General features: G+C 73.4%; 46 protein-coding genes (1 of these 46 cut by a window edge). 32 read left to right on the top strand and 14 right to left on the bottom strand.

Translation table 11 applies throughout. The annotated features are described in order from the left end of the window. Window positions 1–266 precede the first annotated feature (266 nt). Together ACGFYU_RS04965 and ACGFYU_RS04970 are read left to right on the top strand one after the other, a co-directional pair. Entirely contained in the window at window positions 267–1,475 is a 1,209-nt protein-coding gene (locus ACGFYU_RS04965; protein ID WP_393825821.1) for a glycine C-acetyltransferase, read from the top strand. A gap of 12 nt (window positions 1,476–1,487) precedes the next feature. Beyond that, the gene (locus ACGFYU_RS04970; RefSeq protein WP_393825822.1) at window positions 1,488–2,402 is read left to right on the top strand and encodes a LysR substrate-binding domain-containing protein; all 915 of its coding nucleotides are present in this window, start codon (window positions 1,488–1,490) and stop codon (window positions 2,400–2,402) included. Window positions 2,403–2,790: 388 nt separating this feature from the next. Here the strand turns inward: ACGFYU_RS04970 and ACGFYU_RS04975 are convergent, their stop codons facing one another. Beyond that, window positions 2,791–6,120 carry a molybdopterin-dependent oxidoreductase gene (locus tag ACGFYU_RS04975; RefSeq protein WP_393825823.1) on the bottom strand — a complete coding sequence of 1,110 codons (3,330 nt, stop codon included), beginning with the start codon at window positions 6,118–6,120 and terminating at the stop codon, window positions 2,791–2,793. A gap of 136 nt (window positions 6,121–6,256) precedes the next feature. After that, window positions 6,257–7,036 carry a DeoR/GlpR family DNA-binding transcription regulator gene (locus ACGFYU_RS04980; RefSeq protein ID WP_393825824.1) on the bottom strand — a complete coding sequence of 260 codons (780 nt, stop codon included), beginning with the start codon at window positions 7,034–7,036 and terminating at the stop codon, window positions 6,257–6,259. A 177-nt stretch (window positions 7,037–7,213) separates the two neighbouring features. Here ACGFYU_RS04980 and ACGFYU_RS04985 point away from each other — a divergent pair, with 177 nt between their 5' ends. The 7 genes from ACGFYU_RS04985 to ACGFYU_RS05015 all read left to right on the top strand — a co-directional run bounded on the left by ACGFYU_RS04985 (window position 7,214) and on the right by ACGFYU_RS05015 (window position 16,056). Beyond that, window positions 7,214–8,116: an SIS domain-containing protein gene (locus ACGFYU_RS04985; RefSeq protein WP_393825825.1), complete on the top strand. Its 903-nt coding sequence runs from the start codon at window positions 7,214–7,216 to the stop codon at window positions 8,114–8,116. Next, the gene (locus tag ACGFYU_RS04990) at window positions 8,113–8,949 is read left to right on the top strand and encodes a ketose-bisphosphate aldolase (protein WP_393825826.1); all 837 of its coding nucleotides are present in this window, start codon (window positions 8,113–8,115) and stop codon (window positions 8,947–8,949) included. Before ACGFYU_RS04985 ends, ACGFYU_RS04990 begins: the two co-directional genes overlap by 4 nt. A 394-nt stretch (window positions 8,950–9,343) precedes the next feature. Next, a complete protein-coding gene (locus ACGFYU_RS04995; protein WP_393825827.1) occupies window positions 9,344–10,516 on the top strand; it encodes an LLM class flavin-dependent oxidoreductase in 1,173 nt (390 codons plus the stop codon). Continuing rightward, a complete protein-coding gene (locus ACGFYU_RS05000) occupies window positions 10,513–11,592 on the top strand; it encodes a zinc-binding dehydrogenase (RefSeq protein WP_393825828.1) in 1,080 nt (359 codons plus the stop codon). The genes ACGFYU_RS04995 and ACGFYU_RS05000 overlap by 4 nt, the downstream gene beginning before the upstream one ends. Window positions 11,593–11,867: 275 nt before the next feature. Next, on the top strand, window positions 11,868–12,947 hold the full coding sequence (locus ACGFYU_RS05005; protein WP_393825829.1) for a hypothetical protein: 1,080 nt from the start codon (window positions 11,868–11,870) through the stop codon (window positions 12,945–12,947). A 102-nt stretch (window positions 12,948–13,049) separates the two neighbouring features. Continuing rightward, window positions 13,050–14,765 carry an Ig-like domain-containing protein gene (locus tag ACGFYU_RS05010; RefSeq protein WP_393825987.1) on the top strand — a complete coding sequence of 572 codons (1,716 nt, stop codon included), beginning with the start codon at window positions 13,050–13,052 and terminating at the stop codon, window positions 14,763–14,765. Window positions 14,766–14,865: 100 nt separating this feature from the next. Further along, on the top strand, window positions 14,866–16,056 hold the full coding sequence (locus ACGFYU_RS05015; protein ID WP_393825830.1) for an acyl-CoA dehydrogenase family protein: 1,191 nt from the start codon (window positions 14,866–14,868) through the stop codon (window positions 16,054–16,056). 16 nt (window positions 16,057–16,072) lie between these two features. Here the strand turns inward: ACGFYU_RS05015 and lysA are convergent, their stop codons facing one another. Beyond that, window positions 16,073–17,410: a diaminopimelate decarboxylase gene (gene lysA, locus ACGFYU_RS05020; RefSeq protein ID WP_393825831.1), complete on the bottom strand. Its 1,338-nt coding sequence runs from the start codon at window positions 17,408–17,410 to the stop codon at window positions 16,073–16,075. 12 nt (window positions 17,411–17,422) lie between these two features. Continuing rightward, entirely contained in the window at window positions 17,423–17,761 is a 339-nt protein-coding gene (locus ACGFYU_RS05025; RefSeq protein WP_393825832.1) for an SAV_915 family protein, read from the bottom strand. Between the two features lie 140 nt (window positions 17,762–17,901). Here ACGFYU_RS05025 and ACGFYU_RS05030 point away from each other — a divergent pair, with 140 nt between their 5' ends. The 4 genes from ACGFYU_RS05030 to ACGFYU_RS05045 all read left to right on the top strand — a co-directional run bounded on the left by ACGFYU_RS05030 (window position 17,902) and on the right by ACGFYU_RS05045 (window position 23,407). After that, window positions 17,902–18,816, top strand: coding sequence for an oxygenase MpaB family protein (locus ACGFYU_RS05030; RefSeq protein WP_393825833.1), 915 nt, complete (start codon window positions 17,902–17,904; stop codon window positions 18,814–18,816). Between the two features lie 26 nt (window positions 18,817–18,842). Continuing rightward, window positions 18,843–20,981 carry a tetratricopeptide repeat protein gene (locus ACGFYU_RS05035; protein WP_393825834.1) on the top strand — a complete coding sequence of 713 codons (2,139 nt, stop codon included), beginning with the start codon at window positions 18,843–18,845 and terminating at the stop codon, window positions 20,979–20,981. After that, window positions 20,978–22,558: a phytoene desaturase family protein gene (locus ACGFYU_RS05040; protein WP_393825835.1), complete on the top strand. Its 1,581-nt coding sequence runs from the start codon at window positions 20,978–20,980 to the stop codon at window positions 22,556–22,558. The genes ACGFYU_RS05035 and ACGFYU_RS05040 overlap by 4 nt, the downstream gene beginning before the upstream one ends. 213 nt (window positions 22,559–22,771) lie before the next feature. Then, window positions 22,772–23,407 carry a VOC family protein gene (locus ACGFYU_RS05045; RefSeq protein WP_393825836.1) on the top strand — a complete coding sequence of 212 codons (636 nt, stop codon included), beginning with the start codon at window positions 22,772–22,774 and terminating at the stop codon, window positions 23,405–23,407. Between the two features lie 46 nt (window positions 23,408–23,453). On the opposite strand, the gene ACGFYU_RS05050 is transcribed toward ACGFYU_RS05045, so the two are convergent. Together ACGFYU_RS05050 and ACGFYU_RS05055 are read right to left on the bottom strand one after the other, a co-directional pair. After that, window positions 23,454–23,924: a nitroreductase family deazaflavin-dependent oxidoreductase gene (locus ACGFYU_RS05050; RefSeq protein ID WP_393825837.1), complete on the bottom strand. Its 471-nt coding sequence runs from the start codon at window positions 23,922–23,924 to the stop codon at window positions 23,454–23,456. 105 nt (window positions 23,925–24,029) lie between these two features. Continuing rightward, complete coding sequence (locus tag ACGFYU_RS05055; protein ID WP_393825838.1) at window positions 24,030–25,916, bottom strand: serine hydrolase; 1,887 nt, start codon at window positions 25,914–25,916, stop codon at window positions 24,030–24,032. Between the two features lie 236 nt (window positions 25,917–26,152). On the opposite strand from ACGFYU_RS05055, the gene ACGFYU_RS05060 reads away from it, so the two are divergent. The 5 genes from ACGFYU_RS05060 to ACGFYU_RS05080 all read left to right on the top strand — a co-directional run bounded on the left by ACGFYU_RS05060 (window position 26,153) and on the right by ACGFYU_RS05080 (window position 31,217). Beyond that, complete coding sequence (locus ACGFYU_RS05060; protein ID WP_393825839.1) at window positions 26,153–27,259, top strand: NAD(P)H-dependent flavin oxidoreductase; 1,107 nt, start codon at window positions 26,153–26,155, stop codon at window positions 27,257–27,259. Between the two features lie 16 nt (window positions 27,260–27,275). Then, window positions 27,276–28,826 (top strand): acyl-CoA synthetase, encoded by a 1,551-nt coding sequence (locus tag ACGFYU_RS05065; RefSeq protein ID WP_393825840.1) that lies wholly within the window; start codon window positions 27,276–27,278, stop codon window positions 28,824–28,826. Window positions 28,827–29,007: 181 nt separating this feature from the next. Next, window positions 29,008–29,646 (top strand): hypothetical protein, encoded by a 639-nt coding sequence (locus ACGFYU_RS05070; protein WP_393825841.1) that lies wholly within the window; start codon window positions 29,008–29,010, stop codon window positions 29,644–29,646. A gap of 95 nt (window positions 29,647–29,741) precedes the next feature. After that, window positions 29,742–29,969, top strand: coding sequence for a hypothetical protein (locus tag ACGFYU_RS05075; protein ID WP_393825842.1), 228 nt, complete (start codon window positions 29,742–29,744; stop codon window positions 29,967–29,969). 144 nt (window positions 29,970–30,113) lie between these two features. Beyond that, on the top strand, window positions 30,114–31,217 hold the full coding sequence (locus ACGFYU_RS05080; RefSeq protein ID WP_393825843.1) for a calcium:proton antiporter: 1,104 nt from the start codon (window positions 30,114–30,116) through the stop codon (window positions 31,215–31,217). Between the two features lie 36 nt (window positions 31,218–31,253). Here the strand turns inward: ACGFYU_RS05080 and ACGFYU_RS05085 are convergent, their stop codons facing one another. Beyond that, the gene (locus ACGFYU_RS05085) at window positions 31,254–33,701 is read right to left on the bottom strand and encodes a penicillin acylase family protein (protein ID WP_393825844.1); all 2,448 of its coding nucleotides are present in this window, start codon (window positions 33,699–33,701) and stop codon (window positions 31,254–31,256) included. Between the two features lie 137 nt (window positions 33,702–33,838). On the opposite strand from ACGFYU_RS05085, the gene ACGFYU_RS05090 reads away from it, so the two are divergent. Continuing rightward, window positions 33,839–35,341 carry a fatty acyl-CoA synthetase gene (locus ACGFYU_RS05090; RefSeq protein WP_393825845.1) on the top strand — a complete coding sequence of 501 codons (1,503 nt, stop codon included), beginning with the start codon at window positions 33,839–33,841 and terminating at the stop codon, window positions 35,339–35,341. 139 nt (window positions 35,342–35,480) lie between these two features. Here ACGFYU_RS05090 and ACGFYU_RS05095 read toward each other — a convergent pair whose 3' ends face one another. From ACGFYU_RS05095 to paaK, 3 genes are all read right to left on the bottom strand, one after another. Next, window positions 35,481–36,362, bottom strand: coding sequence for an oxidoreductase (locus ACGFYU_RS05095; RefSeq protein ID WP_393825846.1), 882 nt, complete (start codon window positions 36,360–36,362; stop codon window positions 35,481–35,483). 69 nt (window positions 36,363–36,431) lie between these two features. Next, the gene (locus tag ACGFYU_RS05100) at window positions 36,432–37,208 is read right to left on the bottom strand and encodes a YhjD/YihY/BrkB family envelope integrity protein (RefSeq protein WP_393825988.1); all 777 of its coding nucleotides are present in this window, start codon (window positions 37,206–37,208) and stop codon (window positions 36,432–36,434) included. A 149-nt stretch (window positions 37,209–37,357) separates the two neighbouring features. Further along, window positions 37,358–38,686 (bottom strand): phenylacetate--CoA ligase PaaK, encoded by a 1,329-nt coding sequence (paaK, locus tag ACGFYU_RS05105; protein WP_393825847.1) that lies wholly within the window; start codon window positions 38,684–38,686, stop codon window positions 37,358–37,360. 108 nt (window positions 38,687–38,794) lie between these two features. Between paaK and ACGFYU_RS05110 the strand changes: the two genes are divergently transcribed. Continuing rightward, window positions 38,795–39,649: an alpha/beta fold hydrolase gene (locus tag ACGFYU_RS05110; RefSeq protein WP_393825848.1), complete on the top strand. Its 855-nt coding sequence runs from the start codon at window positions 38,795–38,797 to the stop codon at window positions 39,647–39,649. Window positions 39,650–40,270: 621 nt separating this feature from the next. Here ACGFYU_RS05110 and ACGFYU_RS05115 read toward each other — a convergent pair. After that, window positions 40,271–41,896, bottom strand: coding sequence for an acyl-CoA synthetase (locus ACGFYU_RS05115; protein WP_393825989.1), 1,626 nt, complete (start codon window positions 41,894–41,896; stop codon window positions 40,271–40,273). 177 nt (window positions 41,897–42,073) lie between these two features. On the opposite strand from ACGFYU_RS05115, the gene ACGFYU_RS05120 reads away from it, so the two are divergent. From ACGFYU_RS05120 to ACGFYU_RS05170, 11 genes are all read left to right on the top strand, one after another. Further along, complete coding sequence (locus ACGFYU_RS05120; protein ID WP_393825849.1) at window positions 42,074–42,874, top strand: crotonase/enoyl-CoA hydratase family protein; 801 nt, start codon at window positions 42,074–42,076, stop codon at window positions 42,872–42,874. A 267-nt stretch (window positions 42,875–43,141) separates the two neighbouring features. Continuing rightward, window positions 43,142–44,101, top strand: a complete 960-nt coding sequence (locus ACGFYU_RS05125) for a Zn-ribbon domain-containing OB-fold protein (protein ID WP_393825850.1) — start codon at window positions 43,142–43,144, stop codon at window positions 44,099–44,101. Further along, on the top strand, window positions 44,101–45,159 hold the full coding sequence (locus ACGFYU_RS05130; RefSeq protein WP_393825851.1) for a thiolase domain-containing protein: 1,059 nt from the start codon (window positions 44,101–44,103) through the stop codon (window positions 45,157–45,159). The genes ACGFYU_RS05125 and ACGFYU_RS05130 overlap by 1 nt, the downstream gene beginning before the upstream one ends. Beyond that, a complete protein-coding gene (locus tag ACGFYU_RS05135; RefSeq protein ID WP_393825852.1) occupies window positions 45,156–46,340 on the top strand; it encodes a thiolase domain-containing protein in 1,185 nt (394 codons plus the stop codon). The genes ACGFYU_RS05130 and ACGFYU_RS05135 overlap by 4 nt, the downstream gene beginning before the upstream one ends. Before the next feature lie 132 nt (window positions 46,341–46,472). Further along, window positions 46,473–46,700 carry a DUF397 domain-containing protein gene (locus ACGFYU_RS05140; RefSeq protein ID WP_393825990.1) on the top strand — a complete coding sequence of 76 codons (228 nt, stop codon included), beginning with the start codon at window positions 46,473–46,475 and terminating at the stop codon, window positions 46,698–46,700. A 315-nt stretch (window positions 46,701–47,015) separates the two neighbouring features. Beyond that, a complete protein-coding gene (locus ACGFYU_RS05145) occupies window positions 47,016–47,450 on the top strand; it encodes a hypothetical protein (protein WP_393825853.1) in 435 nt (144 codons plus the stop codon). A 24-nt stretch (window positions 47,451–47,474) separates the two neighbouring features. After that, window positions 47,475–47,882, top strand: coding sequence for an ACT domain-containing protein (locus ACGFYU_RS05150; protein WP_393825854.1), 408 nt, complete (start codon window positions 47,475–47,477; stop codon window positions 47,880–47,882). A gap of 138 nt (window positions 47,883–48,020) precedes the next feature. After that, window positions 48,021–50,843: an ATP-binding protein gene (locus ACGFYU_RS05155; RefSeq protein ID WP_393825855.1), complete on the top strand. Its 2,823-nt coding sequence runs from the start codon at window positions 48,021–48,023 to the stop codon at window positions 50,841–50,843. 63 nt (window positions 50,844–50,906) lie between these two features. Next, window positions 50,907–51,269 carry a hypothetical protein gene (locus ACGFYU_RS05160; RefSeq protein ID WP_393825856.1) on the top strand — a complete coding sequence of 121 codons (363 nt, stop codon included), beginning with the start codon at window positions 50,907–50,909 and terminating at the stop codon, window positions 51,267–51,269. A gap of 40 nt (window positions 51,270–51,309) precedes the next feature. Next, window positions 51,310–52,116 (top strand): maleylpyruvate isomerase family mycothiol-dependent enzyme, encoded by an 807-nt coding sequence (locus ACGFYU_RS05165; protein ID WP_393825857.1) that lies wholly within the window; start codon window positions 51,310–51,312, stop codon window positions 52,114–52,116. Window positions 52,117–52,217: 101 nt separating this feature from the next. After that, entirely contained in the window at window positions 52,218–52,718 is a 501-nt protein-coding gene (locus ACGFYU_RS05170) for a hypothetical protein (RefSeq protein WP_150520950.1), read from the top strand. 20 nt (window positions 52,719–52,738) lie between these two features. Here the strand turns inward: ACGFYU_RS05170 and kstD are convergent, their stop codons facing one another. From kstD to ACGFYU_RS05185, 3 genes are all read right to left on the bottom strand, one after another. Further along, window positions 52,739–54,538, bottom strand: coding sequence for a 3-oxosteroid 1-dehydrogenase (kstD, locus tag ACGFYU_RS05175; protein ID WP_393825858.1), 1,800 nt, complete (start codon window positions 54,536–54,538; stop codon window positions 52,739–52,741). Between the two features lie 88 nt (window positions 54,539–54,626). Beyond that, window positions 54,627–55,220: a hypothetical protein gene (locus ACGFYU_RS05180; protein WP_393825859.1), complete on the bottom strand. Its 594-nt coding sequence runs from the start codon at window positions 55,218–55,220 to the stop codon at window positions 54,627–54,629. Between the two features lie 221 nt (window positions 55,221–55,441). After that, a complete protein-coding gene (locus ACGFYU_RS05185; RefSeq protein WP_393825860.1) occupies window positions 55,442–56,566 on the bottom strand; it encodes an aminoglycoside phosphotransferase family protein in 1,125 nt (374 codons plus the stop codon). Window positions 56,567–56,795: 229 nt separating this feature from the next. Here ACGFYU_RS05185 and ACGFYU_RS05190 point away from each other — a divergent pair, with 229 nt between their 5' ends. After that, a protein-coding gene (locus ACGFYU_RS05190; protein ID WP_393825861.1) for a hypothetical protein crosses the window boundary here: on the top strand, window positions 56,796–57,547 show its 5' portion. The gene runs 742 nt beyond the window's last position; only the first 752 of its 1,494 coding nucleotides appear in the window; the start codon lies at window positions 56,796–56,798; its stop codon lies off the right edge, out of view.

The raw sequence follows: 57,547 nt of genomic DNA on the forward strand, positions 1-57,547 counted from the left end.
CGCGTGACCGCGTGACCGCGTGACCGCGTGACCGCGTGACCGCGTGACCGCGTGACCGCGTGACCGCGTGACCGCGTGACCGCGTGACCGCGTAGAGCGGTGGGCGTTGAGTCGTCCGTCGCACCGCCCGTGGGCGGTGTGCGGCCCCCGAGCCGCGCACCGCGCACCCAAGACCATCTCCCTCCGGCCGGGCCCCGCATACCCTCCCCCCTCCGCGGGGTCCGGCCCCCCTTCGTCGCCCTCCGCCGCAAAAGGAGAACCGCACCATGTTCGAGTCCGTCCGCGAGGACCTCCGCACGACCCTCGACGAGATCCGCGCCGCCGGCCTGCACAAGCCCGAGCGCGTCATCGGCACCCCGCAGAGCGCGGCCGTCGCCGTCACCGCGGGCGGAGCCCCCGGCGAGGTCCTCAACTTCTGCGCCAACAACTACCTGGGGCTTGCCGACCACCCCGAGGTCGTCGCCGCGGCGAAGGACGCACTCGACCGCTGGGGCTACGGCATGGCCTCCGTCCGCTTCATCTGCGGTACGCAGGAGGTGCACAAGGAGCTGGAGGCGCGGCTGTCGGCGTTCCTCGGCCAGGAGGACACGATCCTCTACTCCTCCTGCTTCGACGCCAACGGCGGTGTCTTCGAGACCCTCCTCGGCGCCGAGGACGCGGTCATCTCCGACGCCCTCAACCACGCTTCGATCATCGACGGCATCCGGCTGAGCAAGGCCAGGCGTTTCCGCTACGCCAACCGCGACATGGCCGAGCTGGAGGCGCGCCTGAAGGAGGCGACCGAGGGCGGCGCCCGGCGCAAGCTCATCGTCACCGACGGTGTGTTCTCCATGGACGGGTACGTCGCTCCGCTGGCCGAGATCTGTGATCTCGCGGAACGCTACGACGCCATGGTCATGGTCGACGACTCGCACGCCGTCGGCTTCGTCGGCCCCGGCGGCCGCGGCACCCCCGAGCTGCACGGGGTCATGGACCGCGTCGACATCATCACCGGCACCCTCGGCAAGGCCCTCGGCGGCGCCTCCGGCGGCTACGTCGCCGCGCGCGCCGAGATCGTCGAGCTGCTGAGGCAGCGCTCGCGCCCGTACCTCTTCTCCAACTCCCTCGCCCCGGTCATCGCGGCCGCTTCGCTGAAGGTCCTCGACCTGCTCGAATCGGCAGGCGACCTGCGCGAGCGGCTCGCCGCCAACACCGCCCTCTTCCGTACGAAGATGACCGAGGCCGGCTTCGAGATCCTCCCCGGCGACCACGCCATCGCCCCCGTGATGATCGGCGACGCGGCGGAGGCGGCCCGGATGGCCGAGCTGCTGCTGGAGCGCGGGGTCTACGTGATCGGCTTCTCCTACCCGGTGGTCCCGATGGGTGCGGCGCGCATCCGCGTGCAGCTCTCGGCGGCCCACTCCACGGCCGACGTGGAGCGCGCGGTGGCGGCCTTCGTCGACGCCCGGGCGGCACTGGGCACGTCCGCAGGCTGAGACAATGGACGGGTGATCGACCCCCGCCGGCTGCGCATTCTGCGGGCCGTGGCGGACCACCGTACGGTGACCGCCGCGGCCGCAGCCCTGTACCTCACCCCCTCCGCCGTCTCCCAGCAGCTCGCGGCGCTGGAACAGGAGACGGGGCACGCCCTGCTCACCCGCAGCGGGCGGGGCGTACGGCTCACGGCGGCCGGTGAGATCCTGCTCGGCCACGCCCACGAGGTGCTGGCGCAGCTGGAGCGGGCGGAGGCGGAACTCGCTGCGTACGCGGGAGGCTCGGCCGGCGAGGTCACGGTGGCCGCCTTCGCGACCGGGATCGCGGAGGTACTGGCTCCGGCGATCGCGCGGCTGGCACTGGAGCACCCCGGGATCCGGCTGCGGGTACGGGACGCGGAGGGCGACCAGAGCCTGCCGCTGCTGCTGGACGGCGAGGCGGACGTGGCCCTGGCGGTCGAGTACCGGGGCGGGCCGGGGGCCGACGACGCCCGGCTGTCCGTCCTTCCGCTGTACGCGGAGCCCTTCGACGCGGTGCTGCCCTCGGGGCACCCGCTGGCCGACCTGCCCGCGGTGTCGCTGGCGGACCTGTCCGACGCGGACTGGGTGGGCCAGTACCCCGGCAATCCGTGCCATGACGTGACGCTGCTCGCGTGTGAACTGGCCGGCTTCCAGCCCCGGTTCGTCCATTCTTCTGATGACTTCCGGGCGGTGACGGCGCTGGTGGGTGCGGGGGCCGGGGTGGCTCTGGTGCCGCGTTCCGCGCTGCGGGGGATGGACCTCAAGGAGGTCCAGGTCAGGCCGGTGAGCGGTCCGGCCGCTACGCGCCGCGTGTTCGCGGCGACGCGTCGTGGGGGTGAGGCGCATCCGCTGATCGCGCCGGTGCTGGGGGCGTTGGTACGGGAGTCGGAGCGGTTGCCGGTGTATTGACTGTGGGTCGGTGGCTGTGGGGTCGGGGGACCGTAGAGCCGCGTCAGGGAGGGTTTGGGGTTTCCCGTCAGTCCCATAGTCCTTCCGGGTCGGGCCGGTCCCTCAAGAGCGCTCCTTCGTCGCGTCGCTTCGCGATGGCCTTCGGCCACTCTTGACCGACCGTCCCGCCCCGGAAAGACAAGGACTGCCGGGAAGCCCCCAAAAGGACGGTCACGGGTCAGCGAGATGCGTACGGGCCCGTGAGGGAGGGGCTCCCCCGTTCCCGTCCATCCGGGCCTGGGCCCGGGCACCGTATCCATCCCGTTCGGGGGGCGTCCGGCGCGTGAGATCGCTACGCGCTTCTCGTTGACGGCGTCCGGCCGCCGTCTGGGGCTGGGTGGCCGCCTGGTCAGGCGTCAAGGGTGAGGTCGGAGGTGGGGACCGACTGGCAGGTGAGGGCCGTGGCTTCCGGGAGGTCGTCTGAGGTGGCTACCAGGTGGGAGACCGTGCCCTTGAGGACCGCGCAGGCGCAGCTTTCGCATTGGCCGACGCGGCAGCCGTTGGGGAGGTGGAGGCCTGCCTGCTCGGCGAGTTCCAGGAGGGTGCCGGACGGTTTGGTCCAGGTCAGTTCGCGCCCGGAGCGGGCGAAATGGACCTTGTGGCGGGCGTTTTCGGGGATCTCGAGTGCGCTTGGGGTGGGGCGGAAGCGTTCGGTGAAGATCTCGAAGGGGGGTACCCCGCGGGCACGGAGGGCTTCCGGCAGGGTGTCGAGCATGGGGGTGGGGCCGCAGAGGTAGAAGCGGGCCCGGCGGGTGATCAGGCCGGCTGCGATGTCGGCCGCGGTGATGCGGCCGGGGCGGTCGAAGTCGCGGCCCGGGACGTCCAACGGGGTGGGGGCGGAGTAGTGGGTGACGGTGCGTAGGACCGGGATGCGGTCTTCGAGGGTGGCGAGACGGGCCCTGAAGGGGTGCTCGGCGCCGTGGCGGACTCCGTAGTGCAGGACCACCTCGGGGACGGTGCCGCCGGTTGAGGCCAGGGCTTCCAGGTAGCTGAGGAAGGGGGTGATGCCTATGCCGGCGGCGAGCAATACGACGGGTGTGTCGGTTCGGGTGGGGATGCGGAACGTGCCGGCTGGTGCGGCTACTTCGAGGCGGTCGCCGGGGCGGACGTGGTGGAGGCGGGGGGATACGAGGCCGTGGGGGTGGTGGCGTACGGCTAGTTCGTACGGGGTGCCGGGGGCGGAAGTGAGGGAGTAGCTGCGGGCCTGGGTGGCGCCCTTGGGGCGGATGGTCACGTGCTGGCCGGGGTGGTGGGCGGGGACCGGGCCGCCGTCGACGGGTGAGAGGCGGAGGGTGCGGATGTCGTGGCCTTCGGTGCCCAGGGCGGTGACGGTGAAGGTCCGGGTGCCGGTCCAGGCGGTGTCGGACGGGTCCGGGGTGACCTGGCAGGGGGTTGCGCGCAGGGGCGCGGAGCCGCTGAGCGGGTCGGTCTTCGAGTGGTCGACCAGGCGGTTGTAGTTGCTGCCGGCCGCGGACAGCGGGTCGGCGCCGGGCAGGGCGAGGTCGGGGGCCTCCTGCCACCAGCCGTATTCGGCGACGACCACGCCGGGGTGGAGGGAGTCGTCGAAGCGGGCGCGCATGCGTACCGAGGCGAGCGGGGACGACAGCCGGACCCACTGGCCCTCGCGGATGCCGCGGGCGGCGGCGGTGACCGGGCTGAGGTCCAGGCCCGGGTCGGCGGCCCGGCGGCGCAGGGAGGAGACGCCGCGGTGCTGGCTGTGGACGAAGTGGCCGTGCTTGGCGCAGGTCAGGATCAGGGGGAAGGCCTCGTTGGTGGGGGTCGGGTCGTGGTGTTCGGGGACGGGTGGGTAGCCGTGGTCCAGGAGGCGTTGGGAGTACAGCTCCACGCGGCGGGTGGGGGTGGTGAGGTCGGTGGCCCGGCGCTCGTCGCGCTCGTGGGGGACGCGGATGCCGCCGGGGGTGGCGCGGAGGCGGTCGGTGGTGAGGCCCAGGGGTTCCAGCTGCCAGTTCCAGGCGGCCTCGATGTCCCCGTCGAAGAACAGCCCGCCCATGCCGAGGCGCCGGGCCAGGTCGAAGACGACCTCGGTGTCCGAGCGGGTGCCGGGCAGTGGATCTATGGTTCGCGGGCGGAGTTGGACCTGTTCCTGGGCGCGGTGTCCGATCTCGAAGCCGAAGCGCAGGGCCTCGTGCTCGTAGGCGCTGTTGACCGGAAGCACGATGTCGGCGGTGGCGCTGGTGGGGTTGTGGAACAGGTCCAGGTGGACCTGGAAGTCGAGGGCGCGCAGCGCGCGGGCCGTACGGTCGGAATCGGGTTGGGCGACGACGAGGTTGGAGCCGAAGCCGACCAGGGCCCGTACGCGGTAGGGCCGGTGTTCCTCGATGGCCCGGCACAGGTCGCCGGAGTTGACGTAGCCGGAGGCGGGCGGGCCGAGGGGGTGCTTGTCGAGGCCCAGGGCCTTGGCGGCCTGCCCGGGCGGGAAGTCGGCGGGGCTGGAGGCGGGCCGGTACGGGGGCGGGGGCGCGATCCGGTTGCCGCCGGGGGCGTCGAAGGAGCCGGTGAGCGCGTAGAGCGTGGCGAGGGCCCGTTCGGTCTGCGCGGCGTTGGCGCTCTGGCCCACTCCGGTCCAGCAGTAGTAGGCGACGGAGCGGGCGTCACCGATGAGCTCGGCCAGGGCGCGGATCTCGGCCTCGGGGATCCAGGTGGTGGCGGCGACCCGGTCGGGGGGCCACTCGGCGCAGGCCTCGGCGTACCGCTCGAAGGCCGGGGTACAGGGGACTGAAGTCCCGTCGGCCGCCTCGACCCGGTGGGTGCCGCGCAGCGCGAAGCGCTCGGGGCGTTCGGCCGCGCGGGCGGTGTCGTACGGGACGGCCGTGCCGGTGGTCGCGTCCCAGGCGGCGAAGCCTTCGGCGGCCCCGGTGAGTTCGGCGGCGGTCAGGAAGCGCCCGTTGTCGGCCCGTACGAGGAGGGGCCCGTTGGTCCAGGAGCGGACGAACGCCTCGTCGTAGGTGCCGTTCTCGATCAGCAGGTGTGCGAGGCCCAGGGCGAGGGCAGCGTCGGTGCCGGGCCGGACCCGCAGCCAGTGGTCGGCCCGCAGGGCGCTGGTGGACCGGCGGGGGTCGATGACGGCGAGGCGGGCACCCCTGGCCTGGGCGGCGGACAGGGCGGCCGACTGGGCGAGCCAGGTCTTGGCGGGGTTGAACCCCCAGAGCAGGACGAGATCGGCGTGGTCGTAGTCCGGCGGTGGCAGGGCGCAGCCGAAGGTGAAGGCGTGCGCGAAGTCCTTGTGCCAGTTGCAGATCTCGGCGCTGTAGACGGTGTTGGGGCTGCCGAAATGCCGGACGAACCGCTCGATCCACTCGGTGGCGTCGGACACCATGGTGCCGCTGGGCGTGGCGACGCCGAACGCGACGGCCTCGGGCCCGTCCTCGGCGGCGATCCGGGCCAGCTTCTCCGCGATCTCGCCCAGGGCCTCGTCCCAGGAGACGGGCTCCCAGCCGGGGTCGGGGTCCGTCTTTGGGCGCGTGCGGCGCAGGGGTGTGGTCAGCCGTCGGCTGCTGTGCGCGATCTCGGCCGCGGCGCGGCCCTTGGGGCACATGGCGGCGCCGGTCGGGTGTTCGGGGTCCGGCCGGACGCCGGTGATCCGGCCGTCCTCGACGGTGAAGACCGCTCCGCACCGCGATTTGCACAGAGTGCAGAAACCGCGCTTCTCCTCGACCACTGGACTCCTCCGATCCGCCGCCCGCCCCCTCGTCCATTGGACGCCCGCGACGGCTCCGGGAGGAGCGCCATTGGTCACCGGTCAGCAGGTCGGAGGGCCCTTGGCCGTGCCCGGGACCGGTCCCGTCCCCTTCGTCCTACACGCGCAGTACTTCGACACCCGCCGACTCGAACTCCCGGGCCACCTCCAGGGCCAGCCCGGTGTCCGTCACGAGGACGTCCACCGCCGCCGTCGCGCAGATGCGGGCGAAGGCGCGCACGCCGAGCTTGCTGGAGTCGGCGGCGATCACCACCCGGCGGGCCCGTTCGCAGAGCAGGCGGTTGACCGAGGCCTCGTCCTCGTGGCGGGTCGCCGCGCCGTCCGCCGGGTCGAAGCCGTCCACGCCGACCACCGCCGTGTCCACCGCGAGCTGGCCGAGCACCTGTTCGGCCAGCGGGCCCGTGAGCTCGTACGACTGGGGGCGGGCCACCCCGCCCGTCAGCACGATCTTGAACTGGGGTCGGATCACCAGCTCGCCCGCGATGTTGAGGGCGTTGGTGACCACGGTGAGGGCCGGGGAGCCGATGGCCAGGTCCGGGCGCGTGGTCAGGGCTCGGGCCACCTCGGTGGTCGTGGTGCCGCCGGTCAGGCCGATCACCTCACCCGGGGTGATCAGGGCCGCCACCGCCTCGCTGATGCGGGCCTTCTCGGCGGCGCGGCGCGAGGTGCGGTAGCGCAGGGGGAGTTCGTACGAGACCCCGTGGAGCACCGCCCCGCCGCGCGTGCGGACCAGCAGCTGCTGCTCGGCGAGCTGGTCGAGGTCCCGCCGGATGGTCGCGGCGGACACGCCGAGGGCCTCGGCGGCCGGCTCCACCTCCAGCTCGCCCCGCTCCACCAGCAGATCCAGCAGCGTCTGCCACCGCTCCTTGCGGGTCATGGGCCGCCCCCTTTCCGCTCACCTCGGCCTACCCGCAGACATTAACCCAGGCGCTCCGGCCATGAATGCTTGAAGTTGCGTGAAAGCAGCGACTATCTTGCAAGAAAACGCATTCAGCGCATTCGGACCCGCCTGTCGCAGGAGCACCAGCAGCAGCACGAGCACGAGGGAGCCGGTATGAGTCACGTGGCGTACGAGTTGGGCACGCAGCCCGCATGCTGGGAGCGGGCCGCCGAACTGGCCCCGGCCCGGCGGGCGGTGCTGCCGCAGCCGGGGGAGCGTACCGCGATCGTCGGGTGCGGGACCTCGTACTACATGGCCCAGGCGGCCGCCGTGTTGCGCGAGGAGGCGGGCCAGGGGGAAACCGACGCCTTCCCCACCTCGGAGTTCCCGCGCCACCGCCGCTACGACCGGGTCGTCGCGCTCACCCGGTCCGGGACCACCACCGAGGTCCTGGACCTGCTGGGCGCGCTGCGTGACGCGGGCGTGCCCACCACGGCGGTCATCGGCGATCCGGCGACCCCGGTGATGACCCTCGCCGACGAGGTCGTCGTCCTCGACTTCGCCGACGAGCAGTCCGTCGTCCAGACCCGCTTCGCGACCACGGCCCTCACCCTCCTGCGCGCCCACGTGGGCCTGCACACCGCGGACGCGGTCGCCGACGCCCGCACCGCGCTCGCCGAGCCGCTCCCCGCCGAGCTGGCGGCCCGCGGGCAGTTCACCTTCCTCGGCCGCGGCTGGAGCGTCGGCCTCGCGCATGAGGCCGCGCTGAAGATGCGCGAGGCCTCCCTGTCCTGGGCCGAGTCCTATCCGGCGATGGAGTACCGGCACGGGCCCATCAGCGTGTCCGGGCCCGGCACCGTCACCTGGTCGCTCGACGCGGCGCCCGACGGGCTCGCCGAGCAGGTGCGGGCCACCGGCGCGCACTGGGTCGCCGGGGGGCTCGACCCGCTGGCCGAACTGGTCCGGGTCCACCGCCTCGCCCTCGCCGTCGCCGCACACCGGCAGCTGGATCCGGACGCGCCCCGCCACCTCACCCGCTCGGTGATCCTCACCACCGGCGAGGAGGCGGTCCGATGAGCCTCGTCGCCGCCGGCGGTCTCGTCCGGGAGGCGGCCGCCGCGGGCCGCGCCATCGCCGCCTTCAACATCATCACGCTGGAGCACGCCGAAGCGGTCGTGGCCGGTGCCGAGGCGGCGGGGCTGCCGGTCATCCTCCAACTCAGCGAGAACGCCGTGAAGTTCCGCGGGGGGCGGCTGCTGCCGATCTCCCGGGCGGCCGCCGCCTGCGCCGAGGCCGCCGCGGTTCCCGTCGGCCTGCACCTCGACCACGTCAAGAGCGCCGAGCTGCTCCGGCAGGCCGGGGACGCGGGATACAGCTCGGTGATGTACGACGCCGCGCACCTCCCGTATGCCGAGAACCTGGAGGCGACGCGCTCCGCCGCCGACTGGGCGCACGTCAACGGGCTGTGGATCGAGGCCGAGTTGGGCGAGGTCGGCGGCAAGAACGGCGCCGAGCCGCTGGACCCGCACGCGCCCGGTGCGCGTACGGACCCCGACGAGGCGCGGCGGTTCGTCGCGGACTCCGGGGTCGACGCGCTGGCCGTGGCCATCGGCAGCAGCCACGCGATGACCAGCCGGACGGCCTCCCTGGACCATGCGCTGCTGGCCCGGCTGGCCAAGACGGTGGACGTACCGCTGGTCCTGCACGGCTCGTCCGGACTGCCCGACGCGGAGCTGGCGGCCGCGGTTGCGGGAGGCATCCGCAAGGTCAACATCGGCACCGCGCTGAACGTGGCGATGACGGGGGCCATCCGGACCCACCTCGCGGGGGCGGACCCCCGCCCCTACCTGACCGCCGCCCGCGCGGCGATGGCGGCAACCGCCGAATCCATGATCACCGCCCTGACCTGACCCCCTCCGCGCCTCAATCGCCGGCGAGGCTGGATGCGGAGGCCTGGTGCGCGGGCGCGGCCCAAAACCCGGGGCTCCGCCCCGTACCCCGCTCCTCAAACGCCGGAGAGGCTGGATTTGGCCGGCGTTGGCCTGCAAGTGCGCGAGCGTGACCCCGCGGCCCCGGCCCCGGATCCCGGGGGCTGGATTGCCCGCAGGGCAATTTCAGCCCCGCCGGCGTTTGAGGCGCGGGGTACGGGGCGGAGCCCCGAATCCTGTAGCCGCGCCCGCGCACTCAGGCGGGTGAAATCCCACTGAGCGGGAGCGCGGCGGCACCGGCATTGAAGGTGCGCGGCACCCCGTGTTCCGTCGGTACGGCAGATGTCGAGCCGTGCGACCGAAGGACACACCGCCCATGCCGCAGCCGTATCTCCCCACCTCCTACGGGGTGTTCCTCGCCCCCTACCACCGCCCCGACCGCGACCCCGCGGCCCAGCTGCGCCGGGACCTCGACCTCGTCGAGGCGCTCGACCGGCTCGGGTACGAGGAGGTGTGGGTGGGGGAGCACCACTCCGCCGGGTACGAGATCATCGCCTCGCCCGAGCTGTTCCTCGCGGCCGCCGCCGAGCGGACCGCTCGGATCAGGCTCGGGACGGGGGTCAACTCCCTCCCGTACCACCAGCCGCTCATCCTCGCCGACCGGATCTGCCAGCTCGACCAGCAGTCGCGCGGCCGCGCCATGCTCGGGGTCGGACCGGGCCAACTTCCCTCCGACGCCCACATGATGGGCGTCGACCCGCTCCGCTCGCGGGAGATGATGGCCGACTCGCTCGATGCCGTCATGCGGCTGCTCCGCGGGGAGACCGTCACGGCCGCCACCGACTGGTTCGCCCTGGACGAGGCCCGGCTCCAACTCGGCCCCTACCGGGGGCGGGAGTTGGAGGTGGCCGTGGCCTCGGCGGTCTCGCCCACCGGGGCCGTACTGGCCGGCCGGCACGGGGTCGGGATGCTCTCGCTGGCCGCCGCCGACCCGGCCGGCTACGCCGCCCTCGACGCCAACTGGGCCGCGCACGAACGGGCCTGCGCCGAGGCGGGCCGGGAGCCCGACCGCTCCGCCTGGCGGCTGGTCACCCCCGTCCACCTCGCCGAGACCCGTGAACAAGCCCTCAAGGAGGCCGAGTTCGGGACGCCGGACCTCGTGGGCTACATCGAGGCGCTCGGCGGGGCGCGTCTCGAAGGCTGCGCCACGCCCGCCGGCGCGGTCGAGCGCTGGGTCACGGAGGGGCTGCCCACCTTCGGCCGGGCCGTCATCGGGACCCCCGACGACGCCGTCGAGCGGATCGGCCGACTCGCCGAGAAGACCGGCGGCTTCGGCACCTTCCTCATCCTCCAGCTCGACCTCGCCGAGCCGGCCGCCGCCCTGCGCAGCCTGGAGCTCTTCGCCGAACGCGTCGTACCCCGCCTCACCGGGACCACCGACGCCCGCCGCGCCAGCCTCGCCTGGGCCGCCCGCCACAGCGAGAGGTTCGTCGGGGCCGTGCGCCAGTCCACCCTGGAGGCCATCGCGCGCAAGGGCGAGGTCCGTTGAGGGCGGCGGTGCTGGAGGGCGGCCGCTTCCTCGTACGGGAGTACCCGGATCCCGTGCCCGGACCGGGGCAGGCCCTGGTGGAGACGGCGGCCTGCGGGATCTGCGGCTCCGACCTCAGTGCGGTCGCCCACACCGAGGACTTCCTCCGGGCCTCCCGGGACAGCGGTACCACCAGCTTCCTCTTCGACCCGGACCGCCCCCTGGTCATGGGCCACGAGTTCTCCGGCCGGGTGCTCGCGTACGGGCCCGGTGCGAGCGGACCCGAGCCGGGGACCGGGGTGGTCGGCCTGCCCTGGGTGCTCGACGCCGGGGGAGTGGTCCGTACGGTCGGCTACAGCAATGCCTTCCCCGGCGGATTCGGCGAGCGGATCGTCGTACAGGCGCAGGCGCTGCTGCCCGTACCGGACTCCCTCGACCTGGCGGCGGCCTCCCTCACCGAGCCGCTGGCCGTCGGCTTCGGCCACGTCGCCCGCAGCTCCGCCGGCGAGGGCACCCCCGCCGTGGTCGTCGGCTGCGGCCCCGTGGGGCTGGGCGCCGTCGCGGCCCTCCTGGAGCGTGGCGCCGGGCCGGTGGTCGCCTCCGACCCCTCGGCGCTGCGCCGGGCGGCGGCGGCCCGGCTGGGCGCCCACGTGGTGGTCGACCCGGCCGCGGGCGAGGATCCGATGGCCCGCTGCGCGGAGCTGGCCGGGACCGGTGCGCGCCCCACGGTGGTGGTCAACTGCGTGGGCGTGCCCGGCATGCTGAACCGGCTCCTGCACACCGTCCCGCGCGGCACCGAGATCCTCCAGATCGGCGGGGTGATGACCGAGGACGTGATCCGCCCGGTCGTCGGCATCTACAAGGACGTCACCCTCCGGATGTGCCTGACCTATCCGCCGCGGGAGTTCGGGGCCACCCTCGCCCGGCTCGCCGACGGCCGCATCGACCCGGCCGCGCTGGTCACGGGCGAGGCCGGCTTCGAGGGGCTGGACGTGGCCTTCGCCGCCCTTCGCCGCCCCGACGACCACATCAAGGTGCTGATCAGGCCGGGCCTGAAAGGTGAACAGTTGAGCTACCGGCAGGTACGCATTTGCTAGGCAAATTTGAGATTGCCGCCTTACTTGCGGCCTTATCTGACTGCTACATTCCGCAAGTGCCATCCGCGTATCACCCGAGCGGGGCAGGCCACGACCTGGTCTGCCCCGCTCCGGGCGCGCGGTTTCGTACGTCCGCACGGCCCATCCGTCCGCCGATCGAGCGAACAGCCCGCTGCGGTACCGGCCCGCGCCGCATCGGCGCCGTGCCTGCCACCTTGACCCTCGTGAGCGTGGCTTCGCCTGCCCGAGGTCCACCTCCGAAAAGGAGAACATCGATGAGGAAGTTCCTTCTGCGGCGCCCCGTCGCAGGGAAGGCGCTGGTCGTGGGCGCCCTGCTGGCCATGGCCGCGCCGGGCATCGCCTACGCCAACACCGTCGCCGTGACCGTGAAGACCCCCGGCGCCACCTCCGGACCGAGCACCACCTTCTCCGAGATCTCGACCAACGCCCACTGCGGCAGCGGCCTCATCTCGGGCGGCGGCATCAACCAGGCCATCGGCACCGGCACCTCGTCGAACGGCAACAAGATCAACGGCACCTCCCCGAGCCCCGACGGCAGCACCGAGTACACCGGCTCCACCGGTGTCGTCGGCGCCGACGTCACGTACTGGCTCGGCATCGGTGGCAGCGGCGGCGCGGTCAACGCCTCCTTCTCCAGCACCCCGTACGCGATGTGCTTCAGCAGCAACCTGATCAACCACACCCAGGTGGTGATGAACAAGGTCGCCGGACCCACCACCGCCTCGACGGTGGGCCTGGTGACCGCGACCTGCCCGGCCAACACCCGGCTGCTCGGCGGCGGGGCGCGCATCACCCCGGCCTCCGTCGGCAGCCTCAAGCCGATCGCCAGCTTCCCCACCTTCAACGACTCCGCCCACGCCTACGGCCAGAAGGCCGCGGCCGACGGTGAGACCAACCCCGACTCCTGGAGCGCGGTGGGCTGGAACGGTGGCGGCGGCGACAGCGGCAACACCACGTACGCGTACGCCATCTGCAGCGGCAACAACATCGACATCAGCGGTACGACCGTCAAGGTCCGCTTCAGCGAGGTCAGCGGCCCCACCGCCGCCACCAGTGGCGCGACCGTGACCGTCGGCTGCGGCCAGAACGACGGCAAGCTGGTCAGCGGCGGCGCCGCGATCAGCGGCGGCAGCGTCACGACCACGAACTTCACCGGGCCGGGCTCCCCGGGCGACCACCTTAACGGCAGCTACCCCAGCGACTCCGGGGGCAGCCCGGTCGCGGACGGGACCACCACGGCCTCGTACTGGTCGGCCTTCACCCACACCGGCGGAGGCAGCTCCCCGAGCACCTACTCCGACGCCTGGGCGCTGTGCGCCGACGACGGCGTCTGAGTCACCCGTAGCACGGTTGCCGCAGCCGGCCGCGGAGTCGTGGCCGGCTGCGGCCCCGCACTTCTCATCTCTCAAGTACCGTCGTTTGGAAACCCGTTGAGCATGTACCGATCGAAGATCCTGAAGGCGGCCGGTGCGGCCGGCCTGGTGGCCGCCGCGATGGCGCCCCTCCCCGCGACGGCCGATCCGGCGACCCCGGCCGCCGTCACTCCCTGCGGCACGGGCGGCGTCTTCACCGCCTCGGCGCCCACCTGCACCTACACCAGCGTCGGCACGGACACCTTCACCGTCCCGGCCGGGGTGACCGAGGTGACGGTCGACCTGTTCGGCGCCGAAGGCGGCAGCGCGGCCGGCTTCGTGGCCCCCGCTCCCCCGAACGCGGGCGCGCCCGGCGGTCTGGGCGGCGAGACGCGCGCGAACCTGGCCGTCACGGCCGGCCAGAACCTCCAGATCACCGTTGGCGGAGTCGGCAGCTCGGGCACCTCCCGGCACGGCGAGTACGCGCGGCCCGGCGGCACCGGCCACGGCTCCGGCGGCGGCGGCGCGCACGGCGGCGGCGGTTCCGGCGGTGGCGCCACCGACCTGCGTACGGGCGCCTTCGGCGGGACCGACCGGGTGCTGGTGGCGGGCGGCGGCGGGGGCGCGGGCAACGGCGGTCCGCTGCTGCGCGGCGGCAACGGCGGCGGGCTCGAAGCGGAGCCCGGCGGCCAGGGCGGCGGCCCGGAGGGCTCCGGCCTCGCGGGCGGCGGCGGTACCCAGTCCGCCCACGGCGCGGGCGGCCCCCGCAACAACTCCGTCGGCGCTCCGGGGGCCCCGGGCAGCGACACCGACTCGTGGGGCAGCAAGCCCAACCCCGGCAGCGGTGGTTCCGGTGGCAACGGCGGCATGGGCGGCAACGGCGGCGGCGGCGGTGGCGGCGGCTGGTTCGCCGGCGGCGGCGGCTCCGGCGGCGGCAGGCCCGGCGGCTTCTACGGGGCCGGCGGCGGCGGGGGCAGCAGCTACGCCGCGCCGACGGCCACCGACGCCACCCTCACCCGCGGCGTCAACCGCGGCAACGGCAAGGCGGTCGTCGCCTTCCGCTACGGGGCCTCGGTCACGGTGGCCGCGGACACGACCACCCCGCTGTTCGGGCGGCCCGTCACCCTCACCGCGACCGTCGCCCCGGCCACCCCGGACGCCGGCGTCCCCGGCGGGGAGGTGACGTTCTTCGACGGGGCGACCCCGATCGGCACCGCGCAGCTCCAGGACGGCCGGGCGAGCATCCGTACCGGCACGCTCCAGCCCACCGCCCACCCGATCACCGCGCGCTACAGCGGTGACCCGGCCTTCACGGCGGCCGCGCAGGAGGCGCCCACCGACCTCACCGTCGGATTCAGCAGCCCCTGCATCACGACGGCGCACACCGGCCCGCTGACCGTCGCCTCCGACGAGGCGCTCTGCATCGGGTCCGGCGGCAGCCAGACGGGCCCGGTCACCGTACGGCCCGGCGGCGCGCTCGCCGTGTCGGACGCCACCATCGCCGGCCCGCTGTCGGCCAGTGGTGCCAGTGCCCTCACGATCTGCCGCTCGACCCTCACCGGCCCGGTCGCCGTCGAGACGAGCACCGGCCAGGTGCTCATCGGCTCCGACCGCGAGGCGGCGGCCTGCGGCGGCAACACCTTCCGGGGTCCGGTGACCGTCGACTCCAACACCGGCGCCGCCGAGCTGTCGGCCAACACGGTGACCGGCCCGCTGCGCTGCAACGGCAACGAGCCGGTCCTCCTCCAGACGGGCAACACCGTGACGGGTCCCCGATCCGGACAGTGCCGCCAGGCCTGATGCCTCCCCGGTTCCCGGCCCTTCCGGATTCTTGCAACAGGTTCTACTCTGACCGCCGCCACACAGCGACCGGCTGGACCGCGAGACTCCCGGAGGGGCCGTGCACCTCGAATACACGCCTGAGCAGCAGCAGTTGCGCACCGAACTGCGCGCCTACTTCGCCGAGCTCGTCCCCGAGGACGTCTACGCCCGCTACGAGGACCCGGCCGCCCAGAAGCGCTTCTACCGGGAGACGATCCGACGCCTCGGCGCCGACGGCTGGCTCGGGGTCGGCTGGCCCAAGGAGTACGGCGGCCGCGGCATGTCGCCGATGGACCAGTTCATCTTCTTCGACGAGGCCGCGCAGGCCGTGGTACCGCTGCCCCTGATGGCGCTCAACACCGTGGGGCCGACCATCATGCAGTTCGGCACCGACGAGCAGAAGGCGTACTTCCTCCCCAGGATCCTCGCGGGCGAGATCGACTTCGCCATCGGCTACAGCGAGCCCGACGCCGGCACTGACCTGGCCGCCCTCAAGTGCAAGGCCGTCCGCGAGGGCGACGAGGAGACCGGCACCTACGTCGTCAACGGCCAGAAGATCTGGACCACCAACGGCGACACCGCCGACTGGGTCTGGCTCGCCGTCCGCACCGACCCTGACGCCCCCGCGCACAAGGGCATCACCATGCTCCTCGTGCCGACCTCCGACCCCGGCTACTCCTGCACCCTCATCAACACCCTCGCCTCCCACGACACCACCGCCAGCTACTACGAGAACATCCGCGTCCCCGCGAGCCGCCGCGTCGGTCAGGAGAACAAGGGCTGGCGCCTGATCACCAACCAGCTCAACCACGAGCGCGTCACCCTCGCCGCCCACGGCACCATGGCGATCCGCGCCCTCCACGACGTCCAGCGCTGGGCCGCCGAGACCAAACTCGCCGACGGCCGCCGCGTCATCGACCTCTCCTGGGTCCGCGGCCGCCTCGCCCGCACCCACGCCCGCCTCGACGCGATGAAGCTGCTCAACTGGCAGATGGTGAACGCCGTCCAGTCCGGCACCCTCACCCCGCAGGACGCCTCCGCCGTCAAGGTCTACGGCTCCGAGGCGCGCAGGGACGCGTACGCCTGGCTCATGGAGGTCGTCGGCGCGGCCGGCCCGCTGAAGGACGGCTCCGCGGGCGCGGTCCTGCACGGCGAACTCGAACGCGGCTACCGCAGCGCCGTCATCTTCACCTTCGGCGGCGGCAACAACGAGATCCAGCGCGAGATCATCTCCTGGATCGGCCTCGGTATGCCCCGCGTCCGCCGCTGAGGGCCCCCCGGACCCACTACCCGCCGATGTCGCGGCTGCGGAAGTCGTCCAGCGTCTCGCGCCGGACCAGCAGCCGCGCCCGGCCTCCGTGGACCGCGACCACCGGCGGGCGGCCCACGAGGTTGTAGCCGGAGGCCATGGAGAGCTGGTACGCGCCCGCCACCGGCACCGCCAGCAGGTCGCCGGGGCGGACATCACCCGGAAGGGGGACGTCCGCGGCCAGCACGTCCCCCGCCTCGCAGTGGCGTCCCACCACCGTGGCCGTACGGGCGTCCGCCGTCGAGCGGCGGCCGACGAGCCGGGCCGCGTAGCGGACCCCGTACAGCGCGGGCCGGGGGTTGTCGCTCATGCCCCCGTCCACGGCCACGAACACCCGCTCCCCGGCGGCGTGCTTGACGGACAGCACCCGGTACAGCGCCACCCCGGCCGGGCCGGCGATCGCCCGCCCCGGCTCGACGGACAGCCGGGGAACCGCCAGCCCCGCCGCGGCGCAGCTCTCGGCCAGTTCCGTACGGAGCCTGCGCGCCAGCGCGGTCAGGTCGAGCGCGGGCTCGCCGGGCCGGTAGGCGACCCCGTGCCCGCCGCCCATGTCGAGCGCCGGCAGCGTGACCCCGTGGCTGTCGCGGATCCGGGCCATCAGCCCCACCATGCGGCGCACGGCGGTCGCGTACGGCCTGATGTCGGTGATCTGCGAGCCGATGTGGCAGTGCAGGCCGACCAGTTCGAGCTGCGGCTGCCCGAGAATGCGGGCCACGGCGTGCTGCGCCGAGCCGTCCGCCAGGGACAGGCCGAACTTCTGGTCGTCCGTGCCCGTACGGATCTTCTCGTGGCCGCCGGCCGAGATCCCGGGGACCACCCGGACCAGCACCTTCTGGCGGCCGCCCGGTCCCACCGCGGCGGCCAGCCGCGCGATCTCCGACGGGCCGTCGATGACGATCCGGCCCACGCCGAGGCGCAGCGCCGCCCCGATGTCGCGCGGCGACTTCGCGTTGCCGTGGAGCACGATCCGCTCGGGCAGGAAGCCCGCCGTGACGGCGAGTTCGAGCTCGCCCGCCGAGCACACGTCGAGCCCCAGCCCCTCCTCGTCGATCCAGCGCACCATGGCACGGGACAGGAAGGCCTTGGCCGCGTACAGCACGTCGGCGTCGGGGAAGGCGTCGCGGTACGTCCGGCACCGGGCCCGCACCTCGCCCTCGTCCAGGACGTACACCGGCGTGTCGAAGCGCTCGGCGAGCTCGGTCAGCGGCACCCCGCCGACGGCCAGCCCGCCGTGCGGGAGCCGGGCCGTGGACGCCGGCCACACGGACAGGTCGTCCGCACCGGCCTCGACCCCGGAAGGAACGGCAATGGTCATGGAGTCGTCCCCTCAGAGAGCGCGGACCGCTGCCGGCGCGGCCGCCACGTCCGGCACCGGAGTGACGGCGGGAGCCGAGAAGGTCGGGTCGACCGTGAGCGCGTACGCGCCGAGCGGCGCGGCCAGGGCGCGCAGCGCGGCCTCGGACAGCCGGATCCACGGCTGCCCCGTCCCGAGCGTGGCGGCCAGCCGCTCGGGACGGGTGAACCCGACGGCGGTGCGCCCGCCCAGCGGGGTGCGGAACATCAGGAGCACCACCTGCGGTGTCCCCGGCCGGACGGGCACGTACAGCGGTCCGGCCGGGGACCGTTCCTCGGGCTCGGGATCTTCGGCGTACTGGATCAGGCACATCGGGGCCTCCTGGCGCATCGGGTGGTGACGCCGAAGCTATGCCCGCACCCGGACCCCGCGCGCCACCCCTGATGGGACCTTGACGACTGCGGGCCCGGTCCATACGCATCACTGACGGCCGGTACGGGTAGGCGTGCGGGGTGGACGACACCACGAGAGCCGGGGCAAGCGCGGCCCCCGTCGCCGATCCCGGGCTGTACGGGCCCGACTCCGTCACCTGGCACTGCCACGGCGACCCGATGATGTGGATCGCCGGCGTCCGCGCGCTCTACCTCCAGGCCCTGCACCCGCGCGCCGTCCGCGGCGTCATGGAGAACAGCGACTTCCGGCACGACGCCTGGGGGAGGCTGCTGCGCACCGCCGACTTCGTCGGCACCCTCACCTACGGCACCACCGAGGCCGCCGAACGCGCCGGCGCCAGCGTCCGCGCGATCCACCGCACCCTGTCCGCCACCGATCCGGACACCGGCGAGCGCTTCCCCGTGGACGACCCCGACCTCCTGCTCTGGGTGCACTGCGCGCAGATCGACAGCTTCCTGCACGTCCTGCGCCGCTCCGGCGTCCCCCTGACCCCCGCCCAGGCCGACCGCTACGTGGACGAGAACCGCGTCAACGCCCGCCTCGTCGGCCTCGACCCGGCCGGGGTCCCGGCCGACACGGCAGCGCTCGCCGCCTACTTCGAGGCGGTCCGCCCCGAGCTCGCCGCCGGCGCCGACGCCCACGATGTGGACGACTTCCTGCGCGCCCCGCCCATCCACCCGCTGCTCGTCCCTGGCCGAAACCTGCTGTGGCGCCCGCTCGCCGGACTCGCCTACGGATCCCTCCCCGACTGGGCGCACCAGCTGTACGGGCGCCCCGCACCGGCCCCGCGCGCCGTCACCCGCCGCCTGCGCCTCACCGGACGCCTGCTGCGCAGCATTCCCGCAGGTCTGCGCTGGCAGCTGCCTCCAGGTCACATCTTGAAAGCGATGCGTCGCATGGGCCCCGGGAGTCGCCCCTCGACGTACCACCTGCGCACATCAGCGTCCATACTGGACCGGCCGGGGAGGGCCTAGCACGACGACGGGGGCGGCTTTAAGACATGGCGGAGTCCAGACTGATCCAGGGCCGGTACCGGTCGCTCGATCTGATCGGCCGCGGCGGCATGGGCGAGGTGTGGCGCGCCCGCGACGAGTCGCTCGGCCGACAGGTCGCCGTGAAGTGCCTCAAACCGCTCGGACCGGAGCAGGACGCCCACTTCACCCAGGTGCTGCGCGAGCGGTTCCGCCGCGAGGCGAGGGTCGCCGCCTCCCTCCAGCACCGGGGCGTCACCGTCGTCCACGACTTCGGCGACGACAGCGCCGCGGGCGGCCCCCTCTACCTCGTCATGGAGCTCCTCGACGGCCGCAACCTCAGCCAGCTCCTCGCCGACAACGAGACCCGCCCGCTGCCCGTGGACGTGGTCGTCGACATCGCGGAACAGATGGCCGCCGCCCTCGGCTACACCCACGACCAGGGCGTGGTCCACCGCGACCTGAAGCCGGCCAACATCATGCGGCTCACCGACGGCACCGTGAAGATCTGCGACTTCGGCATCGCGCGCCTCGCCCACGACATCGGCTTCACCGCCAAGCTCACCGGCGGCGGCATGGCCATGGGCACCCCGCACTACATGTCGCCCGAGCAGATCGCCGGCGGCGAGGTCGACCACCGCAGCGACCTCTACTCCCTCGGCTGCGTCCTCTACGAGATCGCCACCGGCGCCCCGCCCTTCGACCTCGGCGACTCCTGGTCGGTGCTGGTCGGCCACCGCGACGCCGCGCCCGTGCCACCGCGCGAGCACCGCCCCGAACTGCCCGGCTACTTCGAGGAGGTCGTCCTCGACCTGCTCGCCAAGCGCCCCGAGGACCGCCCCGGCGACGCCCGGCACCTGCACCGGCGCCTCGTCGAGTCACGCCTCGGCCCCGGCGGGCTGCCCGGCGCCCAGGCCCCGCTCCCGGCCTGGGCCCGCGGCATGACGGCCGGGCGCAAGGCCGGCATCGACGCCCGCCCCGCCAGCGGCGAATGGGCCGTCCTCACCGGCTCCTGGACCGCCGCCCGCCCCAACGGGGCCCAGCCGTCCCTGCCCGCGCAGTCGGCGCAGCTCGCACCGGGCCCGAGCGGCGAGCACGCCGTCCCGCGCTCCGGCGGCCCGCGGATCGTCCGCCCCGCCCCCGACCAGGACCCGCGGCTCACCGCCCCCTACGGGGTTCCGCGCGTTCCCGGCCCGCGGGACACCGGCCCCGACGCCCTCACCGCCGGGCACACCCGCGCCTTCGCCCTCAGCCGCTCCGGTCGGCCCGAGGAGGCGCTGGCCGTGTACGAAGCCGTGGCCGAGGGGCGCACCCGGGTACTCGGCCCGGACCACCCCGACACCCTCGCGGCGCGCCAGGAGGCGGCGTACGAACTGGGCAGGCTCGGCCGCCACCGGGAGGCCTACGACATCTACGGCGCGGTGCTCGTCGCCCGCCGGCGCACCATGGGGCCGAACCACCCCGACACCCTGCGCTGCCGCCACAACCTGGCCTGCGCCCTCGGCGCCCTCGGCCGCTTCTCGGAGGCCCACAACGCCGCCGCCGAGGTCGCCGCCGACCGGGCCGCCGTACTCGGCGCCGAACACGCGGACACGCTCCTGACCCGCTACGAGGTGGCGTACGCCCTCGGCCGCCTCGACCGCTGGGAGGAGGCCCTGGTCGGCTTCCGCGAGGTCGCCGCCGTACGGGAGCGGGTCCTCGGCCGCGACCACCCCGACACCCTGGCCGCGCGCTACGAGGTCGGCATCGCCCTCGGCCGCACCGGCAACAGCGCCCAGGCCCTGGACCTCTTCCGGGCCCTGGTCCGCGACCGCACCCGCGCCTACGGAGCGGCCGACCCGGAGACGCTCCGCGCCCGGCACGTCCTCGGCGTCAACCTGGGCCGCCTGGACCGCTGGGAGGAGGCCGTCGCCGAAGCCCGGCAGGTGGGCGCCGCCCGGGCCAAGGCCCTGGGCGCCGAGCACCCCGACACCCTGGTCAGCCGCCGCGAACTCGCCGCCGGCCTGGGCCGGCTGGGCCGCTGGGACGAGGCGCTGCCCATCTACCGCGACCTCGCCGGGATCCGCGAACGGTCCCTCGGCGACGAGCATCCCGACACCGCCCTGGCCCACGCCGACGAGGCGCACTGCCTGGAGCGGCTCGGCCAGGTGTGCTACCAAGAGCCATGACTGCCATGCCGGGCACCGGTGCCTTCGGGCGCGACGTATACGACGACGTGATCGTGGGCGGCGGCCACAACGGCCTGGTCGCCGCCGCCTACCTGGCCCGGGCCGGCCGCGCGGTCCTGGTCCTGGAACGGCTCGGGAACACCGGCGGGGCGGCGATCTCCAGCCGCCCCTTCGCCGGACTCGACGCCCGCCTTTCGCGGTACTCCTACCTCGTCTCCCTGCTCCCCGCGAAGATCGTGCGCGATCTGGGGCTGCGCTTCTCGGTGCGGCGGCGCACGGTCTCCTCGTACACGCCCGTCGAGCGCGGCGGCCGGCCCGGCGGGCTGCTCGTCGGCGGCGGCGAGGCGCGCACCCGGGAGTCCTTCGCGCGGCTGACCGGCTCGGAGCGGGAGTACGAGAGCTGGCGCGCCTTCTACGGGACCACCGGGCGGGTCGCCCAGCGGGTGTTCCCGACCCTCACCGAGCCGCTGCCCACCCGGGAGGAGCTGCGGGCCCGGATCGACGACGACGCAGCCTGGCGGATGCTGTTCGAGGAGCCCCTCGGGCGGGCGGTGGAGGCGCACTTCGCCGACGACCTGGTGCGGGGCGTGGTCCTGACCGACGGGCTGATCGGCACCTTCGCCGACGCCCACGACCCCTCGCTCGCGCAGAACCGCTGCTTCCTCTACCACGTCATCGGCGGCGGGACGGGCGACTGGGACGTCCCGGTCGGCGGCATGGGCGCCCTGACGGACGCGCTGGCGGCGGCCGCCCGGGAGGCCGGTGCGGAGATCGCCACCGGGCACGAGGTGCTGCGGATCGACACCGACGGGATCGCACCGGCCGAGGTGGTGTTCCGCACCGCGGCGGGGGAGGGGCGGGTCGTCGGCCGCACGGTGCTGGTGAACGCCTCGCCGCGGGCGCTGGCCGAACTCCTCGGCGAGACCCCGGAGGCGGACCCGGCCCCCGAGGGCGCCCAGCTCAAGGTCAACATGCTGCTGCGGCGGCTGCCGCGGCTGCGGGACACCGCCGTGGACCCGCGCGAGGCCTTCGGCGGCACCTTCCACATCGCCGAGGGGTACGCCGAGCTCGCCCGGGCCTACGCGGAGGCGGCCTCCGGCGAACTGCCGTCCGTACCGCCCTCGGAGATCTACTGCCACTCGCTGACCGACCCGACGATCCTCGGGCCGGACCTGGTGGAGCAGGGCCACCAGACACTCACCCTCTTCGGCCTGCACACCCCCGCCCGGCTCTTCGAGAAGGACAACCGGCAGGCGCGCGAGGTGCTGCTGACCGCCACCCTGGCGCAGCTCGACGCGCACCTGGCCGAACCGCTCACCGACTGCCTCGCCTTCGACACGGACGGTCGCCCGTGCATCGAGGCGAAGACCCCGCTGGACCTGGAGCGCGACCTGCGGCTGCCCGGCGGCCACATCTTCCACCGGGACCTGTCGTGGCCGTACGCCGGCTCCGGCGGCCGGTGGGGCGTGGAGACCGACCACCGCAACGTACTGCTGTGCGGTGCGGGGGCGGTCCGGGGCGGCGGCGTGAGCGGGGTCCCCGGGCACAACGCGGCGATGGCGGTGCTGGGCCACTAGAGCCTGTCCCTTGGAAATGCGGTGCGCATGGTGCCGCATGCCGGATCGAAATCCTGTGGCAGCAGCGCTCGCCCCGCAGTGGCTGATCGGGCGGGTCCTGGCCTCGACGATGATGATGGTCGATCCGCTCCACGGCTGAATCCACGGCGGACGCGGCCGGGGCGTCGGGCGTGGCGTCGGGATTTGTGCGGGTTGTCGGGTGACGATGGCGCGGTGCGACTTGATCACGTGTCCTATGCGGTGGCCCGCGACAGCTTCGTCTCGACCGTCCAGTGGATCGGATCGGCCCTCGGCGCCGGGTTCGTCGACGGGGGCGTGCACCCGCGATTCGGCACCCGCAATTTCATTCTCCCGCTGAGCGGCGGCACCTACGTCGAGGTCGTCACCACACTCGACCACCCCGCCGCCGACCGCGCACCCTTCGGCCAGGCGGTCGCGCGCCGCGCCGCCGAGGGCGGCGGCTGGCTCGGTTGGGTGGTCTCCGTCGACGACATCGCCCCGGTCGAGGCCCGCCTCGGCCGCACCTCGACCGAGGGCCACCGTGTCCGCCCCGACGGGTTCGACCTGAGGTGGAAGCAGATCGGCCTGCTGGAACTGCTGGAGGACCCGCAACTGCCCTACTTCCTCCAGTGGTCGGTCCCCATCGAGGAGCGCCCGAGCGCCGACCCGCGCACCTCCACCACCATCCACGGGGTCTCCATCGCCGGCGACGCCGCCTCCATCGCCGAATTCCTCGGCGAACCGGCCGACCACCCCCTCGACCAGATCGACGTCACCTGGGTCGAGGATGAGGAACCGGGCCTGGTCGCGGTCGAGTTCGCCACCGCCCACGGCCCGGTCACGATCTGACCAGGGCCCGACTGCCCCGGGGGAGCAGCCGGCTGGGGTTTCCTGGTCAACGCGTGTCTGACGACATCGGCTGGACCGTCTCGATGACGACGATCGGGATCTCGCGGTCGGTCTTGGCCTGGTACTCGTCGTACGAGGGCCAGTGCTTGAGCATGAGCGGCCAGTACGCGGCACGCTCCTCGGGGCTCGCGGTGCGGGCGGTCCCCTGGAGGGTCTGCGGCCCGACCTGGACGCGGACCTCGGGGTGCTCGGTCAGGTTCCGGTACCAGAGCGGGTGCGCCGGGTCCCCGCCCTTGGAGGCGACCAGCAGGTAACGGCCTTCGTCCTCCCCGTAGATGAGGGGGGTCCGCACGGGGTTCCCGGAGACCCGGCCCAGGGTGGTGAGCAGGAGGGTCTGGGTGCCGTTCCAGTACTGGCCCTCGGCCCCGTTCGAGCCCACGTACAGCTTGACGTGGTCCAGCTGCCAGCTCCCCGGCCGGGGGTCGGTCGGGTTCTCCCAGTCGATGTCGACGGTCATGGGGTTCAGCCTGCCCTTCGTGTTGAACGGTCAACGAACTCGACAACGAGTGCCAACGCGCACGGGCACGCTCTTCATTCCGGGGCGGTGACCCGGTGCCTCGCCCTAGTCCGTCGACCTCGTCCAGCCGGTCGCCTCGACGCGGGCGGCGTCCGCGGGGCGGTCCTCGGCGAAGAGGAGGCGGGCCGGTTCCGAGACGCGGATGACGTCCACGTAGATCCCGCGGCCGACGTAGCGGCCGGTCGCGGTGTGGCGGAAGCGGAGCCGGACCTCGCGGCCGGCCCAGGCGGGCGTCAGCGGGGCTTCCAGGCGGTGCCAGATGCGGCCGGACCAGCCGCCCGCCGAGCCCCGCGGCCAGCTCTCGGCGGTGCCGCCCGTCGAGCGGAGCGTGCTGAACGGCAGCGGCTCCCAGCTCTGCCCGTCGGGCGAGGCCTCCAGGTGGAAGGCGCCCTCGCCGGGCACCGTGTCCCACCACACGGCGCAGCGCAGCCGGGCGGAGCCCGTGGCCGGGGTGAGCGGCGGCAGGGTGAGGGTGCCCGAGCCGCCCGTCTCCATGCCGGAGTACCAGGCGGGGCCGCCGTGCCGCGTGCGGACGGGGACGGCGCGCGCGAAGCGGTTGCCGACGGCGACGCGGGGCGCGCTGCCGGCCCGCCAGGTGCGGACGGGGTGGACGGAGTTGCCGAGCAGGATCAGGAAGGAGTCGGTGGAGGGGTCGAGGACGAGGGAGGTCCCGGTGAAGCCGGTGTGGCCCGCGGAGTACGGGGTGGCCATGGCGCCCATGTACCAGTGCTGGTAGAGCTCGAAGCCGAGGCCGTGGTCGTCGGTGGGGAAGGCGGTGTTGTAGTCGGTGAAGAGCAGCTCGACGGAGGCGGGGCGCAGGATGCGCTTGCCCGCGTAGGCTCCGCCGTCGAGGAGGGCGCGGGCGAGTACGGCCAGGTCCCAGGCGGTGCCGAAGACCCCGGCGTGGCCGGCGACGCCGCCGAGGGCGTACGCGTTCTCGTCGTGGACCTCGCCCCACACCAGCCCGCGGTCCAGGCCGGACCAGGGCGGGCGCTGCACCTCGGTGGCGGCGGTGACCCGGCGCCAGGAGCGGGGCGGGTTGTAGCGAGTGCGGTGCATCCCGAGTGGAGCGGTGATCTCGTCGTGGAGCAGGGTGTCGAGAGTGCGGGCGGTGATCCGTTCCAAGAGCAGTTGGAGGGTGATCAGGTTCAGGTCCGAGTAGCGGTAGACGGTCCCGGGAGTCTCCTGCGGCTGCACCGACCACAGCAGCCGCAGCCGGCCCTCGCGCGTGGACTCCCGGTAGAAGGGCGCCCACGAGCGCAGCCCCGAGGTGTGCGTGAGCAGTTGACGGACCGTGATCACCTCCTTCCCGCCGCCGGTGAACTCGGGCAGGTACCGGACCACCGGGGCCTCCAGCTCCAGTCGGCCCCGCTCCATCTGCTGCACGGCCAGGACGGAGGTGAACAGCTTCGTCAGCGAGGCCAGGTCGAAGACGGTGTCCTCGGCCATCGCGATCCGCTCCGCCGCCGGGAACTCCCGCACCCGGTCGGTCCGCCCGTCGTAGTCGGCATACCGCACGGCGTCGCCCATGGCACGGTGCAGGGCGATGGTGCGGCCCCGGCCGGCGAGGACCACCGCCCCCGCGTAGTAGGGGTGTTCGGGGGAGGGGCCCAGGAATCGCCGCGCCTGGTCCGCCACCGCCTCCAGGTGGCGTTCGACCAGCCCTGCCTGGCGGGCGGATCCGTACCGCAGCCGCAGCCCCTGTAGCGCGCGCCGCTCCGCCGGGTTCCCGGCCGCCGCCCCGGCACTGCCGGGGAGTGCGGCGTGCAGGACGAGCACCCCGCCGAGCGCGAGCAGCCGGGCCCCCAGCCGCCGCCGGCTCAGCCCGTTGCCTCCGGCGCCCCGCAGCCCGTTCGCCGCCGCCGCGTCCGCTGCCTCCGCCGTCCCCTCTGCCTTGCCTGTCGCCCCGTCAGCCCCCGTGTCTGCTGCCATGCTCGACCCTCCTGTCCGCTGTCCGCTGTCCGCTGTCCGAGTCGGCCTGCGGCGCCGTTGCCGGGGCTCCGCCCCGGACCCCGCGCCGCAAACGCCGGCGAGGCTGGATCTGCCGCACGCTAGTGGGTATGTGCCCGCCCCTCGGGTACCGGCCGCACCGGTCGGCCCGTAAAGAATCTGACACTGCATCAGAAAATCTCTTCCCTCGCATGCCGGGCTGCGGCATCCTGCCGCCCATGGAGACGGAGCTGAGCAAGAAACTGGGAGTCGAACACGCCATCTTCGGCTTCACGCCCTTCCCGGCGGTCGCCGCCGCCATCACCAGGGCGGGCGGATTCGGCGTCCTCGGCGCGGTCCGCTACACCGCGCCGGACGATCTCAAACGCGACCTCGACTGGATGCAGGCGCACACCGACGGCAAGCCCTACGGCCTCGACGTCGTCATGCCCGCCAAGAAGGCCGTCGACGGCATCAGCGAAGCCGACATCGAGGCGATGATCCCGGCCGGGCACCGCGCCTTCGTCCGTGACACCCTCGCCAAGCACCACGTGCCCGAGCTCGCCGAGGGCGAGGCCTCCGGCTGGCGGATCACCGGCTGGATGGAGCAGGTCGCCCGCAACCAGCTCGACGTCGCCTTCGACTACCCCATCAAACTCCTGGCGAACGCCCTCGGTTCCCCGCCCGCCGACGTCATCGCGCGCGCCCACGAGCACGACATCCTCGTCGCCGCCCTCGCCGGAAGCGCCAAACACGCCCGCCGCCACGCCGAAGCCGGCATCGACATCGTCGTCGCCCAGGGCTACGAGGCCGGCGGCCACACCGGCGACATCGCGACCATGGTCCTGGTCCCCGAGATCGTCGAGGCCGTCGCCCCGCTCCCGGTGCTCGCCGCCGGCGGCATCGGCAGCGGCGAGCAGATCGCCGCCGGGCTCGCCCTCGGCGCCCAGGGCGCCTGGCTCGGCTCCCTCTGGCTCACCACCACCGAGGCCGACCTGCACTCGCGCGCCCTCACCGAGAAGCTGCTCGCCGCCGGCTCCGGCGACACCGTCCGCTCCCGCGCCCTCACCGGCAAGCCGGCCCGCCAGCTGCGCACCGAGTGGACCGACGCCTGGGACGACCCCGAGGGCCCCGGCGCGCTCCCCATGCCCCTCCAGGGCCTGCTCGTCGCCGAGGCCGTCTCCCGGATCCAGAAGTACGAGGTCCAGCCGCTGCTCGGCAGCCCCGTCGGCCAGATCGTCGGCCGGATGAACACCGAACGCAGCGTCCAGGCCGTCTTCGACGAACTGACAGGCGGCTTCGAGCGCGCCATCGACCGCATCAACCGCATCGCCGGCCGAGCCTGAGAGAGGCGTGAGCAGCATGACCGAAAAGCCCAACGGTTTCTGGGCGCAGGCCGCGGCCGATCCCGAGCGCACCGTCCTGATCACCCCCGAGGGCGAGGAGTGGACCGCCGGCCGGCTGCACGCCGACGTCAACCGCCTCGTCCACGGCCTGCGCGCCGCCGGACTGGAGCGGGGCGACGTCTTCGCCGTCGTCCTCCCCAACGGCGTCGAGTTCTTCACCGCCTACCTCGCCGCCGCCCAGGCCGGTTTCTATCTCGTCCCCGTCAACCACCACCTCGTCGGCCCCGAGATCGCCTGGATCGTCTCCGACTCGGGCGCCAAGGTCCTCATCGCCCACGAGCGCTTCGCCGACGCCTCCCTCGCCGCGGCCGACGAGGCCGGCCTGCCCGCGAGCCACCGGTACGCCGTGGGCGCGGTCCCGGGCTTCCGCCCGTACGCGGAACTCCTCGACGGGCAGCCGGGTACGCCCCCCGAGGGGCGCACCCTCGGCTGGGTCATGAACTACACCTCCGGCACCACCGGCCGCCCGCGCGGGATCCGGCGCCCGCTGCCCGGCAAGCTCCCGGAGGAGACGTATCTCGGCGGTTTCCTCGGCATCTTCGGCATCCGCCCCTTCGACGACAACGTGCACCTGGTCTGCTCGCCGCTCTACCACACCGCGGTCCTGCAATTCGCGGGCGCCGCCCTGCACATCGGGCACCCGCTCGTCCTGATGGACAAGTGGACCCCGCAGGAGATGCTGCGCCTGATCGACCGACACGCCTGTACGCACACGCACATGGTCCCCACCCAGTTCCACCGGCTCCTCGCGCTCCCGCAGGAGACGAAGGACGCGTACGACGTCTCCTCGATGCGCCATGCCATCCACGGCGCCGCACCCTGCCCCGACCACGTCAAACGAGCCATGATCGACTGGTGGGGCCGGTGCGTGGAGGAGTACTACGCGGCGAGCGAGGGCGGCGGCGCCTTCGCCACCGCGGAGGACTGGCTGAAGAAGCCTGGAACGGTGGGCAGGGCCTGGCCGATCAGCGAACTCGCCATCTTCGACGACGACGGCAACCGGCTTCCCCCCGGTGAACTGGGCACCGTCTACCTGAAGATGAACACCGGAGGCTTCAGCTACCACAAGGACGAGGGCAAGACGAAGAAGAACCGCATCGGCGACTTCTTCACCGTCGGCGACCTGGGCCTGATGGACGAGGAGGGGTACCTCTTCCTGCGCGACCGCAAGATCGACATGATCATCTCGGGCGGGGTCAACATCTACCCCGCCGAGATCGAGTCCGCCCTCCTCACGCATCCGGCGGTCGCCGACGCCGCCGCCTTCGGCATCCCGCACGCCGACTGGGGCGAGGAGGTCAAGGCCGTCATCGAACCGGCCGAGGGATTCGAGGCGGGCGAGGCGCTGGCCACGGAGATCCTGCACCACTGCGAGCGGCAACTCGCGGGCTACAAGCGCCCCAAGACGGTCGACTTCATCGAGACGATGCCGCGCGACCCCAACGGCAAGCTGTACAAGCGGCGTCTACGCGACCCGTACTGGGAGGGACGCGACCGGGCGGTATGACCGCGCCAGCCTGACCAGCGCAACCTTGCGGGCCGGCCGGGGTAACGGGCGGCCCGGTGCGTGGTGCGGTGTGCGAGGGCATCGGTGAGATGAGCGGCGGCGGCGGACTCTTGGGTCCCGTTCCTTCCGCCACCTCACCGGACTTCCCCGGCCGTGCACGGCCGGGGAGGGTAAGGACGCCGTGAACGCGAGTACCACCACCCGACGCTCCCGCCGCCGGTCCCTGGCCGTCGCGGCCCTCACGGCGGCGGCCGTCACCGGCCAGCTGCTCGTCATGTCCCCACTGGCCCAGGCCGACGGCGACCGCGCGGGCCGTGCACCCGTCTCCGTTGTCACCCTGCTGGAGTCGCCGGACCACGAAGTCGGCCCGAAGCCCGGCGGTGACAAGCAGAAGCAGAAGCAGAAGCAGAAGCAGAACCACAAGCCGAACCAGAAGCCGAAGCCGCAGCCCAAGCCGCAGCCCAAGCCGGAACCGAAGCCGCAGCCGGAGAAGAAGACTCCGCCGCACGACCTGCGGGTGTTCACCCGCGACGGCGTCTTCATCCCGCCGGCCGGTGTCACCTCGGTGTTCATCCAGGCCTGGGGTGCCGGTGGTGGTGGCGGTGGTGGCGGCAGCGGCGCCAACGACGGTACCGGCGGAACCGGCGGTGGTGGCGGCGGTGGATTCGCCTGGTGCGCCATCCCGGTCACGCCGGGACAGAGCTACGCGGTGGGCGTCGGCACCGGAGGCGACAACGGCTCAGGCGGGGACGGTGGATCCGCCGGTTCCGGCGGCGACAACGGCACTGCCGGCACCGCCCCGGGACCGCGACCACGCTGACCTCGCCCGCGGCCGTCGTCCTCGCCGCCGCCACCGGCGGCACCGGTGGTGGCGGTGGTGGTGGCGCGACCGACGGTGCTACCGGTACGGCAGGCGTGGGCGGCAACGGCGCCTGCTCCTCTGGCGGCACGAACGCTCCCGGTGAGAACGGCCAGCCCGACGGCTCCGGCGGCGGCGTCGCGAGCGGGATCCTCGACCCGGAGGCCATCGGTGCCGCCATCGGCGGCGACGGCGGGGAGGGCGGCACCAGCAACGGCGAAGAGGGATCCGCGGGCGACCCCGGCGGCGACGGAGGCGACGGCCTCTTCGTCGTGTTCTGGTAGTCCGGTCAGGTCGCGTCGGCCGCGGGGACCTCGCATGGGAACTCCGCGGCCGGCCAGCCCGCCCGCCGGGCGACGCCCGCGGAACCGAAATCATCCCGCCGGTCCTGTTCGCCCCGAAGGTACCCCTCATGGCAGGTTGAGGGCATGAGTACCGCAGCACACAAGTTCCCCGTCACCGACTGGACCGTCGTGGTCCCGCTCCTCTCGCTCCTCGCGCTGGTCTTCAGCTGGGGGCGGGACCTACCGGGATTCGCGGTGGCCATCGTCGCGTTGTGCCTCGCGGGCGCGGTGCTGGCGGCCGTCCACCACGCCGAGGTCGTCGCCCATCGCGTCGGCGAACCCTTCGGCTCGCTCGTCCTGGCCGTCGCCGTCACCGTCATCGAAGTGGCCCTCATCGTCACCCTGATGGCCGACGGCGGTGACAAGACCGCCTCCCTCGCCCGCGACACCGTCTTCGCCGCCGTCATGATCACCTGCAACGGCATCGTGGGCCTGTCCCTGCTCGTCGGCGCCCTGCGCAACCGCGTCGCCGTCTTCAACGCCGAAGGGTCCGGCGCGGCCCTCGCCACCGTCGCGACCCTCGCCGTCCTCAGCCTCGTCCTGCCGACCTTCACCACGTCCAAGCCCGGCCCCGAGTTCTCCACCGCCCAGCTGACCTTCGCCGCCGTCGCCTCGCTCGCGCTCTACGGCCTGTTCATCGCCGTCCAGACCGTCCGCCACCGCGACTACTTCCTGCCCGTGGACACCGGGCGGAGCTCCGGCGAACACGACGACCACGCCGAACCCCCCACCTCCCGCGCCGCCCTCGTGAGCCTCGGCCTGCTGCTGGTGGCGCTCGTCGCGGTGGTCGGCAACGCCAAGGCCGTCTCCCCGACCATCGAGAAGGGCGTCGCCGGCGCCGGCCTGCCCCACGCCGTCGTCGGTGTGATCATCGCCCTGCTCGTCCTGGCCCCCGAGACGCTGGCCGCCGTCCGCGCGGCCCGCCGCGACCGCGTGCAGACCAGCCTCAACCTGGGCTACGGCTCCGCCATCGCCAGCATCGGCCTGACCATCCCGGCCATCGCCCTGGCCTCGGTCTGGCTCTCCGGCCCGCTGACCCTGGGCCTCGGCCCGACCCACATGGTGCTGCTCGCCCTGACGGTCGTGGTCAGCGCCCTGACCCTCGCCCCCGGCCGCGCCACGCTGCTCCAGGGCGGCGTGCACGTCGTGCTGCTGGCCGCGTACCTCTTCCTGGCCGTCAGCCCCTGAGGGCCACGGCCAGGAAGCGGGCACGGCGGCCCCGGCTCACCGGCGCTCGCGCGGCCACACCACCTTCAGCCGCGGCGAGGTGAGGATGTCCCGCTCGCAGAACCTCGACGTCACCCAGCGTTCCTGCGAGAACAGCCGGGTCTGGTCCGCGTGGTACGGCGAGTTCGGGTTCGCCGACTGGCTGTACGTCAGCAGGGTGCGCGCCACCGGGCAGCGCCCGCCGTCCCAGCCCACCGCCTGTATGTGGCTGGAGCCGTGTACGACCTCCGGGTAGCCGCCGGCCGCCGCGTTCCACGGCGCCTCGATCTTGTTCCAGACGCCGAGCGCCTCCGTGCCGCCGCCCACCGGCAGCCGCTGTCCGCCGCGGACCACGAACTGGTGCTCGCCCAGTGGGGCGTCCAGCGCGATCCCGGCCGCCCTCAGCTCGGCGACCGCGTCCGCGAGGGACCGCCCGATGCCGGGCGCGGCCTGATTGAGCGTACGGGGCGTGCGTACGGGATCGGCCGCCGAGAACGGCACCAGCCACAGGTCCTTGGCCGGGGTCGTGGCCGTCAGCCCGCGCCAGAACCGGTCGAAGAGCAGCGCGCCGCGGCTGGCGGCGTCGGTCGTACGGTCCCAGCCCGCCAGCACCCCGCAGGCCGCCGAGACGTCCACCGCGCTGCCGTCGCTCGCCGTCGCCGTACCGCCGGGCAGGGCCGCGCAGGCCCGCGCCGCGTCGGCCGCCGCCAGATCACCCGCCGGCGCCCGGTTCGCGAACTGCTGCTCCTGCAGGTCGGCCACGGTCAGCCGGCCCCTCGCGGCCATCGCAGACACGTCCTCGACGGCGCCGCGCGTACGCATCGAGCGCGGCGTGGAGACAGTGCCCCAGACGCGCTCGTAACCGGTCAGCGGACGGTCGGCATTGGTCAGCCAGGCGCTGTCGTTGGAGTTCTCGGCGTACGGGGCGCCCTGCAGGGTCGGCGCCTTCCCCGGGCCGAACACGCCCGGCTGCACCGCGTCCGGATCCGAGCCGAGCGCGCAGTCACCGCGCGAACCGTCCAGCACCGCCAGCCCCGAGGCCGGATACGTGGCCCGCCCCAGCAGGGTGGAGCAGCGGGCGGCGAGCTCGTCGGTGATGCGGGGGAGCACCTGGGACTGGGTGAAGAGGGTGCCGCCGGCGGAGTCCGCGGCCACCGTGTTGACCCAGGGCAGGCCCTGCGTACGGCGCACGGCGTCCTGGACGCCCGCGACGGAGCGGGCCTTGCCCATCGCGAGGGCGGAGTCGGAGCCGCGCAGGTTCGCCGCGTTGGGGTCGTTCAGCGCGTACGCCGTCCCCGACGTCCAGGGCAGGGGCAAGCCCGGGCCGAGGCCCGTGATGACGGGACCGTAGCGGGTCCACCACTGGGTGCGGGTGACCGGATCGCCCTTCGCCACGGGGACGGTGACGGTCCGCCGGGTCATCCGCTCCGGCTTCCCGTCGACCAGGTAGGCGGTCGGATCGGCCGGGTCGAGGGTGAGCTGGTGCAGGTTGACGGGGGTGCCGGTGGCCACCGTGTGGCTCCAGGCCACCTTCTCGTTGAAGCCGATGTTGACCACGGTGGTGCCGAGCAGCGAGCCACCCGAGACGTTCAGCTCACCGGGGATGGTCTGCTGCGACTGCCAGAAGCGGCGCCCGCCCTGCCACGGGTAGTGCGGGTTGCCGAGGAGCAGACCGCGGCCGTTCGCCGTGGTGGAGCCCGCGAAGGCCACCGCGTTGGAGCCCATGTCGTAGCGGGCGGTGTCGAAGAACTCCCGCGCGGCCTCGGCCGCCGAGGCCGGATCGACCTCGCGCGGGGCCTGGGCTCCGGGCGGCTGCGCGACCGGCGGCCGCGCGCCCGTGATGCCGTCGATGCCGCGCCCCTGGCCGCCGAGGACCGAGACCGCGAAGCCGCGGGCGGCCACGTCGGCGGCGGTGACCGGGCGCACCCAGGCCGCGCCCTTGCAGGCCGGGTCGGTGACCTCGTTCTGGGCGAGCCAGGCGTTGTAGCCCGCGGCCCAGCCGCGCATCAGATCCTTCAGGTCCGTACTGGGACCGGCCGGAGCGGGGGTGGCGAGCAGCCGCTCGACCGTTCCGGACTCCCGTACGCCCTTGAAGTACAGGTCGCTGGAGAGGTTCTTGGTGGCGGAGGACAGAGAGCCGTCGGGCACGGCGTCGGGGCCGAACCAGCGCGAGCGCTCACCGGCGACGGTCACGAACCCGTCGGCCAGCACGCACACCTGGTCGGCGGCCTGCGCCCAGCCGGTGCCGAAGCCGAGGTGCGCGTAGTCCCGGCCGACTATGTGGGGTATGCCGTTCTCGGTGTAGCGGATGACCGCCGAGAGCCTGCCGTTGGAGGCCGTGCCGTCGTCGGTGGCCGCCGCGGCCTGCGGGACCGCGGCGCAGGCGGCGAGCAGGGCGGCGCCGAACAGGGCGACGCGGCGGAGTACGGGACGGGTGGGGCGGTGTGCGGCGAAGGGGCGCAACATGTCTCCCAAGTAGCCTGCGATCGAGCGTGGTTGCTCGTGAAACCGGTGGTGCTCGGGTTGCCCCACACTCATGCAGGTGATCGGATGATCTGTCAACATCCCGTTTGGTATCCCACGGGGGAGACGAGGTTCGCGTCATGAAGGCAGTGCGGCAGAACACGGTCGACGGACTGGTACGGGACAGCGCGCGGCGGATCCCGGACCGGACGGCGGTCCGCTACCGGGAGCGGAGCTGGAGCTACGCCGGGCTCGACTCGGCCGTCTCCACCGCCGCGGCCCTGCTCAGGGGGGACCACGGGCTGGCCCCCGGCGACCGGGTCGCGACCTACGCGCACAACTCCGACGCCTACCTGATCGCGTTCCTCGCCTGCGCCCGCGCCGGGCTCGTCCACGTCCCGGTCAACCAGAACCTGACTGGTGAGGACCTCGACCACATCCTGCGGAACTCGGGCAGCTCCCTGGTGCTCGCCGACCCGGAACTGGCCGACCGGGTGCCGGAGGGGTTCGGGGTGAGCCCGCTGCGGGCCCTGGCGGACCCGGAGGCGCCGCAGACGCCGTACGAGGGCACCGGCGCCCCGGACTCCGTGGCGCAGCTGCTCTACACCTCCGGGACCACGGCCCTGCCCAAGGGCGCGATGATGACGCACAGGGCCCTCGTCCACGAGTACGAGAGCGCGATCGAGGCGCTGGACCTGGCCGAGGGGGACCGGCCGGTGCACTCGCTGCCGCTGTACCACTCGGCGCAGATGCACGTCTTCCTGCTGCCGTACCTGGCGGTGGGGGCGGAGAACACGATCCTGGACGCGCCGGTCGCGGAGCAGATCTTCGACCTGGTGGAGGCGGGCCGGGCGGACAGCCTCTTCGCCCCGCCGACGGTGTGGATCGCCCTGGCCAACCACCCGGACTTCGGGCGGCGCGACCTCGGCGCGCTGCGCAAGGCGTACTACGGGGCCTCGATCATGCCCGTGCCGGTCCTGGAGCGGCTGCGGGGACGGCTGCCGGGGCTCGGCTTCTACAACTGCTTCGGGCAGAGCGAGATCGGGCCGCTGGCCACGGTGCTGGGGCCGGCGGAGCACGAGGGGCGGATGGACTCCTGCGGGCGTCCGGTACGGCACGTGGAGGCGAAGGTCGTCGACGAGGAGGGCAAGGACGTACCGGACGGCACGGCGGGCGAGGTGGTCTACCGGTCCCCGCAGTTGTGCCTGGGGTACTGGAACGACCCGGTGGCGACGGACAAGGCCTTCCGGGACGGATGGTTCCGCTCGGGCGACCTGGCGGTGCGGGACGCCGAGGGCTACTTCACGGTCGTGGACCGGGTGAAGGACGTCATCAACTCGGGCGGCGTACTGGTCGCCTCACGTCAGGTGGAGGACGTGCTGTACACCCATCCGGGGGTGGCCGAGGCGGCGGTGGTCGGGCTGCCCGACGAGCGGTGGATCGAGGCGGTGACGGCGGTGGTGGTGCCGCGCGGGGAGGTGACGGAGGCGGAGCTGATGACGTACGCGCGGGAGAAGCTGGCCCACTTCAAGGCCCCGAAGCGGGTCCTGTTCGTGCCCGCCCTCCCGCGCAACGCGAGCGGCAAGATCCTCAAGCGTGAACTCCGCGACCGCTTCGCACACCCCCCGACCGGCGACCGCTGACCCGGCCCCGCCGGCGGGCCGCGGCGCCCGGTCCGGGCCCCGGTACGCGGGCCCGACGCAGCCGAGCCTGCCGTGGCGGCCGCGACACGGGCGGGCCCGCGCTCGGGGCCCGCTCGGGAGCCGGGTCGGGGGCGTCGGGCTACTGCGTCGGGGTCGGGGTGGGGGCGAAGTCCGTGCCTCGGCTGACCGGCTCCCAGGTGCGGGCCTCCTCGCGGGCGGCTTCCGCGTGGGCCGCGATGAAGTCGACCGCGTCGTTGCCCAGAATGAGCCGCAGCGGCGTGTTCTCGGCGTCCAGGGCGGTGAGGATCGCCGCGGCCGCCTTGACCGGGTCGCCCGGCTGGAGACCGTCGCTGTCCGGCAGCCCGTTGCGGACCGGGCCGACCACGTCCTCGTAGGCGGGCAGGGCCTCGGTGAGCTGCAGCGCGTTGCCGCCCGCGAAGCCCGTGCGGAAGGAGCCGGGCTCCACGATCAGCGCCTTGATGCCGAAGCCGGCGACCTCCGCCGCGAGCGCCTCGGTCAGGCCTTCCAGGGCGAACTTCGTCGCGCAGTACGCCCCGACGCCCGAGGAGGCGAGCCGCCCGCCCATGCTGCTCATCTGCACCACCGCACCCGACTTCCGGGCCCGCATGTGCGGCAGGGCGGCCCGGGTGAGCGCCGCCGGGGCGAAGAAGTGCAGCTCCATCAGTGAGCGCAGCTCGGCGTCGGAGGTCTCCTCCACGGCGCCGATCAGACCCCGCCCGGCGTTGTTGACGAGGACGTCGATGCGGCCGAAGCGGTCCACCACCTCGGCGACGACCTCCCCCGCGCGGGCCGTGTCCGACAGGTCCACCGCGAGGGGCACGAGGCGCTCCGGGTGCGCGGCCGCCAGCTCGCCGAGCGACTCGGGCCGGCGGGCGGCCGCCACCACGGTGTCCCCGGCCGCGAGCGCGGCCTCGGTGAGGGTCCGGCCGAAGCCCGACGAGGCCCCCGTGATCAGCCACACCCGGCCCCCGGTGTCGGGCCCCTGGTGCTGCGAAGTCATCAATATCCCTGTTGCGACACGAAGTTGATCGGCGGTGCCCGCACATCCTGGCACGCACGACCGGTCCGGTCAGCCCGTTCCCGGATCATGAGAAGGGGAGTCGTCGGGGGGAGAGATTCCGGTTTGGCGCAGGCGGCGCAGGGTGAGGTGCTCGTGCAGGAGGCGGCCGACGAGGGCTCCCCCGTAGACCACGAAGCCGACGCCGACCAGCCAGGACTGGACGACCAGCAGGGTGCCGAAGGGGCCGTAGGTCACGGCGTTCGAGGCGATCAACGGGGAGAACACCAACTGCGAGAAGATCCGCAGCCCCAGCAGCCCGAGGCTGGTTGCCACGGCCCCCGGGATCAGGGCGCGCCAGCGGACCCGGCCGCCCAGCAGCAGCCGCTGCGAGCCCCAGAAGAACAGGCAGGTTCCGACGAGGTCGCCGAGGGTGCCCAGGATGGTGCCCATGGCGTCGTTCGACGGAGCGGGGATCTCGACGAGCAGGGCGAGGTAGCAGACCAGCAGGGCGAGCCAGACGACGTGCCGCCACATGGTGTGCCAGCGCGCGGTCGGCAGGTCCCAGACCTTCTCGTAGCCGGTCTGCACCGCCGAGCCGAACGTCAGGCCGAAGACGGCCAGCGCCGCGAGCCCGAAGGCGGTGGTCCGCTCCAGCGCCAGGTCCGCCGCGCTGAACAGCATCTCGACGCGGGCCCGCGAGGACTCCGTCACCCCGAGGGCCTGACCGAGCCAGCGGCCGAACCCCGAGCCGCTGCCGGGCGCGGCGGCCGCCACGACTACCAGCAGCGGCACGAGGGTGAGGAACCCGAGGGCCGCGAAGCCCATCGCCCGGTGCATCAGCTCCATCTCCCGGCCGCGGCTCCAGGCCAGCCCGGCCGGGGAGCCCTGGAGGCGGTCGTAGAGCTGCCGGATGAGGGAGATCACGCCTCATGCACTACCCGGCGGGGCCCGCCGGCTCCCGGGAGCCGCCCCGAAATAGGCCCGAAGGGGTGGTTTCAGCCGCCCCCAAGCGTGTCCCCTCCCTCTCCGGCCCCCCGGAGGTCCACCAGCCGCTTGATCTTCCCGACGGAGCGTTCCAGCGTCTCCGGATCGACCACCTCGACCTTGACGGAGACCCCGATCCCCTCCTTCACGGCCCGGACCACGGCGGCGCCCGCGGCCTCCCGCCGAACGGCGTCCGCCTCCCGGCGCGCCTCCACCCGTACCGTCAGGGCGTCCATCCGGCCCTCCTTCGTCAGCCGCAGCTGGAAATGCGGAGCCAGGCCGGCCGTCCTCAGCAGGACTTCCTCGATCTGGGTCGGATATACGTTCACCCCGCGCAGGATGATCATGTCGTCGCTGCGGCCCGTGACCTTCTCCATCCGGCGGAAGGCCGGACGGGCCGTCCCGGGCAGCAGCCGCGTCAGATCCCGGGTGCGGTAGCGGATGACGGGCATGGCCTCCTTGGTGAGGGAGGTGAACACCAGCTCGCCGGGCTCGCCCTCCGGCAGGACCGCGCCCGTCAGCGGATCGACCACCTCGGGGTAGAAGTGGTCCTCCCAGATGTGCAGCCCGTCCTTGGTGGAGGCGAACTCCTGCGCCACGCCCGGACCCATCACCTCGGAGAGCCCGTATATGTCCACGGCGTCGATGCCGAGCCGCTCCTCGATCTCCCGGCGCATCTCCTCGGTCCACGGCTCGGCGCCGAAGATGCCCGTTCTGAGCGAGGTCGCGCGCGGGTCGATCCCCTGGCGCTCCATCTCGTCCAGCAGCGTCAGCATGTAGGAAGGGGTCACCATGATGACCTCCGGCCGGAAGTCCTGGATGAGCCGGACCTGCCGGTCCGTCATCCCGCCGGAGGCGGGCACGACCGTACAGCCGAGGCGCTCGGCCCCGTAGTGCGCGCCGAGGCCGCCGGTGAACAGCCCGTAGCCGTAGGCGATGTGGACGATCTGGCCCGGCCGGCCGCCCGCCGCCCGTATGGACCGGGCGACGACATCCGCCCAGGTGGATAGATCCCCGTCGGTGTATCCGACGACCGTGGGGCGCCCGGTGGTGCCGCTGGAGGCGTGGACGCGGCGCACCTCCTCCCGGGGGACGGCGAACATCCCGAAGGGGTACTGGTCGCGCAGATCGGTCTTGGTGGTGAAGGGGAACAGGGCGAGATCGGAGAGGGAACGGCAGTTGTCGGGATGGGCACCGGCCTTGTCGAAGGCCTCCCGGTAGAACGGCACCCGTTCGTAGGCGCGGTGCAGGGTCTCGCGCAGCCGCGTCAGCTGGAGCGCGGCCAGCGCGTCGCGGTCGAGCCGTTCGCCTTCGTCGTGGAGATCCGCGTAAGCCGCCATGCCCGTCACCTCATCCTGGAGATACCGACCGATCATTCGGTAGATTGCCAGGCCCGGGCCGGGTAAATCAATGACTCGAACGAGTGATCGTCTGCTGTGATGGCCCGCATGCCAACCTTCACCACATACGACGGAACCGAACTCACCTACCGCATCAGCGGGGAGGGCCCGCCGCTGGTCTGCCTCCCGGGCGGGCCCATGCGAGCCTCGGCCTACCTGGGCGAGCTCGGCGGACTGTCCGCCCGGCGCCGGCTGATCCTGCTCGACCTGCGCGGCACCGGCGACTCCGCGATACCGGCCGACGAGTCCACGTACCGCGTCGACCACCAGGTCGCCGACGTCGAGGCGCTCCGGGCCCACCTGGGCCTGGACCGCATGGACCTCCTCGCGCACTCCGCCGCCGGCAACCTCGCCCAGCTGTACGCTGCCGCCCACCCGGAGCGGCTGCGCCGGCTCGTCATGGTCACCCCGACCGCGTGGGCGGTGGACCTGCCGATCTCCGCGGAGGAGCGGCTGGAGGTGGCCCGACTGCGGGCGGGCAGCGAACCGTACGACACCGCCATCGCGGCGTACGAGCGGCTGCTGGCGGGAGCGAGCGCCGATGAGGACGCCGACTGGGCGGCGGCCGTGCCGCTCGCGTACGGGCGCTGGGACGAGACGGCGCGGGCGCATGTCGCGGCGAGCGCGCGGGAGAAGAACGCGGGGGCGGCGGCCGCCTATGCGGGGGCGGGGGCCTTTGATCCGGGCGCGACCCGGGCCGCGCTGCGGGGGGTTGCGGCGGAGGTGATGGTGCTGGCGGGGGAGCTGGACGGCAACCCGCCGCCCGTCGCCGCCGCTCGGCTGGCGGCCCTTTTCCCGCGGGGCGCGTCCGATGTCCTGCCCGGCGGGGGCCACTTCCCCTGGCTGGACGCCCCGGCCCGCTTCGCAGCCCGCGTAGACCACTTCCTGACCACCGCTTCCTGACCCGTCCGCCGGGCCTCAAGGATCCGGGGCTCCGCCCCGCACCCCGCTCCTCAATCGCCGGAGGGGCTGATTTTGCCTGGCGTGCCTGGCCAGGTGCGGCTCAAAGACCGGGGCTCTGCCCCGGACCCCGCGCCTCAAACGCCGGCGAGGCTGAATCGTCCCGGCGAGGCTGAAGGGTTCCGAGAGGCTGCCGGCCGGGGCTGGTAGGTGCCGGGTGGGCTGGATGGTGCTGCCGGGGTCGGGGACGGGGTGGGGTGTCGGCCGGGACTAAAACGAGATGAATTCGGCGCGCTGCCCCGCCCGACAGAGCCGACCCGGAACGGGCGCCGAACATCGAAGCCCGTCCCGGACGACACCCCACCCCGGCCCCGACCCCGCGAAGCCCCCGCCGTGAGACCCGCCCCGCCCTCGGCCCAGCGAAGCCCCCGGCAGGGGACCAGCCGGGCCACGGCCCGGGCACCGGCCCCGGCGAAGCCTCCGGTCGGGGAACCGGCACCGACCTCCGCGAAGCCCCCGGCCAGGGAACCGGCATCGGCCCCCGCGAACCCCCGGCCAGGGGATCGGCACCGGCCCCCGCGAAGCCCCCGGCAGGGGGCCAGCCGAGCCCCCCAGGGGCAGGGGTCAGTCGTTGGCCTCCGTTGCCACCGACTTTGCCCAGCGGTAGTCCGCCTTGCCGCTCGGGGAGCGCTGGATGGTGGGGGTGATGACCAGTTGACGCGGGATCTTGTAGCCCGCCAGCCTCGTGCGGCAGTGGGTCTGGATCTGCTCCAGGGTCGGCTCCGCGGCACCCGCCCGGAGTTGGACCACCGCCGCCACGTGGCTGCCCCACGTCGGGTCCGGGACCCCCGCGACCAGCGCGTCGTAGACGTCGGGGTGGGACTTCAGCGCCTGCTCCACCTCCTCCGGGTACACCTTCTCGCCGCCCGTGTTGATGCACTGCGAGCCCCGCCCGAGAACCGTGACGATGCCCGCATCGTCCACCGTGGCCATGTCACCGAGCAGCACCCACCGCTCCGTGCCCTTCTGGAAGAAGGTCTCGGCGGTCTTCGCCGGGTCGTTGTAGTAGCCCAGCGGGACGTGCCCCCGCTGCGCGAGCCGCCCCGGTACCCCCACCGGCACCGGCTCGTGCGTCACCGGGTCGACCACCTGCGTACGGCCGTTGACCTCCAGGCGGAAGCCCTTCTCCGGGCTCGAGTCGTTCGTCGCGCGCCCGTTGGAGCCGGACTCCGACGACCCGAAGTTGTTCAGGAGCAGCACGTTCGGGACGAGGCTCTGGAATTCGGCCCGCACCGTCTCCGACATGATCGCGCCGGACGAGGAGACGCTGAACAGCGAAGACAGGTCGGTGCCCTTGAGCGGGCCCTTCAGGGCGTCGATGAGCGGTCGCAGCATCGCGTCGCCCACCAGCGACACGCTGGAGACCTTCTCCTTCGCGATCGTACGGAGCACCTCCTCCGGCGCGTACTTGCGGTGGATGACCACCCGCTGGCCGTAGTTGAAGGCGATGAACGAGGTCAGGGTGGACGTGCCGTGCATCAGCGGCGGGGCGGGGAAGAAGGTGAGCCCGGCGCCCTTCGACGCGACCCGCTCCGCCAGCTCCTCCGGCCGCTTGACCGGTTCGCCCGACGGCTCGCCGCCGAAGAGCCCGGCGAAGAAGAGGTCCTCCGCCCGCCACATCACGCCCTTGGGCATACCGGTCGTGCCGCCGGTGTAGATGATGAACAGGTCGTCGGGGGAACGGGGTGCGAAGCCGCGCTCGGGCGAACCGGCCGCCTCCGCGTCCGCGTACGCGACGGGTGTGATCGAGGGCTCCGGCGCGTCCGCGGGGGTCGGCCCGACGCGGATCAGGTGGCGGAGCTTCGACGTCTGCGGGAGGGCGGCGGCCACCCGCTCCGTGAACTCGCCCTCGAAGACGAGCGCGGCGAGGTCGGCGTCGTTGTAGAGGTAGACCAGCTCCTCCTCCACGTACCGGTAGTTGACGTTCACCGGCACCAGCCGGGCCTTCAGGCAGGCCAGGACGGTCTGCAGGTACTCGATCCCGTTGTAGAGGTGCAGGCCCACGTGTTCGCCGGGCTTCAGCCCGCTGTCCTGCAGATGGTGCGCGACGCGGTTCGCCGCCGTGTCCAGCTCCGCGTACGTGAGGCGGCGCTCGGCGCCGGTCCCCGGGTGGTCCACGTACACGAGGGCCTCACGGTCCGGAACCACGTCCACGACCGATTCGAACAGGTCGGCAAGGTTATACTCCACCATTCCTCCTGACCCCGAAAAATGCCCATGGCTGGTCTGCTCCGGCGGTCATTAGAGCGCCGCCGACCACAAGTGGGAAGGGAGCCGCCCAAGAAATCTGACTGGGTGTCAGAAAACTATTGAACTGCACCCGCCCCTACTGCAACCTGTTCTAGGTCTTGAGACGGGAGGACGGCAATGGGTGGGACGGAACACCTGACCGTGGAACGCCGCGGCGCCACGCTGGTGCTCACCATGAACAGGCCCGAGGCGAAGAACGCGCTCTCGCTGCCGCTGCTGGTGGGCCTGTACGACGGGTGGCTGGAGGCGGACGCCGACGACGGGATCCGCTCCGTGGTGCTGACCGGCGCGGGCGGGGACTTCTGCGCCGGAATGGACCTCAAGGCACTGGCCGGGAAGGGGATGGCCGGCGACCAGTACCGCGACCGGCTCAAGGCCGACCCCGACCTGCACTGGAAGGCGATGCTCCGCCACCACCGGCCGCGCAAGCCGGTGATCGCGGCGGTGGAGGGGTACTGCGTGGCCGGCGGGACGGAGATCCTGCAGGGCACGGACATCCGGGTGGCGGGGGAGGGGGCCACCTTCGGACTGTTCGAGGTCAAGCGGGGGCTCTTCCCGATCGGGGGCTCCACGGTGCGGCTGCCGCGGCAGATCCCGCGGACGCACGCGCTGGAGATGCTGCTGACCGGGCGGCCGTACTCCGCGCAGGAGGCGGCGCGGATCGGGCTGATCGGGCGGGTGGTGGCGGCGGGGACGGCGCTGGAGGCGGCCCTGGAGATCGCGGAGCGGATCAATGAGTGCGGGCCGTTGGCGGTGGAGGCCGTGAAGGCCTCCGTGTACGAGACCGCCGAGCTGACGGAGACGGAGGGGCTGGCCTCGGAACTGCTGCGGGGGTGGCCGATCTTCGACACCGCGGACGCGAAGGAAGGGGCCCGGGCCTTCGCCGAGAAGCGGCCCGCGGTCTACCGGCGCGAGTAGCCGGGGCGCCGCCCCCGAACCCCCGCGCCTCAAACGCCGGCGGGGCTGGCAGTGGCCCCGGCCGGGGCCGGCTGGGCCCCCGGGTCGGGCTGAAAGACCTGGGGCTCCGCCCCAGCCCCCGCGCCTCAAACGCCGGCGAGGCTGATTTGGCCCGACGGGCCCCCGGCCCAGGCCGGAAGTGCCCCCGGGCGGGCCGGAAATGTCCGGGCGGGAGGGGTGGGGATGTGCCCCCTTTCGTCCCTCGAACCGAGAATCGGAGAGTCGCCCATGACAGCTGCACCCCCACCGGAGGTGCTCCGTGCGCCTCTCGTCGTCGAGTTCCCCTTCACCCGGTCCCTGGGGCCCGTTCAGTCCGCGTTCCTCACCGGGCTGCGCGAAGGCCTCGTGCTCGGCGTCAAGACCTCCGACGGGAAGGTGATGGTCCCGCCCGTCGAGTACGACCCCGCCACCGCCGAGGAGATCCGCGAGCTCGTCGAGGTCGGCGCCACCGGTACCGTCACCACCTGGGCGTGGAACGGGCATCCCCGGCCCGACCAGCCGCTCGACACCCCGTTCGCCTGGGTGCTGGTCCGGCTCGACGGGGCCGACACCGCCCTGCTCCACGCCCTCGACGCCCCCGGCCCCGAGGCCGTGCGCACCGGGATGCGGGTGCGGGTGCGGTGGGCAGCCGAGCGGAGCGGCGCCATCACCGACATCGCCTGCTTCGAACCCTACGAGGGGCCGGCAGCAGGCGAGGCCGTCCCGCACGACGGGGCGTTCACGGACGCCGTCACCGGCATCGTCGCCCCCGCCCGGCTCGACTACACCTACAGCCCCGGCCGCGCCCAGACCGCCTACATCAACGCCCTCTCCGAGCGGAAGACCGTCGGCGAGCGCTGCCCGTCCTGCCACAAGGTGTACGTCCCGCCGCGCGGCGCCTGCCCCACCTGCGGGGTGGCCACCACCGACCAGGTCGAGGTCGGCCCGGCCGGTACGGTCACCACCTTCTGCATCGTCAACATCAAGGCCAGGAACCTCGACATCGAGGTCCCCTACGTCTACGCCCACATCGCCCTCGACGGCGCCGGCCTCGCCCTCCACGGCCGGATCGGCGGCATCCCGTACGACCAGGTCCGCATGGGCCTGCGCGTCGAACCCGTCTGGACCGAAGGCGGCCGCTACCCCGACCACTACCGCCCCACCGGCGAACCGGACGCGGACTACGACGCGTACAAGGAGCTCATCTGATGGCCCGATACGCCCGTGAGGTCGCGGTGGTCGCCTTCGCGCAGAGCGACCACCTGCGCCGCACCGACGAACTCAGCGAAGTCGAGATGGTCATGCCGGTGCTCCACCAGGTGCTGGCCCAGACCGGCCTCAAGGCCGGCGAGATCGGCTTCACCTGCTCCGGCTCCAGCGACTACCTGGCCGGCCGCGCCTTCTCCTTCACCATGACCCTCGACGGGGTGGGCGCCTGGCCGCCCATCTCCGAGTCGCACGTCGAGATGGACGGCGCCTGGGCCCTCTACGAGGCCTGGGTCAAGATCCAGACCGGCGAGGCCGACACCGCGCTCGTCTACTCGTACGGGAAGTCCTCGCCGGGGTCGGTACGCGACGTGCTGACCCGGCAGCTCGACCCCTACTACCTCGCCCCCCTCTGGCCCGACTCGGTGGCCCTGGCCGCCCTCCAGGCCCAGGCCCTGATCGACGCGGGCGAGACGGACGAGGAGGCCCTGGCCGCCATCGGAGCCCGCAGCCGCGCCGCCGCCGAGGCCAACCCGCACGCCCAGCTCAGCGGTTCGGTGCCGCAGGGCGACTACCAGGTCCGCCCCCTGCGCACCGGGGACTGCCCGCCCATCGGCGACGGCGCGGCCGCGGTGATCCTGGCCGCGGGCGACACCGCGCGGCGGCTGTGCGAACGCCCCGCCTGGATCACCGGGATCGACCACCGCATCGAGGCCCACAGCCTGGGCCTGCGCGACCTCACCGACTCCCCGTCCACGCGGACCGCCGCCGAACGCGCGGGGGTCTTCGACGCCCCGGTGGACACGGCGGAACTGCACGCGCCGTTCTCCTCCCAGGAGGTCGTGCTCCGCAAGGCGCTCAAGCTCGGTGAGGGCGTGGCCGTGAACCCCTCGGGCGGGGCACTCGCCGCCAACCCCGTCATGGCCGCCGGCCTGATCCGGATCGGCGAGGCCGCCGCCCGCATCCACCGCGGCGAGTCCGACCGGGCCGTCGCCCACGCCACCTCCGGCCCCTGCCTCCAGCAGAACCTGGTCGCCGTCCTGGAAGGGGAACGGGCATGAGCACATCCGGCACACCGGGCAAGGAGCCGGTCGCCGTCGTCGGGATCGGCCAGACCAAGCACGTCGCCGCCCGCCACGACGTCTCCATCGCCGGACTGGTCCGGGAGGCGGCGGCACGCGCCCTCGCCGACGCCGAGCTGACCTGGGCGGACATCGACGCGGTCGTCATCGGCAAGGCCCCCGACTTCTTCGAGGGCGTGATGATGCCGGAGCTGTACCTGGCGGACGCGCTCGGCGCGGTCGGCAAGCCGATGCTGCGCGTGCACACGGCGGGTTCGGTCGGCGGGTCCACCGCGCTGGTCGCCTCCAACCTCGTCGCGGCCCGCGTCCACCGGACCGTCCTCACCCTCGCCTTCGAGAAGCAGTCCGAGTCGAACGCCATGTGGGGGCTCTCGCTGCCCGTTCCCTTCCAGCAGCCGCTGCTCGCGGGCGCGGGCGGGTTCTTCGCCCCGCACGTGCGCGCCTACATGCGGCGCACCGGCGCGCCGGACACGGTGGGCTCGCTGGTCGCGTACAAGGACCGGCGCAACGCGCTGAAGAACCCGTACGCGCACCTCCACGAGCACGACATCACCCTGGAGAAGGTCCAGGCCTCGCCGATGCTGTGGGACCCGATCCGGTACTCCGAGACCTGCCCGTCCTCGGACGGGGCCTGCGCGATGATCCTCACCGACCGGGAGGGCGCGGCCCGTTCGCCGAAGCCGCCGGCGTGGGTGCACGGCGGGGCCATGCGGAGCGAGCCGACGCTCTTCGCGGGCAAGGACTTCGTGTCGCCGCAGGCGGGCAAGGACTGCGCGGCCGACGTCTACCGGCAGGCGGGCATCACCGACCCGCGCCGGCAGATCGACGCGGTCGAGATGTACGTCCCCTTCTCCTGGTACGAGCCCATGTGGCTGGAGAACCTGGGCTTCGCGGAGGAGGGCGAGGGCTGGAAGCTCACCGAGGCCGGGGTGACCGAACTCGACGGAGACCTCCCCGTCAACCCGTCGGGCGGCGTGCTGTCCACCAACCCGATCGGCGCCTCCGGCATGATCCGCTTCGCGGAAGCGGCCCTCCAGGTCCGGGGCCAGGCCGGGGAACACCAGGTTCCGGACGCCCGCCGGGCCATGGGACACGCCTACGGCGGCGGCGCGCAGTTCTTCGCGATGTGGCTGGTGGGGGCCGAGCCGCCCGCCTCCTGAGGGGAACCGTCTTCCGGACAGGGGTGCCGGACCGGTCACGGGTGACTCACCGTGGCCTGTGCGGCACCCGCTGCGGTGGTTAACCTTGCCCCCGGACGACGTACCGGGAGGAGCACGCACGTGGCCGAGAGCATGACTTCACAACCCCGCGCCGGCTGGGGCAAGCCGGACCTCGATCTCACCGAGGCGGACTGGCAGTCGAGCAGCCGGGGAGCGGGGGACGTCCAGATCGCCTTCGTCGAGGGCTTCATCGCGATGCGCAACAGCGAGCGGCCGGAGAGCCCCTCGCTGATCTTCGCGCCGGACGAGTGGCGCAAGTTCGTGCTGAACGCGCGGGGCGGGGAGTTCGACCTCACGTAACCCCTGCGGGGTTGCCCGGCGGTGTCCCGCCCCCCCGTCGGCCACGCCCCCCGGGCCGGCGGGCCCGCCGGCCGCCGGCCCGTGCCTCGGCGGACCGCTCGGCCGCGGCGCCGGGCGGACAACGTGGCAGGCGCGGCCTCGCATCGCCCCGCACGCCGGCCGGTCATGGCTGCTCCGCGTCGGCCGTTGCCGGCAGGAGGAGGGCTCGCGGGTGCGCTGCCGAAATGCCTTTGCCCGCGCGGCGGACGGCCTGGGAAGATGGGGCCATGACGACTCCCCGCCGAAAGGGCGATGCCGCGTAGACGGCCCGGCGCCGTGCGCGCCGTACGAGACGGCTTCGATGCCCGGCGGCCCCCCGCCTGGGCGTGGGAACTGCCGCCCCTGGACCGGCTGTCGGCCGCCGCGAGCGCGGGAGTCCACTGGGTGGCGACGCGCCCCACGTACCCGGTCGAGGATCTGCTGCGCCGCTACCGCGCCTTCCTCGCGCGCCCCGGCGGCCGCCTGCGGCTGACCGCGGCGGTGTGCCCCGCCCCCGGCTGCGCCCTCGACGACGTCGCCGAGGTACGGGACCAGCTGGCCGACGCGTACCGCGCCCTGCCGCCCGAAGCCCGCCGCGCGCTGGGCCGCGTACTGAAGCGGCTGGACGCGGAGTTCCGGCGCCGGACTCTTCCCGACCCCGACGCACCCGCCGTGGACCGGACCGGCCTCCCGCGCCCCTGGTGGCACCGCAGGCTCTACCAGGGCACCTGAGCCCGCGCCGAATAGGGTGGCGGCATGAGCGGAGAGAGCGACCTGCGGAAACTGCTGAGCGGAATGCGGCCCCAGCTGAACGAGGGCCTGTACGTGTTCTGCACCGTCCCCGACACCACCGTCCCGCCCGGCACCACCCCCGTCGCCACGGTGCTGGAGCCCGAGGGCCTCACCCTGGTCCTGCGCAAGGAGGATGCCGACACCGCCGGACTCGCCTACGACTACACCGCCGGCTGGATCACCCTGCGCATCCACTCCGCCCTCGACGCCGTCGGCCTCACCGCGGCCTTCGCCACCGAACTCGGCGCACACGGCCTGAGCTGCAACGTCATCGCCGGCTACCACCACGACCACCTCTTCGTGGCCGCCGACCGGGCCGCCGAAGCCGTCGCCGTCCTGGAAGGCCTCGCGGCGCGCTCGGCGCAGGACTGACCCCCGCCCGCGCGGAGCCGCCGTACACCCTGGGCAAAGCCCCGCAAAAGAAGATCGGAATCTTTCCCCGCAGTGGGCTCCCCGCCCCCGTGCGCGGGCGTACGCTGTTCCCCCGAACAGGCCTGGGGGGTACCAGCCATGACGGACCGCCGGACCCGCACACGGCGCACCATGGTCGAACGCGAGACGGAACTCGCAGTCGTCGACGAGACCCTGGACCGGCTCACCGGTCCCGCCCAGAACGAGGGCGGCGGGCTGCTCGCCTTCTCCGGCCCCGCCGGACTCGGCAAGACCACCCTCCTCGCCGAAGTGCGCCGCCGCGCCCACACCCGCTCCTGCACCGTCCTCGCCGCGCGCGGCGGCGAACAGGAGCAGAGCCAGCCCTTCCACGTGGCCCGCCAGCTCGTCCAGCCCCAGCTGGCCGGCGCCTCCGAACGGGAGCTGCGCTCCGTTCTCGGAAGCTGGTACTCCATCGTCGGCCCGGCCCTCGGACTGTGCGCACCCGAACAGGGCGCCCCGCCCGACCCCCAGGGCCTGCGCGACGGACTCGACTGGGTCCTCACCCACCTCGTCGTCCAGCGGGCCCCCGTCACCCTGGTCCTCGACGACGCCCACTGGGCCGACCCCGAATCCCTCGGCTGGCTCGCCGCCTTCGCCCCGCGCGCCGAGCACCTCCCGCTGCTCCTCGTCGTCGCCTACCGCCCCGACGAACTGCCCGCGCACGCCGACGCCTTCCATACGCTCCCCGGCCGCGCGGGGCACCGCCCGCTGACCCTCGCACCGCTGACCCCGCCCGCCGTCGCGGCCCTGGTCCGCGAGGCGGTCGGCGACCACGCCGATGACGCCTTCTGTCACGCGGCCTGGACGGTCACCGCCGGCAACCCCTTCGAGGCCGTCGAACTCACCGCCAAGGTCCGGGAGAAGGGCCTCGCCCCGGTCGAGGCGAGCGCCCCGCTGCTGCGCGACCTCGCCGCCGCCCAGCGCGGCAGCGGACTCGTGGCCCGCTTCGAACGCCTCGGACCCTCCACCGTCCGCTTCGCCTGGGCCTGCGCCGTCCTCGGCACCGCGATCCCGCAGGAGCTCGCCGCCCGGGTCGCCGCGCTGGGCACCGAGGAGGCCGCGGACGCCACCGCGCGGCTGCGGGACGCCCGCATCCTGTCCGCGGCGACCGAAGAGCCCGACGCCGGGCTGGAGTTCGTCCACCCCCTCATCGCCACCGCCCTCTACCGCTCCATCCCCGACGCGCTCCGCGTCGCCCTGCACGGCAAGGCCGCCGCGGCCGTCGTCGACGCCGGACTCGGAGCCTCCGCAGCCGCCCGCCACCTGCTGGAGACCCACCCCGAGAACGACCCCTGGGTCGTACGCACCCTGCGCGAGGCCGCCGGCGAGAACCTCCGGGCCTGCGCCCCCGAGGCCGCCCGCCGCCAGCTCGCCCGCGCGCTGCGCGAACCCCCGGGCTTCGACGAGCGCGCCGCCGTCCTCTACGAACTCGGCTGCGCCTCCCTGCTCACCGAGCCCGCCAACACCGTCAACCACCTCCGGGACGCCCTCGCCGAGCCCGTGGACGACCCGGCGCTGCGCCAGGGCATCGTCATCCGGCTCGCCCAGGTGCTCGCCCACAGCGACCACCTCGCCGAAGCCTCCGCCGCGCTGGCGCGGGAGATCCCGCACACCCGGGACTCGCGCGCCCGGCTGCGCCTGCAGTCCGAGCAGTTCATGTGGGACGCCTTCGACGCCGCCGAGACCGACTCCCCGGCCCGCTCCCGCCGGCTGGCGCACCTCGCCGGCCGGCTGACCGGCCGCGACCTCACCGAGCGGTACGTCATCGGGCTGCGCGCCTGGGACGCGACCCTGCGCGGCGAGCCGGTCGACGTGGTACTCGGCCACGCGGCGCGCGCCCTGGGGGACTCCTTCAGCTGGGCGCACGAGGACCGGGGCTTCGAGGTCCCGGTGCTGGTCGCCCTGACCTACATGTACGCCGACCGGCCGGGCAAGGCGGAGGCACTCTTCGAGGCGGGCACGGCCGAGTTCGAGCGGCAGGGCTGGCGCGGGGCGCACCTCTCCTTCGCGTACAGCCTGCGCGCCTACATCCGCTTCCGGCGCGGGCGACTGGGCGAGGCGGAGGAACTGGCCCGGGCGGGGCTGGCGCTCGCCGAACGGGTGGGCCGCCGCACGCCCGTCCACTGGTACGCGATCGCCATCCTGACCGAGACCCTGCTGGCCCGGGGCCGGATCGACGAGGCATGGTCGCTGTGCCGGGAACACGAGTACGGGGAGCCCTTCCCGGCAGCCGTGGTCTTCCCGGACTCCCAGACCGTGTACGCCGAACTGCTGCTGGCCCGGGGCGACGCCAAGGCGGCCGCGGCCGAACTGGAGGCGGTGGGCCGCCGGCTGACCCCGCGCGGCATCCAGAACCCGTCCTGGTGCCCGTGGCGACTGCACCTGGCCCGCGCGGTGGCGGGGGAGGACCCGGACCGGGCCCGCGCCCTGGCCGCCGACGCGCTCCGGCAGGCCCGCGCCTTCGGAGCGTCCTCCGCCATCGGGCAGGCCCTCCGGTTCGCCGCCGAGGTCGCCCCGGCCGGGCAGCGGGTCCCGCTCCTGACGGAATCCGTCCACCTGCTCTCCGCCTCCCCGGCGGGCCACGAGCTGGCCTGCGCTCTGGCCGCGCTCGGCACCGAACTCGGCGACACCGAGCTGCTGGCGCGGGCGGTGACCACGGCCCGTGAATGCGGGGCCGACGGCCTGGAGGCCACGAGCGCCACCACCCTCCTGCGGCTGGGCGGCACCCTTCCGTGCGGGCCCGCCGACCCGCAGGGGCTGACCGCCGACGAACGAGCGGTCGCGGAGCGCGCCCTCCGGGACCCCCGACCGTCCCCGCCCGTGGAACACGCCCCGGCCAGCCACACCCCCGGCCCACCCGAGGCGCTCCCTAGGGGGTGTCCGGCAAGGACACTGGCGTGATCGTTCAAGACGGCCCCGACGCACCGGACCTACCGTGTCCCGGGTGAGTCGACAGGGGAGGGCATGGACGATTTCGCGAGTTCCACACTGGTGGCGGCTGTGCAGCGGCCGCTCGCGGCCGACGGCCTCACCGCCGTCGCACCCGAGGCGAACCGGGCTCTCCTGCCCTTCGACGCCAAACGCCGGTTCCTCGACGGCGACGCCTCATCGGGCATCCGGGTGATCGACGCGGTCCTTCCGCTGGTCGACACCGACATGACGCGCGGCCGTGGCCGCGGCAAGATCAGCCCGGCACAGGCGGCCCGGGCCGTCATCAGCGGCATCCGCCGCGATTCCGCGGAGATCCACATCGGCAGGGTGAAGCTGCTGCACACCATCCTGCGCCTCTCGCCCGCCCTCGGCCACCGGATCCTGCGAACGGCGTGACGCGCGCCCGCCCCCGGTCCGGGCTGGCACAGCGGGCGGTATGGATCACGTCGCCCGTTTCCACAGCGAAGTAGCCGCTTTCGAGGCGGCGATTCACCGGGCGATCGGCGCGGGCCGACCGGCCCCGCTGGTCCCTTCATGCCCCGGTTGGTCGGTCTCCGACCTCGTCGGGCACCTGGGAGGAGTGCACCGCTACGTCGCGCACATCCTCCGCGGCGCCCTGACCGCGGCCCCGGACCACACCGACCGTGCCCTCTACGGGCTCCCCTCCGACCCGGTCGTGCTGGCGGCCTGGCCGATGCCGGACCGGGCGCCGAACCTCGAACCGGTGCCGCCCGCTCTGACCGACTGGTTCACCGAGGGCGCGCGAGCCCTTGAGGACCTGTTCCGCGACACGGACCCGGACGTTCCCGTCTGGACCTGGTCGACCGAGCAGAGCGCTGCCTTCTGGTTGCGGACGCAGACCATCGAGGCCGCCGTGCACCGCTGGGACGCGGAGGGCGCAACCGGCGAGCCGGCCCCGATGGACCCGGAGCTGGCGGCCGACGCGGTGCCGCACACCTTCGACGTGGCGGCCCCCTACCGCCGTGCCGTGCGACAGGCCCCACCCGGCACGGGGGAGCGGTACCGGTTCCGGCAGACCGACGGCCCCGGCGACTGGACCGTCCACGCCGAGGGCGACCTGTGGCGCGTCGGGAGCGACGGCGGCCCCGCCGACGTCGAGCTCGCCGGCACCGCCTCGGACCTGATGCTGTTCCTCTGGAACCGGATCCCGGCCTCCGCGCTCACCGTCAGCGGGAACGAGTACCTGGTCAGCCGCTGGTTCGAGCTGGTCCCGCCGATCTGACGGGCCCGTACGCGAGGGCCGTCCGCCGGGGTCCGGGCCCTCGCGGGCGCGGTGAGGGCCCCCCGGGCCGGAAAACCCGTGCGGCCACGTACCATGGCGGCATGTCCTTCCTCCGCCGCCACCGCGCCGCCACACCCGCCGGCCCGGACTTCGACGTCCTGGCCATGGACCCGGGGGACTGGCCGGGCAATCTCGGGGCCGGGCTGCTGCCCGCGCCCGACGGCAGCTGCCAGGGCGTCTTCCTCCGCTACGACCTGTTCGGCGGACGCGGCCCCGCGATGATCATCGGCAACCTCCCCGAGGGTTCCCCCGCCCGGGACCTCTCCGAGGGACAGGTCCCCTTCGAGGTGGCCCAGCTCCTCGACGCACTCGAGAACGACGAGGACGTCGAGGTCACCGGCGCCGAGGACTGCCCCGTCATGCAGGGCGACAACCTCCTCATCGTCCGGAAGATCAAGCTGTCGGAGTCCCGCATCTCCTGCGTGCAGTTCGACCGCAGCGACAACGTGCTGGTCACCATCGCCAGCTGGGACCGCCCGATCACCGATGACCTCTACGCCCTCCTGAAGCCGCTCCCCGCCGAGCTCTTCCAGCAGGGCTAGGCCGTCCCTTTCGGCCGGGCCTACCCCACGGTGTCCGCGATGTCGTTCGCCGCCACGTAGCCGAACGTCATCGCGGGGCCGATCGTCGATCCGGCCCCCGCGTAGCTGTGGCCCATCACGGCCGCGCTCGCATTGCCCGCCGCGTAAAGGCCCCGGATCACCGAGCCGTCCGCGCGCAGTGCCCGGGCCCGTGCGTCCGTCACGATGCCGCCCTTCGTCCCGAGGTCACCCGGCACGATCTTGAAGGCGTAGAACGGCGGAGCCCAGATCGGCGCCAGGCAGGAGTTCGGCTGCACGTTCGGGTCCGTGTAGTAGTGGTCGTACGCCGAGTCGCCCCGGTGGAAGTCCACGTCGGTCCCGTTCCACGCCTGCGCGTTGAACCGGTTGAGGGTCGCCCGGAGCGCGGCCGCCGGCACCCCGATCTGGCCCGCCAGTGCGTCCCACGTCCACGCCTTCTTCGCCGCCCCCGACTCGTACCAGGAGTCGGGGAAGACGATCGTCGGCAGGACGTCTTTGAACAGGTACTTGTTGCGGTAGTTCTGATCCACGATCAGCCAGGCCGGGATGTGCGAGCCGACCGCGCCCCGGTCCTTCTCGTACATCACGTGGACCACGTCGCTGTACGGCGCCGCCTCGTTGACGAACCGCGCGCCGTTCGCGTTCACGATCAGCCCGCCCGGCAGGGTCCGTTCGGCGAGGCAGAAGTACGGCTCCCCGGGCAGCGGGATCGACGGACCCCACCACGCGTCCTCCATCAGGGCCAGCGCGGCACCGGCCCGCTGCCCGGCCCGGATCCCGTCGCCCGTGTTCTCCTTCGCGCCCACCGACCACTGGGTGCCGATCGGCTGCTGCTGGTATTGGGCCCGCATCGCCGCGTTGTGCTCGAAGCCGCCCGAGCCGATGACCACCCCGCGCCGGGCCCGTACGGTGCCCCGTACGCCCTCCTTCTCCACCACGACCCCGGTGACGGCCCCGCCCTCCTGCACCAGGTCGACCAGCGGGCTGTTCAGCCACACCGGGACCCCGGCCCGCATCAGGCCGGCCCGCAGCCCGGCCGCCAGCGCCTGCCCCATGGTCAGCGGCTTCTGCCCGAGCAGGGCCGCCTCCGTTCCGCGCGCCAGGCACTCGGTGGAGACGGCGAGGCCCTTGGCGCTGACCGCCGCGAGGTTCAGCCACTTGTAGTCCTGGCTGAAGACCACCATCCCGGCCGGGACGGGCATGTACGCGGGGTTCAGACGGGCCAGTTCGGGGCCGAGGATGTTCCCGTCGATCTGGTCCGGTTCGATGGAGCGGCCGTTCGGCAGCCCGCCGGGCAGGTTGGGGTAGTAGTCGCTGTACCCCTCCATGAACCGGAACTTGAGAGGGCTGTTGGCCATCACGAAATCCAGCATCCGCGGTCCGTTGGCCAGGAAGGCCGCCTGGCGGTCGGCCGGCACCTCGGACCCGACGACGGCCGCCAGGTACGTCGCCGCCTTCTGAGGGGTGTCCGGAACGCCAGCGCCCAGGATCACCGAGTTGTTGGGCAGCCAGATCCCCGCCCCCGAACGCGCCGCGGAGCCGCCGAAGGTGGGGGCCTTCTCCACCACCAGCACGCTCAGGCCCCGCTGGGCGGCGGTGAGGGCCGCGGTCATCCCGGAGGCCCCGGCTCCGACCACGACGACGTCGTACTCGCCGAGCGAGGGACCCTCTTGGGCACCTGCGCCCCGCGCCGCGGCGGCCGGGAGCACGGTGGCGGCGAGCACCCCGGCCCCCGTCCCGGCGAGGACGGTACGTCTGGACGGCAGGGCGCCGGGGGAAGTGCGTGAAGCGCTCGCGGACATGGGCAGGCTCCAGCGGTGTGGGGAGGAGGGAGGTGACTCCAGCACGTCTGATGCTGAGTCAGAAAAGTGTTCGGGGGATCATGTGATGTCAAGCCATGTGGCGCCGCCGCCTCCAGTACGCCACCGTCACCAGGCCCAGCAGCGGGCCCCACAGCACCAGAGGGGCGTAGCAGACGTAGAACCACAGAGCCGTCCAGCCGCCCACCTCGCTGGGGAAGTTCGCCGGTATCGGATCACCCTGGATGGTGGTCCCGGCCACCTGCGTCACCACCGAGAGGACGGTCCAGAGGGCGGTCAGCGCGAGGGCACCGAGCGCGGCGGGGACAGCGGCGGCCGCCACCGGTATCCGCCGGCCGCCCAGGACCGGGATCCAACGGGGGACCACCTCTCCCCACGCGGCGACCAGCCCGACGGCCGTGAAGGCCAGCAGCTCGGACACGACCGAGAGGATGACGACATACACCTCGAGCGGCAGCCAGCCCGGCAACCGCCCGCTGTCCGCCCCGACGTGGTCGACGAACAGCAGGCCCAGCCGCCAGAGCCCGGACGGCAGGACGGTGAAGGGGATGGCGTACGCGGCGATCCGCGCCCAGCGCGGAACTCCCGCCATCGGGGTGTGCGCCGCCTTCCAGACGGCGCGCATCCGCCGCACGGGCAGACGGGTCTCGGCATGCACGAACATGGCTTCCTCCGGAGCCGCGGGCACGGATTGCCCGGTCTCCTCCGAAGATCGCAGTCACCCCCCAGGCTGCGGATCCCCCGCGCGAGGGGATCCCACCCCCCGTACGGGGGAGCCCCATCAGCCCGGAGGACCACCTCCACCCGCCCCGCACCGTCGCACCCGCGTACGAGCGAAGTCCCGTGGCGGTGGGAGCCACGGGACTTCGCGTCATGGGGGCGGGGTCAGCGGGTGCCGACCGCCGCTCGGACCGCTCTGCGGGCCATTCCGGCATCGTCGTGCAGGCGGCGCAGCAGCAGCCGCTGCTCCTCGCCCGAGGACAGGGCCCCCGCCGGCAGGGGCTGGACCGGTGCGGTCGCCAGCATGGAGCGCTGGACGGCCGTCTCGGACATCCGGATCTCCCGGGTCAGCACCAGCATCAGGTTGATGAGGAAGGAGTCCCGTACGACCGGACCGGCCGACTGGGCGAGCCGGCTGATCTGGCTCCGCGCGGCCGGGGCGTCGCCCAGGACCGTCCACAGGGTGGCCAGGTCGTAGCCGGGCAGGTACCAGCCCGCGTGCTCCCAGTCGAGCAGCACCGGCCCGGCCGGGGACAGCAGCAGGTTCGACAGGAGCGCGTCACCGTGGTTGAACTGGAGCGAGGCGCCCGACAGCTTCACACCGTGCAGCAGCTTCTGGAGGTCCCCGAGGTCCCGGTCGGTCAGCAGGCCCAGCTCGTAGTCACGGGCGATCCGCCGGGCGTAGTTCAGCGGGGTCCCGAACAACTCGGCCGGCGGACGCCACTGGCCCAGCCGGACCACCGCGCCCAGGGCCGCCCGCAGGTCGACCCGCGGCGGGGCCTCCACCGGGTGCCGCTGGAGCGCCGCGACGCGGCCCGCCATCCGCTCGACGACCAGTACGCAGTTCTCCGGGTCGGCGGCGATCAGCCGGGGCACCCGGACGGGCGGGCGGTGCCGGACGAAGGTCCGGTACGCTCCTATTTCGTGCCGGTAGCGCTCGCGCCACTCCGGCGAGTGGTCCAGTAAAACCTTCGCGACGGCGGTCATCCGTCCCGTCGTCCCCACGAGGAGGACCGAGCGGCCGCTGCGCCGCAGCACCTGGACCGGGGCGAACTCGGGACAGATCCGCTGCACCGAGGCGAGCGCGGTGCGCAGTTGCGCCCCCTGCGGCCCCGAGAGGTCGATTCTTCCGCTCAGCGGCTGTGAACCGGCACCCGGCATCCGCCGCGCCCGTACGGCGCCCTGCGCCGGAGCCGCGGGGCGGCCGGGTTCGAGGTAGGGGCCCCCGCCCGCCTGGAGCGTGCGGTGCGGCCGGACCGGGGCGGACACGGAGGACGTTGATGCGTACATGGAGTTACGGATCCCTTCGTGCGCCGACGAGTTGCGTACGCCGCCCCGCCGATCCCGTACTTCACCCTGGGGAGTTCCGCCGGTGACCGGGTCGGGGAGGCGCATTCCTACCTGACACCCGGTCGCGGGTGGCGGACCACGAAGCGTGCCCTGGCGAAGCCTGGCGAATATGCACGGGGCCTCTGACGGCGGGCTACTGTCAAATCAGCCGAGAACCTGGGGGCTTGACGTGAGCAAAGGTCCAAACACCCGCTTGAACGACCTGTTCGGCCTGGCCGGCTGGTCGAAAGGCGAGCTGGCGAGGATGGTCAACCGGCAGGCGGCGGCCATGGGCCACCCCCAGCTGGCCACCGACACCTCGCGGGTGCGGCGCTGGATCGACATGGGGGAGACCCCGCGCGAACCGGTGCCCACGGTACTGGCAGCACTGTTCACCGAGCGGCTCGGTCGTGTCGTGACCATCGAGGACCTCGGGTTCGTACGGCAGCGGCGCGCCACCAAACGGCAGCCGGACGGGGCGCAGGAAAACCCCGACGGAATGCCCTGGGCGCCCGAACGCACGGCCGCGGTCCTCACCGAATTCACGGGAATGGACCTCATGCTCAACCGTCGCGGTCTGATGGGCGCGGGCGCCGTGCTCACCGCCGGCTCAGCCCTCAGCAACGCCATGTACGACTGGCTCCACACCGACCCCGCCCCCGCCAAGGAGGCGCAGCGCTTCGGGGAGGCCTTCCAGGCCGACCCGGCGGGCTACGACCGCTACGAGGCGGCCCCGATCGGCTCGCAGGAGATCGAGGCCCTGGAGCGCTCCGTCGAGGTGTTCCGTGCCTGGGACGCCTCCAGAGGCGGAGGACTGCAGCGCAAAGCCGTCGTCGGCCAGCTGAACGAGGTGGGCGGCATGCTCGCCTACCACCACCCCGACCACCTCCAGCGCCGGCTGTGGGGGGTCGCGGCCAACCTCGCGGTCCTCGCGGGCTGGAT

Origin of the sequence: Streptomyces sp. NPDC048337, from assembly GCF_043201175.1 — a bacterium.
Lineage (GTDB): Bacteria > Actinomycetota > Actinomycetes > Streptomycetales > Streptomycetaceae > Streptomyces.

Bases quoted from the DNA above. Each gene is read 5' to 3' on its own strand.
- ACGFYU_RS04965 (WP_393825821.1), top strand. From the start codon at position 267: ATGTTCGAGTCCGTCCGCGAGGACCTCCGCACGACCCTCGACGAGATC.
- ACGFYU_RS04980 (WP_393825824.1), bottom strand. From the start codon at position 7,036: ATGACCCGCAAGGAGCGGTGGCAGACGCTGCTGGATCTGCTGGTGGAG.
- ACGFYU_RS04985 (WP_393825825.1), top strand. From the start codon at position 7,214: ATGAGTCACGTGGCGTACGAGTTGGGCACGCAGCCCGCATGCTGGGAG.
- ACGFYU_RS04990 (WP_393825826.1), top strand. From the start codon at position 8,113: ATGAGCCTCGTCGCCGCCGGCGGTCTCGTCCGGGAGGCGGCCGCCGCG.
- ACGFYU_RS04995 (WP_393825827.1), top strand. From the start codon at position 9,344: ATGCCGCAGCCGTATCTCCCCACCTCCTACGGGGTGTTCCTCGCCCCC.
- ACGFYU_RS05005 (WP_393825829.1), top strand. From the start codon at position 11,868: ATGAGGAAGTTCCTTCTGCGGCGCCCCGTCGCAGGGAAGGCGCTGGTC.
- ACGFYU_RS05010 (WP_393825987.1), top strand. From the start codon at position 13,050: ATGTACCGATCGAAGATCCTGAAGGCGGCCGGTGCGGCCGGCCTGGTG.
- lysA (WP_393825831.1), bottom strand. From the start codon at position 17,410: ATGACCATTGCCGTTCCTTCCGGGGTCGAGGCCGGTGCGGACGACCTG.
- ACGFYU_RS05025 (WP_393825832.1), bottom strand. From the start codon at position 17,761: ATGTGCCTGATCCAGTACGCCGAAGATCCCGAGCCCGAGGAACGGTCC.
- ACGFYU_RS05035 (WP_393825834.1), top strand. From the start codon at position 18,843: ATGGCGGAGTCCAGACTGATCCAGGGCCGGTACCGGTCGCTCGATCTG.
- ACGFYU_RS05040 (WP_393825835.1), top strand. From the start codon at position 20,978: ATGACTGCCATGCCGGGCACCGGTGCCTTCGGGCGCGACGTATACGAC.
- ACGFYU_RS05050 (WP_393825837.1), bottom strand. From the start codon at position 23,924: ATGACCGTCGACATCGACTGGGAGAACCCGACCGACCCCCGGCCGGGG.
- ACGFYU_RS05055 (WP_393825838.1), bottom strand. From the start codon at position 25,916: ATGGCAGCAGACACGGGGGCTGACGGGGCGACAGGCAAGGCAGAGGGG.
- ACGFYU_RS05060 (WP_393825839.1), top strand. From the start codon at position 26,153: ATGGAGACGGAGCTGAGCAAGAAACTGGGAGTCGAACACGCCATCTTC.
- ACGFYU_RS05065 (WP_393825840.1), top strand. From the start codon at position 27,276: ATGACCGAAAAGCCCAACGGTTTCTGGGCGCAGGCCGCGGCCGATCCC.
- ACGFYU_RS05080 (WP_393825843.1), top strand. From the start codon at position 30,114: ATGAGTACCGCAGCACACAAGTTCCCCGTCACCGACTGGACCGTCGTG.
- ACGFYU_RS05085 (WP_393825844.1), bottom strand. From the start codon at position 33,701: ATGTTGCGCCCCTTCGCCGCACACCGCCCCACCCGTCCCGTACTCCGC.
- ACGFYU_RS05090 (WP_393825845.1), top strand. From the start codon at position 33,839: ATGAAGGCAGTGCGGCAGAACACGGTCGACGGACTGGTACGGGACAGC.
- ACGFYU_RS05095 (WP_393825846.1), bottom strand. From the start codon at position 36,362: ATGACTTCGCAGCACCAGGGGCCCGACACCGGGGGCCGGGTGTGGCTG.
- ACGFYU_RS05100 (WP_393825988.1), bottom strand. From the start codon at position 37,208: ATGGAGCTGATGCACCGGGCGATGGGCTTCGCGGCCCTCGGGTTCCTC.
- paaK (WP_393825847.1), bottom strand. From the start codon at position 38,686: ATGGCGGCTTACGCGGATCTCCACGACGAAGGCGAACGGCTCGACCGC.
- ACGFYU_RS05110 (WP_393825848.1), top strand. From the start codon at position 38,795: ATGCCAACCTTCACCACATACGACGGAACCGAACTCACCTACCGCATC.
- ACGFYU_RS05120 (WP_393825849.1), top strand. From the start codon at position 42,074: ATGGGTGGGACGGAACACCTGACCGTGGAACGCCGCGGCGCCACGCTG.
- ACGFYU_RS05125 (WP_393825850.1), top strand. From the start codon at position 43,142: ATGACAGCTGCACCCCCACCGGAGGTGCTCCGTGCGCCTCTCGTCGTC.
- ACGFYU_RS05130 (WP_393825851.1), top strand. From the start codon at position 44,101: ATGGCCCGATACGCCCGTGAGGTCGCGGTGGTCGCCTTCGCGCAGAGC.
- ACGFYU_RS05135 (WP_393825852.1), top strand. From the start codon at position 45,156: ATGAGCACATCCGGCACACCGGGCAAGGAGCCGGTCGCCGTCGTCGGG.
- ACGFYU_RS05140 (WP_393825990.1), top strand. From the start codon at position 46,473: ATGACTTCACAACCCCGCGCCGGCTGGGGCAAGCCGGACCTCGATCTC.
- ACGFYU_RS05150 (WP_393825854.1), top strand. From the start codon at position 47,475: ATGAGCGGAGAGAGCGACCTGCGGAAACTGCTGAGCGGAATGCGGCCC.
- ACGFYU_RS05155 (WP_393825855.1), top strand. From the start codon at position 48,021: ATGACGGACCGCCGGACCCGCACACGGCGCACCATGGTCGAACGCGAG.
- ACGFYU_RS05160 (WP_393825856.1), top strand. From the start codon at position 50,907: ATGGACGATTTCGCGAGTTCCACACTGGTGGCGGCTGTGCAGCGGCCG.
- ACGFYU_RS05165 (WP_393825857.1), top strand. From the start codon at position 51,310: ATGGATCACGTCGCCCGTTTCCACAGCGAAGTAGCCGCTTTCGAGGCG.
- ACGFYU_RS05170 (WP_150520950.1), top strand. From the start codon at position 52,218: ATGTCCTTCCTCCGCCGCCACCGCGCCGCCACACCCGCCGGCCCGGAC.
- kstD (WP_393825858.1), bottom strand. From the start codon at position 54,538: ATGTCCGCGAGCGCTTCACGCACTTCCCCCGGCGCCCTGCCGTCCAGA.
- ACGFYU_RS05180 (WP_393825859.1), bottom strand. From the start codon at position 55,220: ATGTTCGTGCATGCCGAGACCCGTCTGCCCGTGCGGCGGATGCGCGCC.
- ACGFYU_RS05185 (WP_393825860.1), bottom strand. From the start codon at position 56,566: ATGTACGCATCAACGTCCTCCGTGTCCGCCCCGGTCCGGCCGCACCGC.